Genomic DNA, 53,639 nt, shown 5'->3' on the forward strand with positions numbered 1-53,639 from the left:
GATCACGACACCGCCGCGGCGGTGGATCGCATGGGCTTCATTGGCGAAGCGGACATCCGGTACCAGGCCGCCCGCCGGGAGGCGCGCGAACAGCGAACGGACCCACAGCTCGGGGTGAATGCGATCGCGCCCCCATTCGCTGCCGGCGGTCTGCATCAGGTGACGCGGCGTGAGCTCGGCCAGCCAGTCGATGGCGTCCTCCTTGCGGCTGTCCAGTTCACGCAGCGACAGCCCGAGGAGGGAGGCGACGAACTGCCGCAGCGGGGCGGCGAAGCTGTCGCAGGGCAGCGCCAGTGCCGAGGCCAGTCCGTTGGCGAGGGTGTCCTTGCCCGCCCGCCTGCTGCCGGCGATGCCGATATAGAGCGGAGGACGCGCTTGCGGCGCCGCCCGTAGCGCGATGCTGCCCAGAGCGGGGCCGGCACGGAACGCGGCCAGCGTGTCGGCAATCATGCGATGGCCGCTGTCGAGGGAGGCGGGAATCATGCGGAATCTACTCCTGGAGGAATTCGGCAGTGCGGGCGGGTCAGGAATCGCGGCCGGCGGTGTTGCGCGCGCGCAGGATGCGCTGGGTGATGCGGCCACCGCGAGCAGCCGCCGCGACCGGGTCGAAGCACAGCATGGCGGAACGTGTACGGCGGCCGGCAGCGAGGTGGTCGCGGATGGTGCGTTCTGAAAGCACCGGTACCCGCTGGTGGATCTGCTGCACGGTCAGCTGCTCACCTTCGAAGGCATGCAGTTGAGGACGAGGCATGGCGGAAGCGCTCCTGGAAGGTGGCGAAGCCGATACGGATATCTTGCCTCTGCAGATCACTTCAGTCAACACCTTTCATCTACTATCATCCGGGTGGGTTGGGGTGACACTCAGAGCTGTCGCCGCTGATCTGATGGCCATCATGGAGTCATGGCATCAGAACGGACCGGCTGCGTGCCCGGCGAGGCTGAGCTTTCGCGGTGGCATCAACCAGACCTTGGCCCGCTCCTTGCCGACCACCTTCGTACGCACATCATGGCGCTTGACCACATAGGCCGCGGCCTCGTTGACCTCGCGGCGGTTCGGCTTGTCGATGCCTACTGCGATGACGATCTCGGTGGCACGGTACTGTGCGCTCCACTGCGCGGCGGGGACGGACCAGTCGAAGTGGCGGTCGATCAGCTCGGCGATCGGCGAGATCGGTTCGTGCTCACTGTTGGTGGCGTTCAGCGCATCCAGTTCCTCGCTGGACAGGTGCCAGGTCTCGCCGTCGCAGTAGAGCGCATGGGCTTCGGCCCACACCTGCTGCATGTCGATCCGTGCCGGTTCGCCCAGGCCCACGGCATGCACGGTCCACCAGCGGGTGTTGCCGGTGGCGTCGCGCAGGAAGCGCTCGTCATTCACGCTGGCGAACAGGATGGTACGCCGCGCATAGCGGGATTCCGTGCGCGCATACGGGCGGCGGATCTCGTCGTGGCTGCGCGAGATGAACGACTTCAGCGCAGCGATGTCGGTGCGACGGAACGTGGCGTCGACTTCGCCCAGCTCCACGATCCACTTGGAGATGACCTGTTTGACGCTGTCCTTGTTGGCCGGATCGAGCACCACGCCATCGGCGATCAGCTGCAGCTCGGCCGGTGCCAGTTGCCGTGCCCAGCGTGTCTTGCCCAGGTTCTGCTTCGAAACGAAGGTCAGCACACCGCGCGCCACTACGCCGTCCGGTTCAAACGCAGCAGCCACACCGGAGATCAGCCATCGCCGCATCAGCACTTCCTTCAGGATGCGTCCGTCGCCCATGCGCGTGGGTTGGGCCTCCTGCACGGTGTCGAAGAACGCCTGCAGGCGGGACTGGCCATCCCAGGGCCGTGAGGTGATCCAGCTTGCGACGGGGTTGTACGGATTGGCCTCGGCTACCTGGCACAGGTTGGTCTCGAAGCTGGTGATGGCCATGCCGGCGCGGTGCATGCAGTCCATCACTTCGCCGGCGGCCACCTCCTTGGCGTTGTCGACCGTGCTCTGCAGCCCCGGGACCAGGATCTCCAGATCCTTGCGGATGACGTTGTAGCGCACGGTGACGCCGGTGCGCCGGCACAGCTCGGCCAGATTGCGCGCGGTCGGCAGCGGCCGTCCGCGCGCGCTGGTGTCTGGAAACGGAGTAAAGGCATCGAATGCGGACAGGTTGCCGGGCACCTGGTAGCGTGCGTTGGACGACGATGGCGCATCCTCTTCCGCAGTGTCTTCTTCGGCTATGGCAGGCGGCCGAGGGAGCAGCTGGGTGCGCACTGCCTCCAGTCCTTCGCGCAGGTGCAGATCGTTGAAGTCGGTAGGGCGGTCATCGTCGTCATGCAGCGCGGCGAACTCGGGCCACACCACACGTGCGTCGATCTCTGCGGCGGCGCGAGTGGCGTGGGTGACACCAGGATTGTCCAACGGTTGCCGGGTCCATTGGTCGTTGTCGGCACAGATGACGAAGGAGGCATCGGGAACCGCGCTGCGCCAGGTACGGGCGACCGCAGCGAGATTGCCTGCGTCCCAGGCCACCACCACGCACCCGCCCGTGGCCTGGTGGATTGACGCCGCCGTGGCGTAACCCTCGGCAATGGCAATCGGCTGTCCAGGCAGCGGCTTGCCGATGACGTGGAAGCAACCCTGTTTGCGGCCTCCGCTGAGAAAGTCCTTGTCGCGGCCGAGGGCTGGATCGGTGCGCGGAAAGATCGCCTGCAGCGAGACGATCCGGCCCGTGGCGTTCATCACCGGCACCAGCAGGGCATTGTCGATGTAGCGGAAGACCAGGCCGTCGCTGTTGCGCACGGGCCATGCCGCCACACGCAGCGCATGCGCGTGGATGCCCTTGCGTATCAGGTAGGGATGGTGCGCATCTGCGGGAAGGGCGCGGTTCCACAATACATTGGCGGCCTTGGCTGCGGCCTCCTCACGTTCGCGCTGCTGCCGTTCCCGTTCGGTACGGGCGACTTCCTGGCGTTGCCGGATCGTGCGCTGTTCGGCAGCACTCAGTGTGGTTTCCGGCTTCGCACACCAGGCATGGCGGCTGCCGGTGCGCCAGCTGCCGAACTCACCGGCCGGCACGTGGTCTCCGAACAATACGGCCCAGCCATTGCGCGTGCCACGACGGTCGCCTTCCACATGGAAGCGCACCAGCGCGCCATCGGCGTTGATCGCGTCGCGGCCGCGTGCATCCGGCACGATGCCGTGCGCGTGCATGGCCTGCAGGAACGCCGGAAGGATGTCCTGCGCTGGGTGCGGTGCGTGCATTGGACAGGGCCCCTTTGAAACGTGGATCGGTCCACCGCAGCGGGTAGTGGCCAATGCGCGGTGCAATGCCTGCCGTATGCAGGCCACGCGACGGCGGACCGACGTGGCGTGGCCAGGGCAAGGTGAAGGGAGATGACGTGACCATGGTGTCGGAAATGGATGCTTTCTGCAACACCTTCCAGCACCTTGCATCCCTGATCCCGATGAAGGCGATCGGCAAGCGATGGATCTGCGATGACGTCCGCAGATCTCGCCTGCGCGACGTTGCGTCGCAGTTGGCGAGAATCGTTTTTCCGATCATGCGATCGCCGTCAGAGACGGCCCCTCGTTTCAGTTCATCGCCCCTCGGGGCACCCATGCACAAGGAGCCTGCATGCCTGAAGTCCATTGCAACTGCGAATGCCGATCCGATGCCGAGCCCGCGTTTTTCACTGACGTCGCGGCGTTCTCAATCGGTGCGATCAACCCCCGATAAAATACAGCTGGCATGACGGACACCATCGACGAGGCGCAGGAACTGGAAGCGCGCCATCTGCAACGCGCATTGGCCCGGCACGCAACGCGGGCCAGCAACGTTGCTCCTCTTTCACCCATTGGGGAATGCCACAACCCGGACTGCAGCGAAGACTTTGAAAACGATCCGGCCAGGCTGTTCTGTGGACCTGCCTGCGCCGAGCGTTTCGAAGCCATCCATCAACACCGCAACGCATAGGAACAGGGGACATGTCTCTGAACAGCAACGACGCTGGCTTCACCGAACGCATCGCCGGATTGTCGGCCGAGCTCGCCGTGCTGGTGAGCCTGGTGGAGAACCACATCCATCTGCAGTTGGCCGACCTGGCCGACTCGGGTGATGTGGATGCACAGGAGCGATTTGCGGTGGCCGATCCGGAGCGCTGGTTGGAGAACGCCCGCAACAGCCTGCAGGCGGGCGTCATGTTCCTGGAACGGGCGGTGCAGCAGCCCGCGCGGTTCTAGCAATGCGATGTGGGGACGGAAGGGGCTGTAAGGTCGCCTTCCGTCCCCTTTGGGGCCGTGGAGAGCGCCTGCGTCCGCGGCTGCGTCATAACGTCGCACCACCTTTCTGGAAACCCTGAACGCGGTCCAAGGTTGGCCATCGCCCCGTAGAATGGTGGCGTGCGTCGTTCTGTCCTCCACCGCCGGTTCCAGGTCCTGGCATGGCTTGCCATGCTGCTGGTGCTGCTCGCCCCGCTGGTGAGCCGCTGGCTGGCGCATGGTCACGTGGCTGCCGCTGCGCCGGTGGCGGCCATGGACCATGCGATGCACGCAGAGCATGCACAGCACGCGATGGAAGGGCACCACGACCATCACGCGATGGCGATGCCGCACGGCGAGGCCGCAAAGAAGCCGCCCGCCGGTCCACACGCCGATCATGAGATGGGCGTGGACTGCGATTACTGCCTGATCGCGGCACGGCTGATCACCCTGCTGGTGGCGGCCGTGCTGTTGTTGGCGCCGATGGCACCGGTGTGCCGCGCACTGCGCGGTGCGGTGCAGGCGTTGCCGCAACGGATCAGCGGCACATTGGGAGCGCGTGGGCCGCCGGCCTTGATGGCCGCCTGAGCCGCACGCGCGCTGCATTGATCTTCCTTCTATGAGGTTGCCGGCCACGGCCGCTGCCCGCACGCGCGTGTCTGTCCCTTTCTGATTGCTGCCTTGCCATTGCGGGGTGGCCTTGCATGCCGTGAAAAATGAAAACGAACCCCAACTCCGCGTGCCTGCGCCGGGCGACGCTGCCTGTCCTGTGCGCGTTGCTCCTGCACACCGCCCCCGTACTTGCCGCTGACGCGGCCCCACCGACCACGCTGGAGACCGTGCGGGTGGTCGATACCCGCAGCGGTGAACTGTCGTCCACCGCCAGCGCGGGCTCTGCGTTGGGCCTGAGCGTGTTGCAGACACCGGCCAGCCTGACGGCGATTTCGCGCGAGCAGCTGGAGCAACGCGGCGACAGCAACCTCAACGATGCGATCAGCCGGGCCGGTGCGATCAGTGCGATGCCGCACCCGGGCAACGGCCTGAGTGCGCTGTCCAGCCGTGGCTTCACCGATGCTGCTTCGGTGATGCGGCTGTACGACGGGCTGCGCCAGTACGGTGGCGTGGGCATCACGTTCCCGTTCGATACCTGGTCGATCGAGCGCATCGAAGTGCTGCGCGGCCCGGCCTCGGTCATCCATGGCGACGGGGCGATCGGCGGCGTGATCAACATCGTGCCGAAGAAGCCCACGCGCGGCGCCATCGAGAACGAGATCAGCTTAACCGTGGGCAGCGAGGACACCGCGCGGCTGGGCTTCGGCAGTGGTGGCGCGCTGACGCCCGAGCTGGCCTACCGGCTGGATGTGAGTGGCAACTACAGCGGTGGCTGGGTCGACCGTGGCCGCAACAACGATGCGACGTTCTCCGGTGCGTTGCTGTGGCAGCCGCGTGCGGATCTGCAGCTGACGCTCACCCATGCGCAGGGCTACCAGCAACCGATGCGCTACTTCGGCACGCCGCTGGTCGAGGGCCGCCAGCTGGAGGCGCTGCGCCACCGCAACTACAACGTGGACGACAGCGAGATCCGCTACCGCGACCGCTGGACCCAGCTTGATGCGCTGTGGACACCGAACGCGAACGTGGAATGGCGCACGCGCCTCTACCAGATCGACAGCCAGCGCGATTGGCGCAATGCCGAGGCCTATGTCTACAACCGCGCTACCGGCCTGATCGATCGATCTGGCAATACCGAGATCACCCACAACCAGGACCAGACCGGACTGACCTCGACGCTGCGTGTGCAGGGAACGGCGGGTGGCCTGCAGAACAACTTCGCGGTGGGCCTGGACGCCAACCGCGCGCACTTCAAGCATACCAACAACACCTATGCCGGCAGCTCGGGTCCGGTCGACCCGTTCGATCCGGTGCCAGGCCAGTTCGCAAGCGACGCGCCGAACCTGCCGCGCTATCGCAACCGTGCCGAGCAGTACGCGCTGTTCGTGGAGGACCGGCTGGTGTTGAGTGAACGCTGGTCGGTACTGGGTGGGCTGCGTCACGACCGCGCGCGCATCGATCGCACCGATCTGATCAGTGGCCAGAACGCGTTCTCGAAAACCTACAGCAGCACCGGCTGGCGTGCAGGCACGGTGTTCGCGCTGCAGCCGACGCTGAGCCTGTATGCGCAGTTCTCGCAGGCGGCGGATCCGGTCAGTGGCCTGTTGATGATCAGCCCGGCCAACGGTGCGTTCGATCTGGCCAAGGGGCGGCAGATCGAGGTGGGCCTGAAGCAGGCCTTCGACGGTGGCGAGTGGACGCTGGCGGCGTATCGCATCCGCAAGACCGGGCTGCTCAGCCGCGACCCGCTGGTGCCGGATCGCAGGGTGCAGGCGGGGGCCCAGACCTCGCGTGGTATTGAAGCGTCGTTGAACTGGAACTTCGCGCCGCACTGGTCGCTGGATGCCAATGCGACGGTGCTGAAGGCCGAGTTCGAGGACTTCCTGGAAACCACCGGTTCGCCGGCGGTGCTGGTGTCGCGCGATGGCAACGTGCCGCCGAACGTGGCCGAGCGCCTGGCCAATGTGTGGCTGAGCTGGCGGTTTGCACCGGACTGGAGTGCGGCGGGTGGTGTGCGTTACGTCGGCAAGCGCTACGCCGACAACGCCAACACCTTGGAGCTGCCCGGCTACAGCACCACCGACCTGGCACTGACCTGGCAGGCGGCACCGCGCACGCGGCTGTCGGCGCGGCTGTTCAACGTGTTCGACAAGGCGTACTACGCCACCGCGTACTACACCAGCACGCAGTGGCTGCTGGGTGCGGACCGGCGCGTCGAATTCTCCGTCGACCATCGCTTCTGAGGGCGCTGGCGATGACGCTGCGATCCACCGCCAAGCGCTGGACCTACCTGGTGCACCGCTGGCTGGGCATCGGCGGATGCCTGCTGATGCTGCTGTGGTTTGTCAGCGGCATGGTGATGCTGTTCATCGGCTACCCGAAGCTGACACCCGGTGAGCGGCTGGCGGCGTTGCCGGTGCTGGGTGAGGCCCGCGAGCTGCAGGGGCTGTCGGTACTGCCAGCCGCCGTGCAGGCCGAGCCGGAGGCCGTGGCGCTGACCACGCTGCGTGGCGAGCCAGCGTATGTGGTGCGAAGTGGCAGCAACGTGGGCGCCTGGTCTGCCGTGACCGGCCAGGCCCTGCTGCCGGTGTCGGCACAGCGCGCTGAAGCATCCGCTGCGCAGTTCGCCGGCGGCCAGGCCTTCGTGGGTGCGATGCGCGTGGACGAGGACCGCTGGACGCATTCGCGTGCACTGGATGTGCATCGACCGCTGTACCGGGTCGAGGTGGGCGGCGCGCAGCCGGGCGACCTGTATGTGTCCTCGCGTACCGGTGAAGTCGTGCTGGACGCCCCGCATGTGCAGCAGCGCTGGAACTATGTGGGCGCCTGGCTGCACTGGCTGTACTTCCTGCGCATGCACTCGGTGGACCCAGTGTGGACGTGGGTGGTGATCGTGTTGTCCGCGCTGTGCACTGTGGCGGCAGTCAGCGGCATCGTGGTCGGTATGTGGCGCTGGCGCTTCCGTGGGCACTATCGTTCCGGTGCGAAGACGCCGTACGTCGAGCCGTGGATGCGCTGGCACCACCTGATCGGGCTGGTGGCTGCGGCCTTCGTGTTCACCTGGATCTTCAGCGGGCTGATGTCGATGAATCCGCTGGGCATCTTCAGCAGCACGCGTGAAGCGATCGACAGCGGGCGCTATCGCGGTGGTCCGGTCGCGGTGGATGGCGCACTGGGCGAACCGGCGGCGCTGCTGACGGCCGTCGACGCCGAGCGGTTCAAGCCGGTGGAGATCCAGTGGCGACGCATCGGTGGTGAGCTGTTTGCGGTGCTGCTGGACGGGCAGGGCGATACCCGCATTGTGTCCAGCGGTGACGGCCATCTGCAGGTTGCGCGGTTGCTGCCGGCCGCGTGGCTGCAGCAGAAGGTGCGGGCGCTGTCGGATGCGCCGATGCAGGGTTTCGTGGTGCAGCAGGCAGCGGATGCCTACTTCTATCCGCGTGCGCCCGAGGCCATGAACGGCGCAGCGGTACGCCGCTTCCCGGTGGCAGTGGTGGATTTCGGCGATGCCGAGGCGACGCGCGTCTACCTCGATCTGGCCACCGGCGATCCGTTGCTGACGATGGGGCATCGCGAGCGGGTGGGGCGCTGGCTGTTCTACTTCCTGCACAGCTGGGACCTGCCGGCGATGCTGCGTCAGGACACCACCCGGCTGGCTGTGTTGCTGCTGCTGAGCCTGGCGGGCACCGCGCTGTGCGCGACGGCCACGGTGATCGGCTACCGCCGGTTGCGGATGAAGCTGCGGCGCAGGCGGCGCTGATGCCCTGGACTACACCCGCAGCCAGCGCGTGGACACGGCCACCAGCAACAAGGCCGTGGCCACGCCGATGAATGCGGCGATAAGGCCGAAGTGGTTGGCAGCAAAACCGATCAGCGCCGGTCCGGCAAGGATGCCAGCAAAGCCCAGCGTGGAAACGGCGGTGATTGCCAGGGCCCCGGGCACGCGGGTCTGGTGGCCGGCCAGCGAGAACAGCGCGGGTGCGATGTTGGCGCAACCGAGGCCGACCAGCACATAGCCGATCAGTGACGCCTGCCACGGCGTGACCAGGGTCAGCACCAGAACGCCAGCGGCGGCAAGCAGAGCACCGGACACGATCGCGCGTTGGCGACCCACGCGTGCCACCAGTGCATCGCCGAACAGCCGCGCGACGGTCATGGTCAGGGTGAAGGTCACATAGCCGATACCGGCGAGGCTGGCGTCGACGCGACGCACATCGCTGAGAAACACCGCGCTCCAGTCCAGCATCGCGCCTTCGCCGAGGAAGGCAACGAAGGCCAGCACGCCGATGAACAGCACGATGCCATGTGGCAGGGCCAGCATCGGCGTGTCGTGCGGAATGCGTTCGCTGTGCCAGTACGTCGCCGACAACAGCATCACCAGCAGCATGGCGCCGACACCGATCAGCACCGATGCCAAGGGCGGCAACTGTGCGGACAGCAGCACGGTCATGGTGGCCGCACCGAGGAAGCCGCCGATGCTGAAGAAGGCATGGAAGCCGGACATCATCACGCGCCGTGCTTCGCGCTCGACGATGACGGCCTGCACGTTCATCGTGCAGTCCATCGCACCCACGGCCGCACCGAACACGAACAGCACCACGCCCAGCGTCCAGGCTGATCCGGCCAGTGCCAGGCCGGGCACGGTCAGGCAGATCAGCAGGCTGCTGGCCACCATCACCCGGCGGCAACCGAGGCGCGCGGCCAGCACGCCGGACAACGGCATCGCCAACAGCGAACCGGCACCGAGGCAGAGCAGCACCAGCCCCAGCGTGGCGTCGTTGATGTCGGTGCGCGCCTTGGCGAATGGCACCAGGGTGGCCCACAGCGCGGTGGCGAAACCGGGAATGAAGAACGCAGCGCGGGTCGCGTGCTGTTCGGCACGCGCGCGGTTGGCAAGGGGCATGAGCGGTACGGTCAGGGGGGCGTGGGGTGCACCGCGATACCGGCGGCGCGGAAGCGTGCTGCCAGGGCCGGCGGTGCGGTGGTGGTCAGCACCAGGTCGTCAATCTCGTCCAGGCTGGCGATCTGCCAGTTGCCGCGGGCACCGAGCTTTTCAGTGGTAGCGGCAACGATGACGCGGCTGCTGCACGCCACCATCGCGCGCTTCAGCGTGGCTTCTTCCGCATCCATCGCCCACACACCCGTATCGCCGTCCACCGCGCAGGGGCCGGGCAGGTACACATCGGCACGCAGGCGCTGCACCTGGGCCATCGCTTCGGCACCGACCGCACCGCCACCGCTGGCCAGGCGGCCGCCGATCAGCTGCACAGAGGTGCCTTCAAGCAGGCTGGCGGCGGTGGCGATCTGCGGGGCATTGGTGATCACCGTCAGCCCGATAGCGGCCGGCAACTGCTGGGCGATCGCCAGATTGGTCGAGCCGGCATCGATCAGTACGACCTGGCCGGGTTGCAGCAGCGCGCAGACGCGGGCGGCGAGCTCGGCCTTGTCGCCGCGGTCGCGGGTCAGGCGCTCGCGCAGCGGGCGTTCCTTGGGTGGCGGCAGCACGGCGCCGCCGTAGACACGCTGGCACAGGCCTTGGGTGGCCAGTTCGCGCAGGTCGCGGCGGATCGAATCTTCAGAGACGGCATAGCGGCGGGCCAGTTCGGCGGCGACCACGCGGCCCTGCTCGCGCAGTTCCTCGAGGATCTGCCGGGTGCGCTGGGCGGGAAGTGGGCTGGGATCGGAGCTCATGACGCAAGTCTGCACATTCGTGCATAAACATGCAATAACGTGCATTGGGCCGAAGCGGGCACAGGACGGCTGGACTGCCGGTGAACCCGCCAGCGCCCGGGGTCTATGGATCGCCCTCGCAGCCCGGCATCATGGCGGGGCACCTGGCATGGAATCCCTGATGTCCCCCACCGTTCACCGCAAGCTGCGCATCGGCGCGGACCAGTACACCGGCCAGAAGGTGGTCGATCAGCAGTTCCAGGAGTGCGATTTCTCCGGCGCGGACCTGACCGCCACCGAGTTCATCAACTGCAGCTTCTACGATGCCGACAGCCGTGCCGGCTGTCGCTTCAACGGCGCCACGCTTAAGGAAGCCAGCTTCCGCAGCTGCGACATCAGCATGTGCCACTTCAATTTCATCAAGGCGCTGGGCCTGGAGATCAGCGAATGCCGTGCGCAGGGCGCGGACTTCAGCAACGCCAGCTTCATGAACCAGATCACCACGCGCAGCTGGTTCTGCAGTGCCTTCATCAAGAAGTCGAACCTGCGCTATGCCAATTTCTCGCGGGTGACGCTGGAAAAGTGCGAGCTATGGGAAAACCGCTGGGATGGCGCGAATGTGAGTGGCGCCAGCTTCGCTGGCTCGGACCTGTCCGGCGGCCAGTTCGAGGGCATCGACTGGAACAGCGCCAACTTCACCGACTGCGACCTGACCAACTCCGAGTTGGGCGAGCTGGACCTGCGCAGCACCAACCTGCGTGGCGCCACGCTGGATGTGCAGCAGGTGGCGCTGTTGATGCAGCGCATCGGCATCACCGTGGTGCCGTAGGCATCACCTGGCGTACGCCACCCAGCCCTTGAAGCTGAAGCCGGCATAGAACAGTTCCACATCGTCGAAGCCGGCCTCCTGCAGCAGTGCCACTTCCTGTTCGGGCGCCAGCAGCGGCAATCGTTCGGCAATGGCTTCGATCGCGCGCTGCGCATCGGCGCGGGCAACCCCCGAGGCTTCGGCGAACGCTGCGTAGCGCTGCAACCAGCGCCGCTTGCCGACCGGATCCTGCGGCACGCTGTGGTGGGCCACTACCAGCGGCGCGCCGGGATGCAGGCGCCGGTGCAGCTCGCGCAGTGTGTGCAGTCGCTGCCCGGCGTCGAGGAAGTGCAGGGTCAGCAGGCAGCTGGCACCATCGAAGCGCAGATCGGGCGCGTCGTCGATGTAGCCCTCCAGCAGCTGCACGCGCGACATCAGCGGGCCCAGTGTCTGTTCGGCCAGGGCCAGCATCGGTGCGGCCGGGTCCACGCCCAGCAACTGCCAGCCCGGTTGTGCTTCAGCGAAGGCCTTCAGTTCCAACCCGCCACCGGCTCCCAGCACCAGCACGCGACCCTGCGCGGGGACGCGTTCGGCCAGCAGCAGCCTGCTCATCTGCTGCAGGGCGAGGAAGCCCGGCACCTGGCGCAGCGGCGCCTCGGCATAGCGGGCCACCGCCTGCGGATCGGAAAACGAAGACATGGGTGCATTCCTGCAACAGGGACATACCACTGTACCGTGGCATGCAAGTGCCTTTGCCGCTGGACGCTCCTGCCTGCGCTGGCTGGCTTGCATCCCGCTCAACGCAGTACCCGCGCCAGTACCTGCCAGATCCTCGGGTCCTGGCACTGCGAAACGTTGAAACGTACATAGTCGGCTGCGCGCTGCGACTGGCTGAAGGCGTTGCCCGGCGCCAGCACGATGCCCTCGCGCAGGCATTGCCGCGCCAGTGCGGCGGCGTCGCGGCCATCGGGCAGCTGGCACCACAGGAACAGGCCGGCTTCCGGCTGCAGCCACGGGGTGATGCCCAGCGTCTGCAGTTTCCGCAGTGTGTGCCGGCGCGCATCGGCCAGGCGCGAACGTATCGACTGCATGTGGCGGCGGTAACCGCTGTCGGTCAGCGCGATGTGCATCAACTGCGCGGCCAGATGGCCACCGCCGAAGCTGGTCGCCAGCTTCAGGTCGGTCAATGCCTCTATCCAGTCGTGGCGTGCAGCGATATAGCCGCAGCGCGACGCTGCCGACAGCGTCTTGGAGAAACTGCCGACGTGGATCACCCGCGACAGTCCATCGAGCGCGGCCAGCCGCGGTGCCGGCTGCAGTTCGAAGTCGGCGAAGATGTCATCCTCGACGATGATCAGTTCGTTGCGTTCGGCCAGGCCCAGCAGGCGGTGTGCGGTGCTCGCGGAAAGCACCGCGCCGGTCGGGTTGTGCAACCCGGAATTGGTGATGTACAGCCGCGGCGAATGCGCCTGCAGGGCTTGCGCGAACGCCCCCAGGTCCGGACCGCTGTGCGTGTACGGCACGCCGATGGCCTGCACCTGGTGCGCCTTCAGCAGCGCGTGGTAGTTGAAGTAGCTCGGATCATCCACCAGCACGCAGTCGCCGGGTTTGAGCAGGAAGCGGCAGAGCAGATCGACTGCATGCGTACCGGATTCGGTCAGCAGGATCTGCTCCATCGCTGCATCAATGCCCAGCGCCGCGCTGCGCCTTTGCAGCAGTTGGCGCAATGCGGGAAGCCCGAGCGGGCCGGCGTAGTCGACCAGTTGCACAGCATCGGCACGTGCCAGCCGGCGCAGGCCGCGGCGCACGCCATCGTGATACAGCCAGTCACTGGGCATCCAGCCGCAACCTGGCTTGAGGTGGCCCGCGGGCGTTTCCAGCGATTGCCGTGATACCCAGAGCGGATCCACTGCGCGGTCCAGCCGCGGCTCCATCTCGGCCAGCGCCAGCGGTGCGGCCGGGCCACTGACGTAGAAGCCCGAGCCTGCGCGCGCACTGATCAGGCCTTCGGCCGCCAGGCGCTCGTAGGCCTCGACCACGGTGGAGACTGAAACTCCCATCATCGCCGCCTGCGCACGTACCGAAGGCAGGCGGGAGCCGGGGCCATCCAGCCGTGCACTGATGCGGGTGCGGACGGTCTGGATGACCGCTTCGATGCGTGTGAGCGGACGCGGCATGGCGGAACCGTAGTGGAAGTGTGGGCAGTACAGTTACTTGCGACTGTACTGGATTGTAGCTGGGGTCCTCCCGCGCCGGATGCTTCCATGCAGGTCCAGCCGGGCATCGTCCGGCACCTTCAGGAGTACAGGCGTGGAACGGTCGGCGAGCGGTTGGATCAATGGCTTCATCGGTGTGGTGATCTTCGCCGGCTCCCTGCCGGCCACCCGCCTGGCAGTGCTGCAGCTGGATGCCGGATTCGTCACTGCTGCGCGCGCCACCATTGCCGCCGTGCTCGGCCTCGGCCTGCTCCTTCTGCTGCGCCAGCCGTGGCCGCGGCGCAGTGACCTGCCAGGCCTGGCAGTGGTCAGCCTCGGGGTGGTAGTCGGCTTTCCGTTGTTGACCGCACTCGCGCTGCGCCACGCATCGTCGGCGCACACCATCGTGTTTCTCGGCCTGTTGCCGTTGAGCACTGCGGTGTTCGGCGTGCTGCGCGGTGGCGATCGGCCGCGCCCGGCGTTCTGGCTGTTTTCGTTGCTGGGCAGTGCCTGCGTGGTCGGCTATGCGGTGCGCAACGGCATCGAGGCATCGTTGCAGGCCGACCTGCTGATGCTGGCGGCGATCGTGGTGTGCGGGCTGGGCTATGCCGAAGGTGGCCGGCTGGCCCGCCATCTCGGCGGTTGGCAGGTGATCAGCTGGGCGTTGCTGCTGGCCTTGCCGGTGATGCTGCCGCTGGCGGTGCTGATGCGTCCGGCCTCGTTCACCGCGGTCGGTGCCTCGGCGTGGTGGGCGCTGGGCTACGTGGCAGTGTTCAGCATGCTGATCGGCTTCCTGTTCTGGTACCGCGGTCTGGCCCAGGGCGGTATCGCCGCCGTCGGACAGCTGCAGCTGCTGCAGCCCTTCTTCGGCCTGGCCCTGGCCGCGCTGCTGCTGCACGAATCGGTCAGCCTCAGCATGGTGCTGGTGACCGTGGTCGCGGTGATCTGCGTGGCAGGCGCCCGCCGCTTCAGCCGCTGAACGAAAAAGGGGACGGAGGGAATTAAGTCGTAATCGGCCCTACTGTGCCTGAAACGACTTAATCCCCTCCGTCCCCTTTTCCGGGGCGCCCTGGAACAGATGCGCAACGGCATAGTCGATGAACACCCGCAGGCGTGCACTGGGATGGCGCCCGCCGGGCCATAGCAGCGAGAACTGCCCCGGGTGCGTGGGCAGTGCAGGCAGCACCTGTTGCAGACGGCCATCGGCCATCGCGTCGGCTGCGAGGAAGTCAGGCATCCAGGCCAGGCCCATGCAACCGATCGCAGCGGCCAGCACGGCCTCCATGTTGTTGCAGGTCATCGCCGTGGGAAGGCGCGCTCCGGCATCGCCTTCGATGCCCGGCAGCTGCCACGGGTGCAGTTTTCCGGTGGTGGGGTAACGGAAGCGCAGCGCGGCATGCAGGCGCAGGTCGCCCACATCGCCGGGAGTACCGTGCGCCTGCAGGTAACCAGGCGCCGCACAGAGCACGAAACGAAACCCGCCCAGCCGCCGTGCGGTGAGGCTGGAATCGGCCAGTTCACCGCTGCGTATCACCGCATCCAGACCTTCGCTGACCACATCAACGATGCGGTCGTTGAAGTCCAGTTCCAGCTGCACCTGCGGGTAGCGCTGCTGGAACCCCGGCAGTACCGGCAACAGGAAGCGGTAGCCGATGGTGGGCAGGCCGATACGCAGCAGTCCACTGGGTGCGTGCTGGCGCTGCGCCAGGTCGGCCTGAGCTTCGGAAAGCTCATCCAGCGCACGCCGGCAGCGCTGCAGCAGCAGTTCGCCTTCGTCGGTGAGGTGCACGCGGCGGGTGGTGCGCTGGAACAGGCGCGTGCCGAGTTCCTGTTCAAGGCGGGCGATGCGCTTGCCGACCGCCGACGCGGACAGGCCGAGTACACGTGCAGCACCAACGATGCTGCCGGCCTCCGCGGTGCGGACGAAGGCGAGCAGGGCAGAGATGGAGTCCATGTAGGCATGATTGCGGCACATCTGGCTGTAATCAACGTCCATCCAGCCTGTTTTTCAGGAATAGCGGCCTGCCCATCATCAATACCCCTGATGGATGGAGGCCGGCATGGCCCCGGTTTCGATGCTCCCCTTACCTGTCAAGACGCAGCAGCGCTGGACCCTGCTTGCCGTCTGCCTGGCCGCACTTGCGTTGCCGTTGTCCTTCTCGGCCGGTGCGGTGGCGGTGCCCGCACTGGCCCGTTCCGCGGCGTCGTCGCCCATGGCGCTGGCCTGGGTGACCAACGCCTTCATGCTCACCTTCGGCAGCTTGTTGCTTGCTGCCGGTGGCCTGGCCGACCGCTATGGTCGACGACGATTGTTCCTGCTGGGCACGGCGGGTTTCACCATCGCCACGGTTGTCGTCTACCTTGCTCCCACGCTGCTCTGGCTGGATCTGGCGCGCGGGTTGCAGGGCGTTGCCGCCGCAGCGGCGTTGGCATCCGGCACGGCGCTGCTGGCACAAGCCTGGCAGGGGCCGGCGCGTGCCCGGGTCTTTGCGCTGCTGGGCACGACGTTCGGCACAGGGCTGGCGTTGGGGCCGCTGCTCGCGGGCCTGCTGCTGCAGGCGTTGGGATGGCGCAGTGTGTTCGCCGCGGGCGGCGTGCTGACGTTGGCCGCCTTCGCACTGGGCGCGCGCGCGTTGCCTGAAAGCCATGGCGAACGCGGGCGGCTGGATGTTGGCGGCATGCTGGGCTTCAGCCTGATGCTGGCGGCGTTGACCCTGGCTCTGCTGTGGCTGGGTGAATTTGGCCTGCATGCCATGCGCGTGCAACTGGCGCTGCTGGCGACGCTGTTGCTGGGCGGGGTGTTCGTCTGCATCGAACGACGGCACCGCTCACCGTTGCTGGACCTCTCGTTGTTCGCGCAACCGGCGTTCCTGGGTGTCCAGCTGCTGCCGGTCGCGACTTGTTTCGGCTACGTGGTGCTGCTGGTGGTACTGCCTCTGCAGTTGCTGGGCGTGCATGGACAGAGCACGACATTGGTCGGGCTGCAGATGCTGGCCTTGTCTGCGCCGATGCTGGCGCTGCCCTTGCTGGCCGCGCGCTGGGCGGAGCGCGTGGGAAGTGCGCGGCTTTGCACGTTGGGACTGCTGGTCTGTGCCTCTGGCCTGTACCTGCTGTCGCGGCAGGCATCGCACCCGTCGCCGTCTCAGTGGGTACCGTTGCTGATGCTGGTCGGCGCTGGGACGGCGTTGCCGTGGGGCTTGATGGATGGGCTGTCGGTCAGCGTGGTACCGGTGCAGCGTGCGGGCATGGCCGCCGGCATCTTCGGAACCGTGCGGGTGGCGGGCGAGGGCATTGCACTGGCCGCGGTGACGGCCTTGCTTGCGCTGTTGACCGGTCATCAGCTGCAGGGAGCATCGCCGGCATCGCTGGCGCGTGCCGGTGCCTATCTGGCCACGGGGGCATGGGAACAGGCGCAGGCACTGCTACCGGCGATGAGCCGCATGCAGCTGCAGCACGCCAGTAGTGAGGCGCTGGCAACACTGCTGCGTGTACTGGCGCTGCTGACCGCCGCATGTGCTGTGTTGTTGCACCTGTTGCTGCGGAAACGTAAAGACGCGTTGGTCGGGCGTACTGCGTAGCAGGCTCATCGCCCGCCTTCGCCGTCATCCCGTTGTCGTGTCCCGCTCACGCAGCCTATGCCCACCCGGGTCTAGGCTTGGTCGTCCCCGTCCCCCACGGAGACCTGCCATGTGGCTGCTCGATCATCTCTGGCCTGGCCGTAGACCTCTGCCTCCCCCGGTCACGGTCCAGGCGCAGGCCACACCGCGCCGGCCGTGGCTGAAGCGGCCCGCGCGGGCTGGCCGCAGTGGCATGGCACCGTGGCAGAAGGTTGCCGCACCACCACGGCGCACGCGTCACTAGGCTAGTCGGTCGGCGGGGTGGTTGACCCCGTCGTTCACCGGAATGATGCCCAGTGCAAACGGGTCGATGCCTTCCAGGCAGGCCACGTTGTAGCCGTACTGGTCGGGGTTGGAGCGGCGCCGGTGGTGGGTGTAGATGCCACACACACCGCAGAAGTAGTGCTCGGCCACATGGGTGTTGAACTGGTACTTCTGCAGGTGATGCTGCCCGCGTACCACCTGCAGGCCCTGGCGGGTGACGCTGGCGGCAATGGCGCCACGGCGCCGGCACATCGAGCAGTCGCAGCGGCGGGGATCGACGATGCCGTCCGGCAGGTCCAGCAGCAGCTCGACCGTGCCGCAGTGGCAGGTCGCACGGTGCTGGGGTTGGACCGGAACGCCGGCCACGGAAGTGATGCCCATCGTTGCTCCTGTGAGGTGAACCTGGCCGCAGAGGCCGCCGCCGACGGTGCGCCGGCCTGCCTGAACGGGCCGTAGATGCCACGGTGAACCCGCTTGTGGCTAACTATGCGGCTTCAAGACCGCGACAGGATGCCAGTGAAAGCCGCAGGACGATGGATGACAGGAAGTGTCATGGCGCTGCTGGCGCTGTGGGTGACCGGGCTGCTGGCCTATCAGTTGCCGGGGCCGGGCTGGCTGGCCGCGGGCGTCGCCGGGCTGTGGCTGCTGGTTGCGCTGTGGGCGTCGTGGCGGGTTGCGCGGGGCCGTGCCTCGCGCCGCCTGGGTCTGGCGTTCGGGGCATCGCTGGCACTGGCCGGCCTGTGGTGGCTGCTGCTGACCCCGCGCCAGGACCGGTTGTGGGCCGATGACGTGGCCCAGCGCCTGCACGTGGTGTCCTTCGATGGCCGCCACGTCGTGCTGGACAACGTGCGTGACTTCAGCTGGCGCACCGAAACCGACTACGACGCGCACTGGGTGCGCCGCGAGTACGACCTGGACCAGCTGCGCTCGGCCGATCTGGTGCTGTCGTACTGGATGGGCCCGGCCATCGCCCACACCCTGATCTCGTTCGGCTTCGAGGACGGTCGCCACGTGGTGTTCTCGCTGGAGATCCGCAAGGAGCGCGGTGAATCGTTCTCGGCGCTGGGCGGCTTCTTCCGCAAGTTCGAGATGACCCTGGTGGCTTCGGAGGAGACCGACATCATCCGCACACGCACCAACGCGCGTGGCGAGGACGTCTACCTGTACCGTCTGCATGGCATGGACCGCGCGCAGCTGAAGGAGCTGTTTGCTGCGTACATCGCGCAGGCCCGCGAACTCGATGCGAAGCCCGGCTTCTACAACACGTTGACCAGCAACTGCACCACGATCGTATTCGACCTGGCCCGCCACATCGCACCGCGCCTTCCGCTGGATTACCGCCTGCTGCTGTCCGGTTACCTGGCCGAGTACGCGCAGGAAGTCGGTGCGCTCACGCCGGGCGTGCCGTACACCGAACTGCATGCCAAGGGCCGCATCACACAGCGCGCGCTGGATCTCGGTGATGGCGCCAATTTCTCCACCGTGATCCGCCAGGGCGTGCCCGGCACCGAGCAGGACCCGCAGTAATGAACCAACTCTTTCTGACCCGCTGGCAGCGGCTGCTGCCGGTGTTGTTCGCCGCCTTCCTGCTGCTGGGCAGCAGCGGCTGTGCGATGGTTACCGTCAAGCAGGTCAAATCCAGCGATTCGCTGGTCAACAAGCGCGCGGACGTGCTCAACACCGGCAAGCTCAGCCCGGCCGCGCGCGAAACGCTCAGCGCAGCGGGCCTGGACGAATCACAGTGCGAGAAGGACTTCCTGGTCTGCCGCAGCACGCTGTTGATGACCGATGACCTCAATGTCGAACAGCGGTTGTCGGCGCTGTCCGAACTGTGGGTGAAGGCAGCGCTGGCGCTGACCCCGAAGAAGACCGCTGCCGGCGATCCGCCGATGAGTGATGCGGCATTGGATGCCTGGCTGGAAGCCGCGCGTTACGCCTATGCGTACCTGTTCTACAGCGGCCGCTCGCCGTCCGACCGTGCCTTCGAGGACCGGCAGACGCAGGTGCGCGACTACTACAACTACGCCGCCGAGAAGGCGGCGGTGGTGCTGTTCGTCCGCGCACGCGCGGCGGCGCTGGCCGGCGAGGACTACACGAAGCCGCTCACGGTCGGTAGCTGGTCGCTGGCCTCCAACTACCAGCAGCTGAACCTGAAGAGCATTCCCGCGCAGCTGGTGCCGGCGGGAACGGTCAGCTTCGTCGGCCTGCGCAGCACCTATCGCCGCGATGGCTTCGGTGCCGAACTGGTGATGGTGATGGACCCGCCGAAGCTGGTCGCACCGGTGATCGCAGCCGATGGTCCGAAGGCCGAAACGGCATCGGACGATGGGGACGACGAGCGGCGCGGCCGTCGTCATCGCCATGACGATTCGGTGCCCGAGTTCAGTGAGATGTCCTCGATCAACGTCACCGCACTGCTGCGTTTCGAGGGCAGCAGCCTGGAAGACGTGATGCGCACGCGCCGGGTCGAGCTGGATGCCTATTCGCCGGAAGCCACCGAGCGCATCACCCTGCACGGCGAACAGGTGCCGCTGGCCGGCAACTTCACTGCCGCCTACGGCCTGTGGCTGGCACAGAGTGGCTTCGCCAGGCAGTCGCTGCGCACCCTGTTCGGCATGAGCGAGGGCATCGGCGAACCGCACATCTACCTGATGCAGCCGTGGGACCCCAACCGCCGCATCATCTTCATGCTGCACGGCCTGGCCAGCAGCCCGGAAGCCTGGGTGAACCTGGCCAACGAGATCATGGGCGACCCCGAGCTGCGCCAGCAGTTCCAGGTGTGGCAGGTCTATTACCCGACCAATGCACCGATCGCGCTGAACCGCTACGAGATCGCCAATGCGTTCAACGACACGCTGAAGCACTTCGATCCCAACGGCAGTACGCCTGCATCGAAGGACATGGTCTACATCGGCCACAGCATGGGCGGCGTACTGGCCCGGCTGCTGGTGAGCGATTCGGGCGACGTGCTGTGGAACGACCTGCTGGCCAACTACGACCTGAAGGGTGAACGGCTGAAGCGCGTGCAGAACAAGCTGGGGCCACTGCTGCATTTCAAGGCGCAGCCGAACGTGGAACGCGCGATCTTCATCGCCGCGCCGCACCAGGGCACGGATATCGCCGGCAACAAGGTCGGGCGCCTGATCGGGCGCCTGGTACGCTTGCCGCTGACCATCCTCGGCAAGTTCGAGGATGTATTCATGGCGCTGGCACAGGCCGAGCAGCAGGTCGACGGCACCGCCAAGCCGAAGATCCCGAACAGCATCGACAACCTCAAGGCCAGCGATCCGTTCGTGAAGGCCGCCGCACAGTTGCCGATCGAAGCCGGCCTGAAGTACCACTCGATCATCGCCCAGCGCAAACCGGAGCTGCCGGTGGAGAAGTCCGATGACGGGCTGGTGCCGTACTGGAGCGCGCACCTGCCGGGTGCGTTGTCGGAGAAGGTGATCATTTCCGGCCACAGTGTGCAGGAGACCCCGCAGGCAGTGCTGGAAGTGCGGCGCATCCTGCACCGGGACATTGATGATGTGGGAGCCGACAGAACACCCTGACCGCTGCGTTCGCCGGGCGTGGCCCGGCGGAATCCCTCCGGCGGCGCTACACCCGTCGCGCGATCACCGTGGCCAACACCGCCAGGCCGAAGGTGATGGCCAGGCACAGCAGGTAGCCGGTGTGCGGGGCGCTTTCCACGAACAATGCGAACAATGCACCGGAGACCGCCAGCGCGGTGGTCACCGACAGGGCCTCGCTCAGCTGCAGTGCCGAGGTGTTGGCACCCTGCTCCTGCGGCGCCGACAGCGACAGCGTCAGCACCGACAGGCTTGCATAGATCATGCCCATGCCGAAGCCGGTCACGGCCCAGCCGAGCAGCGACACCGGCAGTGGCACCACGTTGAACAGCACTGCCAGCGTGGCGGCGATGCCGACCGTCATCATCGTCGTGCCGGCCTGCAGCAGTTGCTGGCGTGACCAGCCACGCTGCTGGTGGCCCTGCAGCCACGAGCCGGCGAACCAGCCCAGTGCGCCAAGACTGAGCACGGCACCGGCCCAACTGGGCGAAAGGCCACGTTCGCGCTGCAGCAGCAACGGCAGGTAGGCCTCGCAGGCAAAGAACGCGGCCGCAGCGATGCCACGCAGCGCGATCACGCTGGGCAGGCCACGACGCAGGACCAGTGTGCCGGCCGGCAGCAGTCGATGTACGCAGAGCAGCAGCGCCAGCATCGCCACACCGATGCAGAGCAGGGCGGGCAGGCCCTGTTGCTGACCGCCGAAGTACAGCAGCAACGCGGCCAGCGAGGCGCCACTGGCCCAGCGCACCACCTTGCCGCGTCCATCGTCGGCGGTGCTGGCAGGACTGCGCTGCATGCGCGCCAGCGCGGGGCGCAGCAGCAGGGCCGCCGGAACCGCCAGCAATGGCACCGCCAGGAACACCCAGCGCCAGCCCAGGTGCTGCACGATCAGGCCGCTCAACGCCGGGCCGACCATCGAAGGCACCACCCAGCCGGCCGAGAACGCGGCGAATACTTTCGGGCGCAGGTGTTCGGGATAGCTGCGCCCGACCATCACGTACAGTGAAACCGAGATCGCGCCCGCACCCAGGCCCTGCAGCAGGCGCCCGGCCACCAGCATGCCCATGCGCATCGCAAAGCCGGCCAGCAGCAGGCCCAGCACGAAGCAGGCCAGGCCGTACCATAGCGGCCTGGCGGGCCCATGGCGGTCGGCCCAGCGTCCGGCCAGGGTCATGCCGATCACGCTGGTGGCCAGGGTACCGCCGAACGCCAGCGCATACAGGCGCAGGCCGTCCAGCGCTTCGGCCACGGTGGGCATGGCGGCTGCCACCGCCAGGGCCTCGAAGGCATGCAGCGCGACCAGCGCCACCATGCCGATGGTGGTGGCGCGGTAGCGCGGGGACAGGATCGACGTATCGGACGATGCGATGGCGTCGGCGGGCGAGAGGCTCGGGGTCATACGGGTCAGATGCGGGCCGCGCTTGTCAACTGGCGGCGAAGATAGCAGCATGACACCTCAACAGCAGTTGAGGTCAAGCAATGGTGTCCCAGGAACTGAGCGTGGGCGAAGTCGCCCAGCGCAGTGGCGTGGCGGTTTCCGCGCTGCATTTCTACGAGCGCAAGGGGCTGATCAGCAGCCTGCGCACCTCGGGCAACCAGCGCCGCTACAGCCGTGACGTGCTGCGCCGGCTGGCCGTGATCCGCGTCGCGCAGCGCGTGGGCATGCCGCTGGAAGCGGTCGGCCGCGCCTTCGAAAGCCTGCCCGAGGGGCGCGCACCGACCAAGGCCGATTGGGCCAGGCTGTCCGCGCGCTGGCGCACCGAGCTGGAAGAACGCATCCACATGCTGCAACTGCTGCGCGACGAACTGACCGGCTGCATCGGCTGCGGCTGCCTGTCGCTGCAGCGCTGCCGCCTGGCCAACCCCGAAGACGTCCTCGGCGAACGCGGCGACGGCCCGATGCGCTGGGAGTGACCCGCGAAAAGGGGACGGAGGGGATTAAGTCGTTAATGCACAAACGACTTAATCCCCTCCGTCCCCTTTTTTCTTACCAGACCGTGATCGTTTCGCCGCTCTGGATGCCTTCCACTGCGCGCTGGAAGGCCAGTGCGGCGCGTTGCGCGCTTACCGCTTCAAAGCCAGGGAAGTAGGGGCCGTAGGCAGCCATCGATTCGATCAGCACGTTCGGGCTGACCACGTTGATGCGCAGGCCGCGCGGCAGCAGCTCCAGTGCGGCGGCGCGCACGAAGCCTTCCAGTGCGGCATTCACTGCAGTGGCGTTGACGCCATCGCGGATCGGCTGTGCGCTGACGATGCCGCTGGTCAGGGTGATCGAACCGCCGGCGTTGAGGTGGTGCTGCGCGGCCAGTGCCAGCCGCACCTGGCCCAGCAGCTTGTCCTGCAGGCCGATGTTGAACTGCTCGGGCGTCATCTCCTGCAGCGGGCCGAAGTGCAGCTTGCCAGCGGTTGAGATCACCGCATCGACCGGGCCGGTACGCGCGAACAGTTCGGCGACGCTGGCGTCGTCGGTCAGGTCGACGCGCAGCTCACCGCTGTTGCGGCCGGCGGCGAGGATCTGATGCTGTTGGCCGAGCTGGTGGGCGACTGCCTGGCCGAGGGTGCCGCTGGCACCGACGAGGAGGATCTTCATGGCCGTTCCTTGCGTGAGGGAGTGAGCGCAGTCTGCGCCGTCACAGTGGGGTTAGGTAAGCGGCGTATGCTTCGCAGATTCCTAACTCTGGATTAGCAATGGATACCCTTCGCTGCATGCAGGCTTTCGTCGCCGTGGCCGAGCGTGGCAGCTTTGCAGCGGCCGCCGAACAGCTGCAGGTGTCGGCGGTGATGGTCGGCAAGTACATCCAGCAGCTGGAGGCGCACCTGGGCACCGCGTTGCTGCAACGGAACACCCGCCGCCAGCGCCTGACCGAAGCCGGCAGTGCCTACCTGGCCGGGTGCCGGCAGGTGCTGGAGCAGGTGCAGCAGGCCGAAGCCGACGTGGCCGGCCTGCAGGTTCAACCGCGCGGGCTGCTGCGGGTCAGCGCACCCACCACCTGGGGCAGCTGCGTGCTGGCGCCACAACTGGCCGGCCTGCTGCGCGCGCAGCCGCAGCTGAACGTCGAACTGGATCTGAGCAACCGCCGTGTGGATCTGATCGAGGACGGCTTCGACGTGGCGATCCGGGTCGGGCCACTGCCGTCGCAGGAGGTGGTGGCGCGGCCGCTGCCACCGTATGCGATGAGCCTGTGTGCGGCGCCGTCCTACCTGCGCCGGCGCGGCACGCCGCGTACGCCCGCGGATCTGCAGGGGCATGATTGCCTCAGCCACCTGGCCTGGCGCGGCGGCCATGGTTGGCAGCTGGCCAACGGCGAACAGGTGGATTGGGAGGCGCGCCTGACCTGCAACGATGGGTTGGCGCTACGCGAAGCGGCGGTGGCCGGAGCAGGGCTGGTGCTGCAGCCGACCGCGCTGCTGGCGGGGGAGATTGCAGCAGGGCGGTTGAAGCCGCTGCTGCGCGACTACCTGCCCGAACCGCGGCCGATGCACCTGATCTACCTGCCCGACCGCAGGCCGCGCCCGCGGTTGCAGTGCTTCGTCGATTTCGTCATGACCACATTGGGGCGATGAACATCTGCGCCATGCGTGGATGACGGTGTGTGCCGACCGTTGGTCGGCATACCTCGGGATCAATCATTCGCCGCAGACAACTCCTGCCCGCGCACCTGCGCGGCGCGCAGTGCGGTGTCCACCAGGGCCTCGAAGCCACCGGCCTGGAAGCTCTCGATCGCGGCCTGGGTGGTTCCGTTCGGCGAGGTCACGCGGCGACGCAGTTCCGCCGGGCTCTCACCAGCCTCATCGAGCATGCGCGAGGCGCCCAGCAGGGTCTGCACCACCAGCGTGCGCGCGGCGTCGGCCGGCAGGCCCTGGGCGATCCCCGCCGCTTCCATCGCTTCGGCCAGCAGGAACACATAGGCCGGGCCGCTGCCGGATACGGCGGTGACCGAATCCATCAGCGACTCGCTGTCGATCCACACCGTGCGCCCGGCACTGGCCAGCACCTGTTCGGCCTGCGCGTGCTGCTGCGCATCCACCGAGGGCGTGGCGTACAGGCCGGTCACGCCGGCGCCAAGCAGGGCGGGGGTGTTGGGCATCGCGCGCACCACCGGCAGGTTGCCGCCCAGCCAGCGTTCCAGCTGCGCGCTGGTGATGCCGGCGGCGATCGATACCACCAGCGGGCGCTTCGCCTGCGCCAGTGCCTGCAGCGACTGGCAGACCTCACGCAGCACCTGCGGCTTCACCGCCAGCAGCCAGGTGCGGCCCTGCGCGGCGGCATCGGCGGCGTTGTCATGCACCTGCACGCCGAAGTCGGCGGCCAGTGACTGGCGCAGTGCGGCCACCGGTTCGGCCACGTGGATGTGCGCCGCCGGCACGCCCTGGCGGATCAGGCCGGCGATCAGGCTGCGCGCCATGTTGCCGCCGCCGATGAAGGTGATGGAATCAGCTGCCATGGAAGTCTCCTTGGTAAATCAGGCCGGGCGCGGTCGCGCGCCGAACAGGGCGGTGCCGATGCGCACCAGGGTGGCGCCCTCGGCGATGGCTTCGGCGTAGTCGCTGCTCATGCCCATCGACAGCGTGTCGATCTGCGCGTGCTGGGCAGCCAGCGACTGGAAAAGTGTGCGCATGCGCACGAATGCATCCCGACGGCGCTCGGCCTCGGGCCATGGCGCGGGAATCGCCATCAGTCCGCGCAGGCGCAGGGTGGGTTCGGCGGCAATTGCGGCGGCCAGTGCATCCACTTCTTGCGGTGCACAGCCATGCTTGCTGGATTCGTCGTCGATGTTGACCTGGATCAGTACGTTCAGTGGGCCGCGCGCGGCCGGGCGATGGCGTGCCAGCGCGGTCACCAGCTTGGGGCGGTCGACGCTCTGCACCCAGTCGAAATGGCTGGCCACGGCATCGGCCTTGTTCGACTGCAGGTGGCCGATCAGGTGCCATTCGAGCGCCAGGTGCTGCAGCGCCTGCATCTTGGCCAGCGCTTCCTGCACGTAGTTCTCGCCGAAGGCGTGCTGGCCCTGTGCGGCCAGCGCGGCCACGGCCTCGGCCGGCTGGGTCTTGGACACCGCCAGCAGGCGTGGATCGGGCCTGCCAGCGGCCTCGGCGGCGGCATGCAGGTTGCTCAGGATCTGGGGCAGGGAAGTGACCACGTAAAGCGTTCCGTTGAATCAGGAGGCTATACTGCCGCCCGGGGAAAGATCCTTCCAGTCGAAGCCGTTATTGGGGAGTAGCCGCTCATGGATATCGCCGAACTGTTGGCGTTTTCCGTTAAGAACAAAGCGTCCGACCTGCATCTGTCCGCAGGCCTGCCGCCGATGATCCGCGTGGACGGCGACGTTCGCAGGATCAACATCCCGGCCCTGGACCACAAGCAGGTCCATGCGCTGGTGTACGACATCATGTCCGACAAGCAGCGCCGCGATTACGAGGAATTCCTCGAAGTGGACTTCTCCTTCGAGATTCCGTCGCTGGCGCGCTTCCGTGTGAACGCGTTCAACCAGAACCGCGGTGCCGGTGCGGTGTTCCGTACCATTCCGTCCGAGGTGCTCACCCTCGAGGACCTGGCCTGCCCGCCGCTGTTCCGCGAAGTGATCCAGCAGCCGCAGGGCCTGATCCTGGTGACCGGCCCGACCGGCTCGGGCAAGTCGACCACGCTGGCGGCGATGATCGACTACATCAACAAGAACGAATACGGCCACATCCTCACCGTCGAGGATCCGATCGAATTCGTGCACACCTCGCAGAAGTGCCTGATCAACCAGCGCGAAGTACACCGCGATACGCATGGCTTCAATGAAGCACTGCGCTCGGCGCTGCGTGAGGACCCGGACATCATCCTGGTGGGCGAACTTCGCGATCTGGAAACCATCCGCCTGGCACTGACCGCCGCGGAAACCGGCCACCTGGTGTTCGGCACCCTGCACACCAGCTCGGCGGCCAAGACCATCGACCGCATCATCGACGTGTTCCCGGCCGGCGAAAAGCCGATGGTGCGCTCGATGCTGTCTGAATCGCTGCGTGCGGTGATCTCGCAGGCGCTGCTGAAGAAGGTCGGCGGCGGTCGTACCGCTGCGTGGGAAATCATGGTCGGCACCCCGGCCATCCGCAACCTGATCCGCGAAGACAAGGTGGCGCAGATGTATTCGGCCATCCAGACCGGCCAGCAGTACGGCATGATGACCCTGGACCAGCACCTGCAGGACCTGGTCAAGCGCAGCCTGATCACCCGCAACCAGGCCCGCGACTACGCCAAGGACAAGCGCCTGTTCGAGTAAGGCAGGGCCGCAGCGGGGCGGCGTGCGCCAGTGCGCCGCCGTTCCCGCGCTGTTTCCTCCACCGACCGTTTCCTGGTACATGCCCCATTGGGAGCCCGCCGTGAACACCACCGCGACCACCATCGATTTCACTTCGTTCCTCAAACTGATGGCGCACCAGCGCGCCTCGGACCTGTTCATCACCGCCGGCATGCCGCCGGCGATGAAGGTCAACGGCAAGATCTCGCCGATCACCCAGACCCCGCTCACGCCGCAGCAGAGCCGCGACCTGGTCCTCAATGTGATGACCCCGGCGCAGCGCGAGGAATTCGAGAAGACCCACGAATGCAACTTCGCCATCGGCCTGTCCGGTGTCGGCCGCTTCCGCGTGAGCTGCTTCTACCAGCGCAACCAGGTCGGCATGGTGCTGCGTCGCATCGAGACGCGCATCCCGACCGTGGAAGAACTGAGCCTGCCGCCGATCATCAAGACGCTGGCGATGACCAAGCGCGGCATCATCCTGTTCGTCGGCGCCACCGGCACCGGTAAATCGACGTCGCTGGCGGCGATGATCGGTTACCGCAACCAGAACTCGACCGGCCACATCATCACCATCGAAGACCCGATTGAATTCGTGCACAAGCACGAGGGCTGCATCATCACCCAGCGCGAAGTCGGCATTGATACCGACAGCTGGGAAGCCGCGCTGAAGAACACCCTGCGCCAGGCGCCGGACGTGATCATGATCGGCGAAGTGCGTACCCGCGAAGGCATGGACCACGCCATCGCGTTCGCCGAAACCGGCCACCTGGTGCTGTGCACCCTGCATGCCAACAACGCGAACCAGGCGATGGACCGCATCGTCAACTTCTTCCCGGAAGACCGCCGCAACCAGCTGCTGATGGACCTTTCGCTGAATCTGAAGGGCGTGGTTGCGCAGCAGCTGATTCCTTCGCCCGATGGCCGCTCGCGCAAGGTGGCGATGGAGATCCTGCTGGGCACGCCGCTGGTGCAGGACTACATCCGCGACGGCGAGATTCACAAGCTGAAGGAAGTGATGAAGGACTCGGTCCAGCTGGGCATGAAGACCTTCGACCAGAGCCTGTTCGAGCTGTACCAGGCCGGTGAGATCAGTTACGAGGACGCGCTGCGCTACGCCGATTCGCAGAACGAGGTGCGCCTGCGCATCAAGCTCAGCCAGGGCGGCGACGCGCGTACCCTGTCGCAGGGGCTGGACGGCGTGGAGATCTCCGAGATCCGGTGACCTGCAGATCGGTAGAGTCGACTGTCAGTCGACTGCTCTTTCGAGGGTCAGGGAAATGCCGCGCTGCGCGCGATAGTCGACTGACAGTCGACTCTACCTCGCGCGCGGGCGATTGATGAATTCCAGTCATGACCAACTGCAACGCTGCCCATTCAATCGGCAGCCCAAGCAGGCGTATCGTCAGTGCTCCCCTTCTGGAGCACGACGATGCAGACACGTGAACTCGGCCGCAGTGGCCTGAAGGTTTCCGCCCTGGGCCTGGGCTGCATGGGCTTGACCCATGCCTATGGCCAGCCGGTCGAGCGCAGCCAGGGCATCGCGCTGCTGCACGCCGCCGTTGAGCGCGGCGTGACCTTCTTCGACACCGCCGAGGTGTACGGCCCGTACACCAATGAAGAGCTGCTCGGCCAGGCGCTGGCGCCCTACCGCGACACGCTGGTGATCGCCACCAAGTTCGGCTTCAAGGAGGCGCGCACCGATACCGGCCTGGACAGCCGCCCGGAGAACATCCGCGCCGTGGCCGAAGCCAGTCTCAAGCGCCTGCGCACCGACCATATCGACCTGTTCTACCAGCACCGCGTCGACCCGAACGTGCCGATCGAGGACGTGGCCGGCACCGTGCGCGACCTGATCGCCGAGGGCAAGGTCGGCCACTTCGGCCTGTCCGAGGCCAGTGCCGCCACCGTGCGCCGCGCGCATGCGGTGCAGCCGGTCACCGCCGTGCAGAGCGAGTACTCACTGTGGTGGCGCGAACCGGAGCGCGAGCTGCTGCCGACCCTGCAGGAGCTGGGCATCGGCTTCGTGCCGTTCAGCCCGCTCGGTCGCGGCTTCCTGACCGGCACGATCAATGCCGACACTACCTTCGACGCCAACGATTTCCGCAACAGCGTGCCGCGCTTCGAAGTGGAGGCACGCCGCGCCAACCAGGCGCTGGTGGATCGCATCAGTACGATTGCTGCAGCACGGGGGGCGACGCCGGCGCAGGTGGCGCTGGCCTGGCTGCTGGCGCAGGCGCCGTGGATCGTGCCGATTCCGGGCACCACCAAGGTCCATCGCCTGGAAGAAAACCTGGCCGCGGCCGACCTGCAGCTGGCACCGGAAGAGCTGCAGCGCATCGCGCAGGCGTTGGATGAAGTATCGATTGTCGGTGAGCGCTACAACGCCCAGCGTGCGGCGCAAGCCAAGGGCTGATCACCAGGTGGGTGCGGACCGTTGGTGGTGGGTGCGGACCATTGGTCCGCACTCCTCAACCCTCACCCCTTCATCGGCCCGCGCAGCGCATCAAGCACCGTGCGCATCGCCACAGTGACGTGGCGGCGCGACGGGTAGTACGCGTAGTAGCCATCGAAATGCGGGCACCAGTCGTCCAGCACCGACTGCAGGCGGCCATCGTCCAGCATCGGCTGCACCTGGTCTTCCGGCAGCCAGGCCAATCCGCTGCCGGCCAGCGCAGCGGCGCGGGTCATGCCCATGGTGTTGAAGGTCCATTGGCCGGTGACGCGCACACTGAGTTCGTTGCCGTCCTGGCCGAAATCCCACGGCATCAGCCCGCCATGCGTGGGCAGGCGCAGGGTCACGCAGTTGTGGTCGGCCAGTTCGTCCGGATGCCGTGGCACCACGTGCTGGCGGAAGTAGCTGGGCGCGCCGACCACGCGCATGCGTAGCGGCGGGCTGATCGGCACCGCGACCATGTCGCGGGCCAAGCGCTCGCCGAGGCGAATGCCGATGTCGTAGCGCTCGGCCACGATGTCTGCCAGCCCGTAGTCGGCGGCCAGTTCCACCTTCAAATCCGGATACTGCTGCAGCAGCGGCGCCAGCCGTGGCCACGCGATGTACTCGGCGGCATGGCCGGTGGCATTGATGCGGATGGTCCCGGCCGGGCGTTCGCGGTATTCGGCCAATGCGGCCAGCCCGTCCTCGATCTCGGCCAGGCGCGGGCCCAGGGTATCCAGCAGGCGGGCACCGGCTTCGGTGGTGGACACGCTGCGGGTGGTGCGCGTCAGCAGGCGCACACCCAGGCGCTGTTCCAGGCCGCGCATGGCATGGCTGAGCGCGGACTGGGAGACCCCCAGCTGGGCGGCGGCCTTGGTGAAGCTGCCCTCGCGGGCAACGTGGACGAAGGCCTGCAGGTCGTTGAGGTTTTCGCGGGGCATGAGGGGATGATACGGCCGGGCTGCGCCCGGCACCTGCCGAATCAACGTCAACGGCAACGTCAAAAGCTGGCTTCCCGTGGGAGGCGGGGTGGCTCAGGTTGCGGGGGACGGCGCAAGTACGTCCATGTAGCCTCGGTCGCGCCATCCATGGCGCTCACGCCCCCGCAACCTGAGCCACCCCGCCTTCGACAATTTCCCGCGAGCTGTTGGAACGGCATTCTGCTTTGGTGGGTGCCGACCGTTGGTCGGCACTGGGTCGGACGTGTGGGTATGTCGATTTCTGCGTCTGTGGTTCGTCGAATGAATGACTTCAACGGGAGCTGCACATGAGCACTGACACCAAGCCCAAGGGCCCGGCCTCATACTTCCCCTCCATCGAGAAGACCTATGGGCAGCCGGTCGCCCACTGGCTCGGGCTGCTGGCAGGGAAGAAGGGCCTGAAACACATGGAACTGGTCAGCTTCCTGAAGAGTGAGCATGGGCTGGGCCATGGCCATGCCAACGCGCTGGTGGCGCACCATCTGACCGGCAAGGGCTGATCAGCGGCGGGCCCGGGCCCGGGGCAGGGCGGGGCGCATTCAGCTGAACGATTTCATCTGCAACTGTCATGCAGATCGTGTCTAATACCGCTCCCCACCTGCTGTCCCCCACCCGCATGTCCCTTCCTTCCCATGGCCCCGCGCCGTGCGACGACGCTGACGGCCACCTGGTCACCGCCGGTCCGCTGACCCCGCCGCCCGACAGCGCCGGCACCACCGCCGACGAGAAAGCGCTGCGTCACTCGATCGCCGAGGATGTGCAGGGCATGGTGCTGGCCACGATGGTGGCCTCGCTGGGCCTTGCCATCTTCGCCAAGGGCGGGCTGATGATCGGCGGCATGGCCGGCATGGCCTTCCTGCTGCACTACGCGATGGGCTGGAACTTCGGCCTGGTGTTCGTGCTGGTCAACCTGCCGTTCTACTGGGTGGCGCTGCGACGCATGGGGTGGGAATTCACCCTGAAGACCTTCGCTGCGGTCACCGCCTGTGGCGTGCTGACCGACCTGCTGCCGCGCTGGATCGACTTCTCGCACATCAACCCGCTGTATTCGGCGATCGTGGGTGGCGCGTTGTCCGGCCTGGGCATCCTGTTCTTCATCCGCCACCGTGCCAGCCTCGGCGGCATCGGGATCCTGGCGGTGTACCTGCAACGCACCCGTGGCTGGAGCGCGGGCAAGGTGCAGATGTCCTACGACGCCTGCCTGATGGTGGCCGCGTTCTTCGTGCTGTCGCCGTCGAAGGTGCTGTACTCGGCCATCGGTGCGGTGGTGCTCAGCCTGGTGCTGATGTTCAACCACCGCCCCGGTCGCTACATGGGCGTGTGACGACTCTACCTGGAGACCTGCAACCACGGCGGCGACAGCGTCAGCAGCCGCGCATGCACCGGGCAATCCTCGGCGTGCGCCCCCGGCAGGTAGCCCAGGCTCATCAGAAACTCGCCGGTGATCTCGCCGCCGGTGAAGCGGAAGGTCTTCTTGAACAGCTTCACCCAGTCGGCCTTGCTGCGCGGGTGATGCGCATCCAGCCACGCCGCGAAGCTGCCATGACTGGCCCGCAGCTGCTGGATCACCTGCGCGTTGTGGATGGCCGCCAGTACCTTCAGCCGGTTGCGGATGATGCCCGCGTCCGAAAGCAGCCGCTCGATGTCCTGCTCGGCATACGCCGCCACCCGGTCCACATCGAAGCCGTCATAGGCCGCGCGGAAGCCCTCGCGCTTCTTCAGTATCGTTTCCCAGCTCAGGCCGGCCTGGTTGATTTCCAGCACCAGCCGCTCGAACAGCTCGCGCTCCTCACGCTGCGGAAAGCCGTACTCGTTGGCGTGGTAGTGGTCGTGCACCGGATGGCCGGGGGCGATGAGGCAGTAGCCGCTCATGGGGAAGACTCGTTGGATTCGGGTTCGGGATCGATGGCCACTGCGGGGCGCCCACCGATGGACAGCATCGGCCAGCGCGGCGGTTCGAGAGTGAGTTTGCCATCACGCAGGGCCTGGTTGATCGCCTCGGCCTGGCCGTTGACGGTGCCGAACAGCGAACCGGCCCGGCGCCACTGGGAATCCGTGCCACGTGCGTACAGCACGCAGTCCGGCCCACGGATGGTGTACAGCTCGCAGAGCAGCACGTCGGTGTTGCCGTCGCCATCCAGGTCGCGATGCACGATCAGGCAGTCGCGCTCGCTCTGAGCGCAGGATTCGCCATCGATCGCGCGCGTGGCCAGTGCCTGCCACCAGTCGTCCGGTGGCGAGCTGGATCCCTTGGCCAGCTTCAGCGCGCGCTGCAGGGCGGCGACGTCCTGTGGGCCCTTGTCCAGGCGCTGTCCGTCGTCCCAGCGTGACGTGCGTGCCAGCGCTGCCGCGATCACCTGTGGCGCGTTGGCATCGGCGGTGATGGCCGGATCACGCTGCAGGTCGCGCAGCGCCTGCACGCCACGGCGCCCAAGATCGAAGCGCAGCACATTGACGTCACTGCTGGTGATCGCCGGTGGGTCCGCGCGCAGGCGCGCCAGCTGGCTGGGCAGGGTCAGCCGCACCGGGTCCAGCAGCGGCGAGTTGCCCAGCAATGCCAGTCCCAGCACCGCCCAGCACATCCAGCGGTTGACCGGTTCCAGTGTCTGCAACCAGCGGCTCTGCCGGCGCAGCACCGCCACTGCATAGCCCACGGCATAGCCGGCCACGGCCAGCGCGATCAGCACCGCCCAGAACCGGTCCACGGTCCAGCCGTACTGCGCCACGCGCAGGGCCAGTGCATACAGCGCCAACGCCGCGTAGACCGGCAGCGCCAGCAGGCTGGCTTCAACCAGCCGGCGCAGCAGCAGGGGGTAGGGCGTGGTGTCGTCCCCCTGCTGGTAGACCGCATTGGTGAACGTCACCAGCAACAGCGACAGCACCAGCAGCAGGCTGGCGGCCGAGCGGGTCTTCCACAGCGTTTCCAGCCCGGTAAGGGGCAGGCTCAGTACGAACAGCACCGCGATGAACGACAGCAGCGGCAGCAGCCCGCGGCAGATCGCGAACAGCACCTGGCGGGTGATCTGGATCGCGCGGTGCTGGGTGCGCCCGACCAGCACACCGAACCCGACCAGGCTGCCGGTGGCCAGGGCGATGAAGGCATCCTGGCGGAACAGGTCGCGGAAGACCGTGACCTCCAGCAGCTGGAACAGGGCCGCCCACAGCCACAGCAGCAGCCAGGTCAGCCCGGTGAACAGTGCGGCGAGGGCCAGGGTCAATCCGTTCTGCCAGGCACGCTCGAACAGTTCCGGGTAGCTGGCGCGCCAATGCCCGTGCTGCAGCTGGAACTGCCACCAGGGCAGGGCCACGAACACCGCCACGGCCATGCCCAGGGTCAGCGGGATCTGCAGCGCGCCCGAGTCCAGTGCGGTCTCGCCATTGAGGTTCCAGCCGGTCCAGGCGGCCAGCGCCAGCACCACCGCCGAACCGAGCGCGGCCTGCAGCCACAGGCGGCGCTGGCCCAGCTCGACCAGGCTCAGCGCCACCGCGCTGGGAATGGCCAGCACCCAGGCGTACCAGCAGTAGCGCCAGCCGATATCGCGGAACGGCCACGCATCGGACAGTTCCTGCGCGGAATACAACATCAGACCCTGCAGCAGGGCAATCAGGACGATGGCGCTGCGTGCCGGCAGGGTCAGGGGCGATGAAGACGGCATCGACGACCTTCCATGGCAAAGCGCCATCCTAGCCCATCGCTGTTCGCCGCCATCGCGCGACCATCCCGCCCCCAGCAGGTAGAATGGGAACATGCCTGCAACGCCAACCTCCCTTGCCGATCACCTGCTCGTCGCGCTGCCGTCGCTGCTCGACGCGACCTTTGCCCGCAGCGTCGCGCTGATCTGCCAGCACGACGAGAACGGGGCGATGGGCGTGCTGGTCAACCAGCCTTCCGAGTACACGCTGGGTGAAGTGCTTGCACAGATGGACATCACCACCGGTGATGGCGACCTGCAGGCGCGCATGGTGCTCAACGGTGGCCCGGTGCATCCCGAACGCGGCTTCGTCATCCATGACGACGCGCGGGCGTGGGATTCCAGCCTGATCGTGGGCGACGGCCTGTACCTGACCACCTCGCGCGACATCCTCGAAGCGATGGCGCGCGGCGAAGGTCCGGCCAACGCCGTGGTCACCCTCGGCTGTGCCGGTTGGGGCGCGGGGCAGCTGGAAAGCGAGCTGTCCGAGAACAGCTGGCTGACCGTGCCGGCCGATGCCGAACTGGTGTTCCAGCTGCCGCTTGAGCAGCGCTGGCAGGGTGCCGCCTCGCGCATCGGTGTGGACCTGTTCCGGCTCACCGACTACAGCGGCCATGTCTGAGCCCATCACGCCCGCGCCGGATTCTGCTGCCCCGGCGATCCGCCGTGATGGCACCGTTCTGGGTTTCGATGTCGGCTCGCGCCGTATCGGTGTAGCCATCGGCAGTGCCTTCGCCGCGCATGCGCGTGCGGTGGCCGTAGTCGATGTACACGGCAACGGCCCGGACTGGACCGCGATCGAACGCCTGCTCAAGGAATGGAAGCCCGACGGCCTGGTGGTCGGCGACCCGCTGACCCTGGACGGCCAGGACCAGCCCAACCGCAAGCGTGCGCAGGGCTTCGCCCGCCAGCTGCGGGAACGTTTCAAGCTGCCGGTGGTGATGATCGACGAGCGTTCCAGCTCGGTCGAGGCCGCCCGCCGCTTCGCCGTCGAGCGCGCCGAAGGGCGCAAGCGCCGCCGTGATGCGGCCGCCCTCGATGCCGTGGCCGCGGCGGTGATCATCGACCGCTGGCTGTCGTCCCCCGATGACGCCACCCCCATTCCCTGACTGCCCGACTCCCGCCATGACTGCCCAGCAAATCGATGCCTCCGGACGCCTGCGCCACCTGCTGACCCTGGAGGGCCTGCCGCGCGAGACCCTGCTGCAGCTGCTTGACCGGGCAGGTCAGATCCGCGATGCCGCAGTCGGCCGCGTCGGCAACAAACGCCACGTGCTGGCCGGTTCGGCGGTGTGCACGCTGTTCTTCGAACCGTCCACGCGCACCCGCAGCTCGTTCCAGCTGGCCGCGCAGCGCCTGGGCGCCGATGTGCTCAACTTCGATGCCTCGACCTCGTCCACGCGCAAGGGCGAAACCGCCTGCGACACGCTGCGCAACCTGGAAGCGATGGGCGTGCGCGGCTTCGTGGTGCGCCACCCCGATGATGGCGCCGTGGCCGCACTGGCCGAAGCGGCGGGCGAGGGCACTGCACTGATCAACGCCGGTGACGGTCGCAGCGCGCACCCGACCCAGGGCCTGCTGGACATGCTGACCCTGCGCCAGGCCAAGGGCCCGGATTTCTCGAAGATGAAAGTAGTGATCGTGGGCGACGTGAAGCACTCGCGCGTGGCCCGCACCGACCTGCATGCGCTGCGCACGCTGGGCGTGGGTGAGATCCGAGTGTGCGGCCCGCAGTCGCTGCTGCCGGACGACGAGACCCTGAAGGGCTGCGTGGTCGGCGATGATTTCGACGCGATGCTGGAAGGCGTCGACGCGCTGATGATGCTGCGCCTGCAGCGCGAGCGCATGGAAGAAGGCCTGGTGCCGTCGCTGGAGCAGTACCACGCGCAGTACGGCCTGAATGCTGCACGCCTGGCGCGGGCGGGCAAGGATGCAGCGGTGCTGCACCCGGGCCCGATCAACCGCGGCGTGGAAGTGACCGACGAGGTGGCCGACGGCCCGCAGTCGTGGGTGCTGCGCCAGGTTGCCAACGGCGTCGCCGTGCGCATGGCCGTGCTGGAAACCCTGCTGGGCTGATCGCCCGCTCTGGTAGGTGTCAACCTTGGTTGACACACTTACCGCGCGGCTTGACCGCGCACCGCTCTGGTAGATGCCAACCTTGGTTGGCACTATCCATCCGCGCCCAAGTTGTCGAGCGGATCACACGAAGCCCCAAGCTCCCATTTGCACCATGCATGGGGATATTGCCCAAACCGCGTCGTCAGCCCGGCCCTGATCGGATTTCCCATCAGATACATCACATGCCGGTGCAACGATTCGTCAGAGCGGATCGCATGATCGTGATAGCAGGCCTGCCAGAAGCGTCCGACTCGCCCCAACAACCGGTTTGCCTGCTGGGCTGTGCGCGACTTGAAACGCTTCATGATGGTTTCCAGCGTTCCTGCACGTAGTTCGATCAGCCAGTGGATGTGGTCGGGCATGACCACGTAGGCAATCGAGCGGGTGAAGCCTTCCTGATCCAGTCGCTGGAATTCGCGCACTGCCAAGTCGGCCGCTGCGGCGTTGGTGAAGAGCGGCGCGCGGTCATGGACGACGGTGGTGAGGATATAGCTGAGGCCGATGCTGGAGCGACGACCGAGCAGGAGACGTGTGTTCTGCATGGAGCAAGCATGGACGGGTCTGCTTCCACTGAACATCGGGGAATGGCTTGGTTTCAGGTAGGCCAGTGCCAACCGAGGTTGGCAACTACCAGAGCAGTCAATGCCAACCAAGGTTGGCAACTACCAGAAGCTGCAGCTCAGCGCTTCTGCGCGAACAGCCATTCCCACATTGCGGGGTCAGCGTAGGTGGCGTCCCAGGCGTTGTGGTTGCCTTCCGGATATTCGGTGTAGCGTACGTCGCGTGCAGCGGCGCTCTGGAATGCGGCGTGCAGTCTGCGGTCGTCGTCCGGTGGCACGACGTCATCCAGTGCACCGTGGAAGATCCAGATAGGTGTGTGCTGCAAGCGCTTCGCGATCACTGTATAGGGGTCGGCCTCTTGGGCGACCTGCTCGACGAACAGGGACGGGCGCTTCGCGCGTGGTGCAAGTACCGCGCCGCACACGGGGACAATCGCGGCAAAGCGGTGCGGGTCATCCAGCGCGATGTTCCAGCTGCCATAGCCGCCCATCGACATGCCGGTCAGATACTGCCGCGTCGGGTCGGCACCGAATTCGGCGATCGTCGCGTCCAGTGCGGCCACGGCCATGCGATTATTGTTGCCGCTCCATTCCGAGTGCTTCGCCGCCTGCGGGAAAACGACCAGCGCCGGAAAGTCGGGGTGCTCGCGCAGATAGGGACCCAGCCCCGAATACGTCTGCTTGATGCCGTCGCCGCCGCGTTCGCCGGAGCCGTGCAGGAACAGGATGACCGGGAGTTTGGTGGGAGCAGTGGCCTGAACGCCGGCCGGTATGAACACCTGGTAGTAGGCAGTTTCCCCCTCCACCTTCACCGCGCGGGCTTCGAAGCGCCCGCGCGCGCTGTCCGGCAGCGAGGTGCAACCGGTCATCATCAGAAAGGCCAGCAGCGGCAGCCAGCGCGACATCGAACGGACCATGGGATTTTCCGGGGCGGCAGGGTCACCTGCATCCTAGTCCGCCGCGGGTCAACACGGCATCATGCGCTGCGTCACTGCGGGCGCGGAAAACTGGCGATGATGTCCAACTGCTCCTGCGCCTCGGCGTTGCCTTCGGCCGCAGCTGCCTGCACCTGCGTCATGTCCGGATGCAGAACCACCAGCATCGGGTTCTCGCAGACCGGGCAGTCGTACTCGGTGGCATCCTCGTCCAGCTCCATCACCATGGCGCGCGAGCAGCCCTTCCATTCGCAGGCCGGGCAGGTGTGCTGCTGGTCGCGCCAGCCGGGCTGGAAGTAGTTTTCGATCGTTGTTGCCATGGGATGTTCCAGGAATGGAGGTGGGTCGGAGCCCTGCGTCGCAGGAATCTGACCCCGCAGGAATCAGTGCAGCAGGACCAGGGTGGCCAGGCCGAGGAAAGTGAAGAAGCCCATCGAGTCGGTCACGGCGGTGAGGAAGATGCCACTGGCCAAGGCCGGGTCGAAGCCGAAGCGTTTCAGGGTCAGTGGCACCAGCACGCCAGCCAGCGCAGCGAACAGCAGGTTGCAGGTCAGCGCGATGGCGATCACCGCCGACAGCCCGGGCGAGTGGAACCAGGCCAGCACGATCAGCCCCAGCACGGAACCGAGCATCACGCCGTTCAACAAGGCGACCCGAACTTCCTTCCACAGCAGCGTGCGCGCGTTGGACGCGCCCACCTGGCCCAGTGCCAGGCCGCGCACCATCAGCGCCAGCACCTGGGTGCCGGCATTGCCACCCAGGCCCGCCACGATCGGCATCAGCACGGCCAGCGCGACCAGCTTGTCGATGGTGCCTTCGAAGTGACCGACCACGCTGGAGGCCAGGAAGGCGGTGCACAGGTTCACCGACAGCCACATCAGGCGCCGGCGCATGGCGCGCCAGACCGGGCTGAACAGATCCTCGTCCTCGTCCAGGCCGGCGGCGCCCAGCGCCTGGTGCTCGGCCTGGCCGCGGATGATGTCCACCACGTCATCGATGGTGATGCGGCCGATCAGGATGTTGTTGTCGTCCACCACCGGCGCGGAGATCCAGTCATGGTCGGAGAACTGCCGCGCCACTTCCTGGTCGCTCTCGCCCACGTCGATGGCCGGCTGCTCGTCGTCGATCAGGCGGTTGATCGGCGTGGTGTCTTCATGGGTGACCAGCGCGGCCAGCGAGACGCGGCCCAGGTACTGGTGGCGGCGGCTGACCACGAACAGGTGGTCGGTGTGGTCCGGCAGTTCGCCGCGCAGGCGCAGGTAGCGCAGCACCACGTCGACGTTGACGTCGGCGCGCACGGTCACCACGTCCGGGTTCATCAGGCGGCCGGCACTGTCCTCGGGGTAGGACAGCACCTGTTCGAGGCGCTCGCGGTTCTCGCGGTCCATCGACTTGAGGACTTCGTCGATGACCGTATCCGGCAGGTCTTCGACCAGGTCGGCCAGATCGTCGATATCCAGGTCTTCGACCGCGGCGATGATCTCGTCCGGGTCCATGTCGGCCAGCAGGCTTTCGCGCACTTCCTCGCCGACGTGGACCAGCACTTCGCCGTCGTCTTCCGGGTCGACCAGGCCCCACACGATGGCACGCTTGCCCGGCGGCAGCGATTCGAGCAGGTTGCCGATTTCGGCCGGCGCCAGGGTGTTGACCAGGCGACGCACCGGGCCCAGCCGACCGCTGTCCAGTGCATCGGACAGCATCCGCAGTTGGCGCGCAGTCTTGTCGTGGCGTACAGCTTCAGCCATCGCAGCTCCCGCGGGATAAGAAAAGCCGCGATCCCGGCAAGGATGCGGCAACAGGGGTGTTCAGCGCGTCATTATCGCAAGGGGATGTTTCAACGCATAGCCGCCGGGTGGCGGTAGTGCCGGCCGCTGGCCGGCAACCTCTTGGTCTTCGATGGGGGGCTGCCAGCCAGCGGCCGGCACTACCCTTGGCGCTCAGGGCGTATCCGCCACCAGCGCCAGCCAGCGCTCGATGGCGCGGCGGTCGCGTGCGGCCAGCAGCTTCGGTGCACGGGCGCGCAGGGCACCCAGGTCGGCTTCGCGGACGGCCCGGCGCACTTCCAGCAGCGTGCCCGGGTGCAGGCTGAATTCGGTCAGGCCCAGCGCCAGCAGCAGCGGGGTCATCCGTGCGTCACCCGCGATTTCGCCACAGACCGCCACCGGGATGCGATGGCGCGCGCCGGTCTCGATCACCATCTGCAGCAGGCGCAGCACGGCCGGGTGCAGTGGCGAATACAGTTCGCCCAGTGCTTCGTTGTTGCGATCGGCGGCCAGCAGGTACTGCACCAGGTCGTTGGTGCCGATCGACAGGAAGTCGACCAGGTCGATGAAACTCTCCAGCGCCAGCGCGGCGGCCGGAACCTCGATCATCGCGCCCAGTGGCACGTGGTCGGACACCATGTGGCCTTCGCCGCGCAGCTGTTCGGTCAACTTGAGCATGCGCCGACGCACCGCCAGCAACTCTTCGCGGGTGCTGACCATCGGCACCAGCACGCGCAGCTTGCCGTAGGCCGAGGCACGCAGGATCGCGCGCAGCTGGGTGTCAGCCACTTTCGGCCGCGCCAGCGACAGGCGTACACCGCGCAGGCCCAGCGCCGGGTTCTCTTCGTTGCTCAGGGTCAGGCCGGTACGGTCGGCCTTGTCCGCGCCCAGATCGAGCGTGCGGATGGTGACCGGCCGCCCGCTCATGCCCAACGCGGCATCGCGGTAGGTCTGGAACTGTTCTTCTTCGTCCGGCAGCTCGTTGCGCTGCAGGAACAGGAATTCGGTGCGGTACAGGCCCAGTCCCTGCGCGCCCAGCGCATGCGCCTGGGTGACGTCCTCCAGCGATTCGGCATTGGCCAGCAGGGCGATGTCGACCTGGTCGCGGGTGCGGCTGGGTTTGCTGCGCAGGCGGCCGAGCTCGCGCTGCTCGCGCGCATGCTCTTTCAGGCGCGCGCGGTAGTCACGCAGGTTGTCAGCCTGCGGGTTGGCGGTGATGCTGCCGTCGGCGCCGTCGATGATCAGCACGTCGCCATCGGCGATGCGGCTGAGCAGCTGCGGCACGTTGACGATCAAGGGCAGGTGCAGGCTGCGCGCCAGGATCGCGCTGTGCGACAGCGCGCTGCCGGCAGCGGTGACGATGCCGACCACCCCCTGCGTCTGCAGTTGCGCCAGTTCGGAAGGCGCGATGTTGTCGCAGACCAGGATTTCGCCCGCCAGGCCTTTCACGGCTGGCGGGCGCTCGGGCTGCAGGAAGGCGTGGATGCGGCCGATCACATGATCGAGATCGTCCATGCGGCTCTTCAGATAGGCATCGTCCATGCCATCGAAGACCTTGGCCAGGCGGTCACGCTGCAGACGCAGTGCATAGCCGGCGCTGTAGGGGCCACTGCGGATCAGCTCGTCCAGCCCGAACAGCAGCTCGGGATCGTCCAGCAGCAGCGCATGCAGGTCGAGGAACTCGCCCACTTCCTGGTTCAGTGCACCCTGCAGGCGTTGTCGCAGCTCGTGCATTTCCATGCGTGCGGCATCCACCGCTCGATGCAGGCGGGCCAGTTCGGCTTCGACCTGGTGCGCGGCGACGCGTTGTTCGGCGACTTCAAGCGCATGTGGCAGGCGTACGCGGGCCCGGCCCATCGCGGTGCCACGGGCCGCACCATGGCCGGCCAGCAGCTGTACCGGCCGTTGGCCGGAACTGACCTGGCCGGCGCGTGCGCGTGGCACGCTCAGTTGTCCTCGTCGAAGCGGCGCTCGAACAGGCCGACCACCGCCTCCATCGCGGCAGCTTCGTCCTCGCCGTTGATACGCACCGTGACCGGAGTACCCTGGCCCGCGGCCAGCAGCATCACGCCCATGATGCTCTTGGCGTTGATCTCTCGGCCCTTGGCGGCCATGGTCACGTTGCAGCGGAACGGCGCCAGGGTCTGCACCAGCTTGGCGGTGGCCCGGGCATGCAGGCCCAGGCGGTTGCTGACGGTGAGTTCTCGTTCAAGCATCGTCGACTATCGCTCCATTACGGGTACCCGCCGCGGCTGTGGCGGGCAGTTGATCCAGTCCCTGTTCCGGATAATTCATCACCCGCAGCAACATCGGCAGGCTCAGCGCCGACACCCGGCGAACCGGGGTCCCCAGCCGGGCCAGCTGCCCGGCAAGGTTGGCGGGGCTGGCACCGTACAGGTCGGTCAGGATCAGCACGCCTTCCCCGCCATCGACCCGCCGCAGGGCGGCCGAGGCGAGCGGAAGCAGGGCGTCCAGGTCTGCGTCGAACGGTACTTCGAAAGCTTCTGTTTTCAGCGGCAACTGCCGCAGGAGCCGGGTCGCCACGTCAAGCAGGGCGGTCCCGACCCCGGGATGTGTTACGAGGAGAATGCCACAGGTCATTACTGCACGTTAACAGGTCAAGGTGAATTGGCGATAGCAGCAGATGAGGGGCACTGTGTCCCGTATTCAGTGTTGCTCACTGGCGTGCCCTTTTTCGTTGAAAAAGAGATCCGACGCCATCCGTTTTTCGATGCCTGACAGCGATTCATCCACGCATGGCGTGGATCTACCGTGTCGACCAAGGTCGACACCCACCAACAGCACACGGAATCTGTCAGAGGCGGGGCGGTGTGGGCAGGCAGGACCGTTGGCGCCATGGATGGCGCCATCGAGCCCCCAGGGGTGAGGGCGCTTTGCTTGCGAAGCACTGCTTCGCAAGCGCCCGAACGCACAGCCGCCAGCGGCTGGGCCGGACCGCGGAGCGGGGTTCACGGCGTGTCCTGCCTGCCCACATCGCCCCGCCATCCCACGGAATGCCGCTTTTGCTTTTGCTGTTGCTGTTGCCGGCCAGCGGCCGGCACTACCGGCGGGTGCCGGGCGCAGCCCCGGCCGACTCTCTCAATCCTGTTCGCGGTGATACGTCGCCACGTCTTCCCAGCCCATCTCGCGGGCATGCCGGGCCATGCGCTCGGCCAGGAACACCGAGCGATGCTTGCCGCCGGTGCAGCCAAAGGCCACGGTCACGTAGCTGCGGGTGCCATCACCCAGCTTCGGCAGCCAGGTATCGAGGAAATCCATCAGCTGGGCCAGGTAGCGCTGCACGTCTGGTTGCGCTTCCAGGTAATCGCGCACGCCGGGCTCACGGCCGCTCAGCGCGCGCAGGTCCGGGTCCCAGTGCGGATTGGGCAGCACGCGCGCGTCGAACACGAAGTCCGCCTCGGCCGGCACGCCCCGCTTGTACGCGAACGATTCGAACAGCAGCGAAAGGCGCGTGGCGTGGTCCAACGCGAACTCGGTGATGATCCGTCGCCGCAACTGGTGCACGTTGAGGTTGCTGGTATCGATCACCGCATCGGCCTCGCGGCGCAGCGGAGCGGTCAGCTCGCGCTCGCGGGCGATCGCTTCGGGCAGTGACAGCCCCAGCTGGCTCAGCGGATGGCGGCGACGGGTATCGGCATAGCGCTTGAGCACGGCCTCGTCGCTGGCTTCGAAGAACAGCACCTTCACTTCCACGCCGGCATCGGTGGCCAGCTGCCGCCAGTTGCCCAGCTGGCTCAGGTCGGACTGGCCGCGAACGTCGATGCCTACGGCCAGGCGGCGTGGTGCGCTGCCGTCATGGTTGGCCAGCAGGCTGCGCACGAAGTCGGGCAGCAGATTGATCGGCAGGTTGTCCGAGCAGTAGTAGTCCTGGTCCTCGAAGGTCTTCAGGGCGACGGATTTACCCGAGCCGGACAGGCCGCTGACGATGATCAGGGTCGGGGCGGAGGGGGTTGCGGTGCTCATGGACAGGCTCTTCGGGGGACAGGGGAATCAGGGCGTTCGCCGTTCCAGCAGGTTGCTGTGACGGGCGATGAACATCGCCGCCGGGTCGATCCCCTTGGTGCGCAGGATATGCAGGCGCGTGGCGGCTTCGGTCAGCACGGCCAGGTTGCGGCCAGGCATCACCGGCAGGGTGATCAGCGGAACATCCAGGTCCAGCACATGGCGGGTGCCCGAGTCGCCGGTCAGGCGCTCATAGCCATGCGGGGTGGGTTCGGTCATCGGCTTGGTCAGGTGGACGATCAGCCGAAGGTACTTGTTCTTCTTTACAGCCGTGTCGCCAAACATCTCGCGCACGTTCAGCACGCCCAGGCCGCGCACTTCCAGCAGGTCCTGCAGCAGCTCGGGGCAGGTGCCGTCGAGTACGTCGGGTGCGATCTGGGTGAATTCGGGGGCATCGTCTGCCACCAGGCGATGGCCGCGGCTGAGCAGCTCCAGCGCCAGTTCGCTCTTGCCCGATCCAGCCTCGCCGGTGATCAGCACGCCGATGGAATAGATCTCCATGAACACGCCATGCAGGATGACCCGCGGCGCCAGCGTACGGGCCAGGTGGTAGGACAGATGGTTGAGCAGTTCGTGGCCGCGCTTGGGTGACAGCCACAGCGGCGTGCCGGATTCATCCGCGGCGGCGCGCAGGTCTTCCGGGCAGGCCTGGTTGCGGGTCAGCACCAGCGCCAGCGGGTGCGACTGCATGATCTTTTCGATGGTCTCCCAACGCTGGCGTGGTTCCAGCGCATCCAGCCAGGACAGCTCTTCGGTGCCCAGGATCTGCACCTTGTTGGGATAGATCGCATTGAGATAGCCGGCCAGCGACGGACGCCGCGAGACTGTGTTGCCGGCCTCCAGTTCGCGCTTCTCGCCGGACTTGCCGGCAGCCCAGCGCAGCCCCAGCCGCTCGCGCTGCTGTTCGAACAGTTCACGGGCGGTGATGCTGGTATTCATGCGGCACTCGCAGGTGGGGTCATGTCCAGCGCCTCGCGCAGGGCACGGGCATCGCCGGCTGCGCGCAGTGCCTGGCGGATGTCCGGCGCGGAAAACAGCTCGGCCAACTCGGACAGCAGCATCAGGTGCTGGTGGGTGTAGTGGGCGGGGACGGCCATTGCGAACACCAGGTCCACCGGCTCGTCGCCACCGAAGTCGACCGGGGTGGCCAACCGCAGCAGGGCGCCACGGGGGCGGTCCAGGGCTGGCGCGCGGCCGTGGGGAATGGCGATGCCGTGACCGATCGCGGTGCTGCCCAGCGCTTCGCGCTGGCACAGGTTCAGATAGATCTGTTCGGCGTTGGCCTGGCGGCAGGCCAGCAACCCGGCGGCGGCCTGCAGGACGCTGTCGCGGTCGGTGGCCGTGCAGAGCTGGGTCTGCACGGCCGCCAGGAGGTCAGTCAGGGGCATGTCTGCGGGGAACGGTGGCGATCAGCCACCATTGTCGCCCACCGGCAGCGGTGCGTGCTGCTGTTTTTTCTCCTTGTGCTTGATCACCAGACGGTCAAGCTTGTCCGCAAGCAGGTCGATCGCGGCATACATGGTCTGGGCATTGGCCTCGGCGTGCAGGGTCTGGCCGGGGATGTTGAGGCTGGCGTCGACGTGGTGTTCGGTCTTCTGCAGCTTGAGGGTCACCCGCGCTTCGCAGTGCTGGTCGAAGTGCTTTCCGATCCGGGCCAGCTTCTCCTCTACATAGGACTGCAGGGCCGGGGTGACTTCGACATCTTTGCCAAACGTTTCGATGCGCATCGGGTTTCTCCTGTGTTCGGATGTGCCAATGAACCTCTCCGCCGGGCGCGGCGGCGCGTCAAGCGATTCTGACCCTTTCGTGCGAGGCGGAAATGTTCATGGCTTCACGATACTTCGCCACGGTGCGTCGCGCTACTGGAATTCCCGACGATTTGAGCAGGTCAGCCAGCTTGGCGTCAGAAAGCGGCTTGCGCGGGTTCTCGTCGTCGATCAGGCGCCGGATCATCGCCTGGATGGCGGTACTGGATGCCTCACCGCCGCCCTCGGTATCGATGCCCGAGGCAAAGAAGGCGCGCAGCGGCAGGGTGCCGCGTGGGGTACGCACGTGCTTGCGGGCGATCGCGCGCGAGACCGTGGATTCGTGCAGGCCGAGCTCGGCGGCGATCTCGCGCAGGGTCAGTGGACGCAGCGCCTGCTCGCCGAATTCGAGGAAGCCGGCCTGCTGCAGGATCAGGCTGCGCACGACGCGCAGAAGGGTTTCGCCACGCTGCTGCAGCCCTTTCAGCAGCCAGCGCGCTTCCTGCAGCTGTGCACGCAGGTAGCCGGCATCGGCATCACCACAGCGTCGGATCAGCTGCTCGTAACCGCGGTGGATCACCACCTTCGGTCCGGCATGCGCGGCCAGCGCAGCGCGCCACACGCCGTTCTGCCGCCACACCACCACATCCGGCACCACATAGGTGTCCTGCGACAATGGTGCGATCTGCGTGCCCGGGCGCGGGTCCAATGAGCGCAGCAACGCGACAGCAGTCTCGACCGCGTCCAGCGGCTGCTTCAACTCATGGGCAAGCCCGGCGACGCCGCTGCGCGGCAAACGTTCCAAGGGTCCTGCGGCAATCTGTCGCGCCAGGATCAGGCCGGGCGTGTCGCCGGCCAGCACATCCAGCTGCAGCAGCAGGCATTCGCCCAGCGTGCGTGCAGCCACACCCACCGGATCGAAGCGCTGGATGCGATGCAGCACGGCGAGGATCTCGTCCTCGCCGGCGTGGATCGCCGGCAGCAGGGTTTCAGCGATGGTGGCCAGCGGCTCGCGCAGGTAACCGTCGTCGTCCAGTGCATCGATCAGTGCGGCACCGATGCTGCGATCACGCGAGGACAGATGCGACAGATGCAGCTGCCACAGCAGATGGTCGGCCAGTGTTTCGGTTTCGGCTACGCGCTCGGCGGCGCTGCCATTGTCGTCGTCATCGTCGAAGCTGCCGCCGCTGCCGGCCGCGCTCCAGTCCAGTTCGGCCGGTGCCCAGTCGTCGCCGGCAGCGGTGCGTTCTGCGGGCGCGTCACTGTCGTTGCCATCGCCGGTTTCGTTGGCGGCACCGCTGCTGTCACTGCTGTCGGCCCAGTCCAGCAGTGGATTGCTTTCCACCGCCTGGGCGATTTCCAGCTCCAGCTCGGTGGTGGACATCTGCAGCAGCTTGATCGCCTGCTGCAACTGGGGCGTGAGCACCAGTTGCTGTCCCAACGATGTCTGCAGCCGAGTCTTCATGCCTGTGCCGAAAGGAAGGAAAGGGACCCGGCGACTGCTTCACAGCTTGAAGGAATCCCCGAGGTAGACGCGACGTACATCGGCGTTGTCCAGGATCGCTTCCGGCGAACCCTGGGCCAGCACGCTGCCCTCGGCGAGGATATACGCGCGGTCGCAGATACCCAAGGTCTCCCGCACGTTGTGGTCGGTGATCAGCACGCCGATGCCACGCTGCTTGAGATGGGTGACGATGCGCTGGATCTCGCCGACCGAAATCGGGTCGACACCGGCGAAGGGTTCGTCGAGCAGGATCAGGCGCGGCTGCGCGGCCAGGGCACGGGCGATCTCGCAGCGGCGACGTTCGCCACCGGACAGGCTGGCGCCGAGCTGGTCGGCGACGTGGCCCAGCTGCAGTTCGTCGAGCAGGCTGTTCAATTCGCGCTCGCGGCCCTTCGAATCAAGGTCCTCGCGCAGTTCCAGCACCAGGCGGATGTTGTCGGCCACGGTCAGCTTGCGGAATACCGACGGTTCCTGCGGCAGGTAGCCCACGCCCTGCTTGGCGCGGGTATACATCGGGTCGCCGGTGATGTCCTTGCCATCAAGCACGATGCTGCCAGCGTCAGCCGCAACCAGGCCGACGATCATGTAGAAGCAGGTGGTCTTGCCGGCGCCGTTGGGGCCGAGCAGGCCGACCACTTCACCGGCGTCGAGGGTCAGCCCGAAGTCCTTGACGACTTCGCGTTGCTTGTACTTCTTGCGCAGGCCCTTGGCGACGAGCATTACTTCTTGCTCCCGGCCGGCTGTGCCGGCGTGGTGGCCCTGGGCTGTGCCGCAGGCGCGGCCGGGGTCTTGCTCTTCGGCGGGATGACGGTGCGCACGCGGCTGCCGTCGCCACCGGAGTTCATTTCGCCGGTACGGGTGTTGTAGACCATGCGCTGGCCAGCGTTGGTGCCGCGCGCGCTGGTGACCTTGTAGTTGCCGGTCAGGGTGATGATCTCGGTCTTGATGTCATAGTCGATGCGGTCGGCCAGGGCATCCATCCAGGTGCCGTCATCAAGCTGCTGCTTCATCTTGGCCTGCTTGCCGGTGAACACCACACGCACCGCTTCGCCGTCCTTGAGGTAGATCTCGGCCTCGGACGAGCGCAGGTCCAGCGTACCCTGGGTGATGATCACGCCCTGCGACAGCACGGTCTTGCCGTCGCCGGTGAGCATGCCCGACTGGGCGCCGGAATCGATGTGCATGTCTTCGTTGCGGTCGGTGGACTTGGCGAAGGCGGCGCTGGGGACAAGAAGACCAAGCGCGAGTACGGCGGCAAAGGGAATCTTCATCGGGGTCCGTTCTACCGGTGGGGGCCTCCCGGCTGGACCGGGGGCGGGCGGGTGGAGCTGCCGGCCTTGCGCCTGTCCGGAGACGTCGCAGGCTGGCGGCGGAATCAGCGCTTGGGCGTGTAGCGGCCCTTGGACTGGCTGAGGAAATGATACGTGTTGTTCTTCGAATCCACTTCGAAGCCGACGCCGGACTGTTCCATGCCGGGGCGGGTCATGGTCACCAGGGCGTCGGTACGGGCGCGGTTTTCCTTTGGGAACACGTCCAGATGGTCGGTGCGGAAGGTGGTCGGCACGGTGCCCGGGCCGGCCGGGCTGTCGCCAGCGACATTGCCGCGCAGCTTCATCTCGTCGCCCTTGGCACTGAGCCAGCCGGTCTCGGCACGCAGGGTCCAGTGCTTGCCATCCTTGTCCGGCATCTCGAACAGCGGCGTGGCGATGTTGATGGTCTGGTCACCGCGCTGGCGCTCCAGCAGCGGCGCACGCAGCGTGGTCGATTCCTTGCCCTGCTCATCGAGGGCGACGATCTGGAAGTCGTGCAGGACGTAGTCCACGCCGACTTCCTGGCCACCCTTGGCTGGCCCCTTGTCGCGGTTGCGCAGCGCCGCCCAGCTGCTCAGCAGGGCGGCCAGCAGCAGGCCGATGCCGAGCGCGGTGCGCCAGTTGAGGGTGGGCAGGTTCATGCGCCGTACCTCGCCAGTACGGCGTCCACATGCCCCTGCGCGGCCAGCAGGATGTCGCACAGCTCGCGCGCGGCGCCACGCCCACCCTCGCTGCGGGTCTGCCAGTGCACGCGCTCGGCGATCCATGGATGGGCGTTGGCCGGGGCCACCGCCAGGCCGACCGCGCCGAGCGGCGCCAGGTCGGGCAGGTCATCGCCCATGAACGCCACCTGTTCCAGGCCGATGCCATGCTGCGCGCACAGCGCCTGCACGCTGGCCAGCTTGTCGCCCACGGCGATCTGGGTATCGATGCCGAGGTCGGCGCCGCGCTTGAGCGCGGACTGGCTGTTGCGCGCGGTGATCAGCACGGGGTGGATACCGCACTGCTGCAGCAGTTTCAGACCCAGACCATCCTGCACGAAGTACGCCTTGCTCTCGTTGCCGTCCTTGTCGTAGTACAGCCGACCGTCGGTGAGGGTGCCGTCCACGTCGAAGCAGGCCAGGCGGATTCGGGCCGCAGCGGCATGCAGGTGGGTGGGGAAGGCGGGCAGGGGGGACCAGGGCATCAGGGCGGCAGGCTCGTTGGGGGCAGGTGCGGCGTTACAGGATGAATGGGGTCGATGGACTGTCGGTTAAACCACCCGGGCCCGCAACAGGTCATGAATGTTCAGGGCACCGACCGCGCGTCCCTGGCCATCGACCACGATCAGGCCGGTGATCTTGTGGGTCTCCATCAGCCGGGCCGCCTCGACCGCCAGTTGGTCGGCGCCGATGGTGCGCGGGTTGCGCGTCATCACATCAGCGATCTTCGCGGTGCGCACGTCCAGCGCGCTGTCCAGTGCACGGCGCAGGTCACCGTCGGTGAACAGGCCGATCAGCACACCGTCGGCATCGACCACGGCGGTCATGCCCAGCCGTTTGCGGCTCATCTCCACCAGCGCTTCGCTGAGGCTGGCGTCGGCGCCCACGCTGGGCAGGTCGTCGCCGGTGTGCATCACGTCGGTGATGTGCAGCAGCAGGCGGCGGCCGAGGCTGCCGGCCGGGTGTGAACGGGCGAAATCGTCGGCGGTGAAGCCGCGTGCGTCGAGCAGGGCCACGGCCAGCGCATCGCCCATCGCCAGCGAGGCGGTGGTGCTGGAGGTCGGCGCCAGCGCCAGCGGGCACGCCTCGGCCGGCACGCTGACGTCCAGATGGATGTCGGCAGCGGTGGCCAGGCTGGACTGTGGGCGCCCGGTCATGGAAATCAGCACGTTGCCCTGGCGCTTGAGCACCGGCAGCAGCATCAGCACCTCGTCGGACTCGCCCGAATAGGACAGGGCCAGCACCACGTCGTCCTCGGTGATCATGCCCAGGTCGCCGTGGCCGGCTTCACCGGGATGCACGTAGAACGCCGGCGTACCGGTGGACGCCAGGGTGGCGGCGATCTTGCGGGCGATATGCCCGGACTTGCCCATGCCGGTGGCGACCACCCGCCCGCGGCTGGCCAGGATCGCCTGGCAGGCCTGCTGGAAGGCCTCGCCAAGGCGGTCGGCCACGGCATCCAGCGCCTGCCGCTCGATCTCGAAGACGCGGCGGCCGCTGGCGACCAGGCCGGCAGGGTCGACGGAACGGGGGGGCAACAGGGATTCGGCCATGCGGACGCCACGCAGCGGAAGTAGAATGGAGGCACATTTTATTAGGAAAGCCCGTTGGACGCCGACACCATCCGCAATCTGATCGAAACCGGCCTGCCCGGCGCTCGCGCCGACGTGCAGGGCGACGATGGCGTGCATTTCGAAGCGACCGTGGTCTGCGAGGCCTTTGCCGGCAAGATGCCGCTGGCCCGCCACCGCATGGTGTATGCCACGCTGGGCGACCTGATGGGCGGCGCGATCCACGCGCTGGCGCTGAAAACCGTGACCCCGGCCGAAGCCGGCTGAACCGCAGAAGATCCCGAATACATGGCCAAGATCGTTGTGACCGGCGGCGCTGCGCTGCACGGTGAAGTGAGCATCTCCGGCGCCAAGAACGCCGTCCTCCCCATTCTCTGCGCGACCCTGCTGGCCGATGCGCCGGTGGAGATCACCAACGTGCCGCACCTGCACGACGTGGTCACCACGGTGAAGCTGCTGGGCGAGCTCGGCGCCAAGGTCACCATCGACCAGGGCACGCTGTCGCGCGGCAGCGCGATCGTGGTCGACCCGCGTCCGGTCAACCAGCACGTGGCACCCTACGAGCTGGTCAAGACCATGCGCGCCTCGATCCTGGTGCTGGGCCCGCTGCTGGCCCGCTTCGGCGCGGCGGAAGTGTCGCTGCCGGGCGGCTGCGCGATCGGCTCGCGCCCGGTCGACCAGCACATCAAGGGCCTGCAGGCGCTGGGTGCCGAGATCGTGGTCGAGAACGGCTTCATCAAGGCCACCGCCAAGCGCCTGAAGGGCGGCCATTTCACCTTCGACATGGTCAGCGTCACCGGCACCGAGAACGTGCTGATGGGCGCGGTGCTGGCCGAAGGCACCACCATCCTCGACAACTGCGCGATGGAACCGGAAGTGACCGATCTGGCGCATTGCCTGATCGCACTGGGCGCAAAGATCGAAGGCCTGGGCACCGCCCGCCTGGTGATCGAAGGCGTCGAGCGCCTGTCCGGTGGCCGCCACGAAGTGCTGCCCGACCGCATCGAGACCGGTACCTTCCTGGTGGCTGCGGCGATGACCGGTGGCAAGGTTACGGTCAACCGTGCGCGCCCGAACACCATGGACGCGGTGCTGTCCAAGCTGGTCGAGGCTGGCGCGACGATCGAGACCACCGATGACACCATCACCCTGGACATGCAGGGCAAGCGGCCGAAGGCGGTGAACCTGACCACTGCGCCGTACCCGGCATTCCCGACCGACATGCAGGCGCAGTTCATGGCGCTCAACTGCGTGGCCGACGGCGTGGGCGTGATCAACGAAACGATCTTCGAGAACCGTTTCATGCACGTCAACGAACTGCTGCGTCTGGGTGCGGATATCCAGGTCGAAGGACATACGGCCATCGTGCGTGGCAGCGAGCACCTGAGCGGTGCACCGGTGATGGCCACCGACCTGCGCGCCTCGGCCTCGCTGATCCTGGCCGGCCTGATGGCCAGCGGCGATACCACCATCGACCGCATCTACCACCTTGATCGTGGCTACGAGAACATCGAAGAGAAGCTGTCTTCGCTCGGCGCCACCATCCGGCGCGTGCCATGATCCTGCGCGGCAAGTTCAGCCCCCGTCGCAAGGCGCTGCTGGCCCTGGTGCTGATCGTGCTGGCATGGCTGGGCTATGCCTGGTACGCCAACATCGCCATCACCCAGGGCATCGAGCAGAAGGACATGGACTGGAACGGTGATGGCACGGTCACGCGTGATGAAATCATCGAGTCGTTCTATGCGGTCGCGGTGAACGACAGCCAGGACGGCAACCGTCATTGCCGCACCTTCGTCTGGCGCAGCACCGGTGAGCAGATCCGCGTGGACTGCCGCACCGAGTTCAAGGCGGCCGAAGAGAAGCCGGCCGAAGCTAAGAAATAAGAAAACGCCCGCGAAAGCGGGCGTTTTTCTGGGTGCGCGGATCTCCGGTCAGTTCATCGCCCTGATGGTCAGGTCCAGCGCATCGCGGCCGCTCTCACGCTGCAGCATGCGCGCCGGCACCGGGAACTCCGGCACGATCCAGGCGATCAGCTCCTTGTTGCCGTCGGCACGCGAGACCTTGGTGGCCTCGTAGCTCTTGCCGCCCACGGTGATCGACTCCTTGCCGATCACGCGGTAGGTCATGTTCTTGATGCGGCCTTCGTCGACCATGCGATAGGTCAGCGGCTTGCCGGCGGCGAGGTCACGGGCGATCGCCAGGTTGATCAGCAACGCGTCCATGTCGCCCGCCTTCAGCGCGATGGGGCCCGCGCGGTCCGGCTTGATGTCGCCGGTCCAGGTGGCCTGGTTGCTGGTCCAGTTGTAGTTGGCCTGCACATTGCGCTTCTTCACCAGCAGCGCCGAACGGTCCTGGCTGCTGAGCGGGCGCAGCTGGCCACGTACTTCCTCGAACACCGTGCTCTGGCTGAGGTCGGCCAGCTGGTTCTTCACCTGCAGGCTGTAGCGCCACTTGTTACTGCCTTCGCTGGCCAGGGTCATGGTGCCGTTGGCCTGCATGCCCATGTAGCTGGCCAGGTAATCCGCCTTGAACGGTTCCAGGGCCATGGCTGGCAGGCTGGCCACGGTCAGGGCGGCGGCTGCGATCCAGGTGAGGGGGCGGGTCAGGGTGTTCATGCTCAGACTCCTTGGTATTCGATCAGGCGCAGATCGACGCGGTCTTCGCCGTCTTCGCGTTGCAGGATGCGCACCGGGGTGGGGACACCGTTGGCGATCCAGAGAATGGTTTCGTTTCTGCCACCGTTGGTCCGGTAGACCCGCAGCGCGTTGTAGGACAGGTCGCCGACCTCGACGTTCTCGGTCTGCGGCGCGGCCTGGTAATCGTGCTCGCGGACCTTGCCCATGTCCACGTAGCGGTAATGCAGGGTGGCGCCCGGACGGGCATCGCGCATGATCGCCAGATTGATCAGCAGCGCACTCTGGTCGCCCGCCTGCAGCGGGATCGGCTGCGCGCGTTCCTTCTTCACGTCACCGGTCCATTGCGCGGTGCCAGCCTGCCAGTTGTAGGTGCCGACCGCCTTCTTGCCCAGGAACAGGCCCTTG

The 53,639-nt window shown here is 66.9% G+C and carries 58 protein-coding genes and 1 pseudogene (2 of these 59 running past the window's edge); 24 read left to right on the forward strand and 35 right to left on the reverse strand.

Translation table 11 applies throughout. The features are described from left to right. The 3 genes from R1H25_RS08810 to R1H25_RS08820 all read right to left on the reverse strand — a co-directional run. Positions 1-483, reverse strand: the 5' portion of a protein-coding gene (locus R1H25_RS08810; protein ID WP_057501920.1) for a hypothetical protein. 156 nt of this gene lie to the left of the window's left edge; 483 of the gene's 639 nt are visible here — the first part of the coding sequence; it begins with the start codon at positions 481-483; its stop codon lies beyond the left edge, outside the window. Between the two features lie 40 nt (positions 484-523). Beyond that, a complete protein-coding gene (locus R1H25_RS08815; protein ID WP_057501919.1) occupies positions 524-751 on the reverse strand; it encodes a hypothetical protein in 228 nt (75 codons plus the stop codon). Positions 752-907: 156 nt separating this feature from the next. Beyond that, positions 908-3,244, reverse strand: coding sequence for a VapE domain-containing protein (locus R1H25_RS08820; protein ID WP_317223376.1), 2,337 nt, complete (start codon positions 3,242-3,244; stop codon positions 908-910). A 137-nt stretch (positions 3,245-3,381) separates the two neighbouring features. Here R1H25_RS08820 and R1H25_RS08825 point away from each other — a divergent pair, with 137 nt between their 5' ends. The 6 genes from R1H25_RS08825 to R1H25_RS08850 all read left to right on the forward strand — a co-directional run bounded on the left by R1H25_RS08825 (position 3,382) and on the right by R1H25_RS08850 (position 8,612). Next, entirely contained in the window at positions 3,382-3,735 is a 354-nt protein-coding gene (locus tag R1H25_RS08825; RefSeq protein WP_317223377.1) for a hypothetical protein, read from the forward strand. Then, positions 3,732-3,956, forward strand: coding sequence for a hypothetical protein (locus R1H25_RS08830; RefSeq protein ID WP_317223378.1), 225 nt, complete (start codon positions 3,732-3,734; stop codon positions 3,954-3,956). Before R1H25_RS08825 ends, R1H25_RS08830 begins: the two co-directional genes overlap by 4 nt. 11 nt (positions 3,957-3,967) lie before the next feature. After that, entirely contained in the window at positions 3,968-4,222 is a 255-nt protein-coding gene (locus R1H25_RS08835; protein ID WP_005408345.1) for a hypothetical protein, read from the forward strand. A gap of 210 nt (positions 4,223-4,432) precedes the next feature. Continuing rightward, on the forward strand, positions 4,433-4,828 hold the full coding sequence (locus R1H25_RS08840; protein WP_317223404.1) for a DUF2946 family protein: 396 nt from the start codon (positions 4,433-4,435) through the stop codon (positions 4,826-4,828). Between the two features lie 128 nt (positions 4,829-4,956). Next, positions 4,957-7,095 carry a TonB-dependent receptor gene (locus R1H25_RS08845; RefSeq protein ID WP_317223379.1) on the forward strand — a complete coding sequence of 713 codons (2,139 nt, stop codon included), beginning with the start codon at positions 4,957-4,959 and terminating at the stop codon, positions 7,093-7,095. Between the two features lie 11 nt (positions 7,096-7,106). After that, the gene (locus R1H25_RS08850) at positions 7,107-8,612 is read left to right on the forward strand and encodes a PepSY-associated TM helix domain-containing protein (RefSeq protein ID WP_317223380.1); all 1,506 of its coding nucleotides are present in this window, start codon (positions 7,107-7,109) and stop codon (positions 8,610-8,612) included. A gap of 9 nt (positions 8,613-8,621) precedes the next feature. Here the strand turns inward: R1H25_RS08850 and R1H25_RS08855 are convergent, their stop codons facing one another. Beyond that, positions 8,622-9,755, reverse strand: a complete 1,134-nt coding sequence (locus R1H25_RS08855) for an MFS transporter (protein WP_317223381.1) — start codon at positions 9,753-9,755, stop codon at positions 8,622-8,624. An 11-nt stretch (positions 9,756-9,766) separates the two neighbouring features. Then, entirely contained in the window at positions 9,767-10,543 is a 777-nt protein-coding gene (locus R1H25_RS08860; protein WP_088481034.1) for a DeoR/GlpR family DNA-binding transcription regulator, read from the reverse strand. A gap of 160 nt (positions 10,544-10,703) precedes the next feature. On the opposite strand from R1H25_RS08860, the gene smqnr reads away from it, so the two are divergent. Then, positions 10,704-11,351: a SmQnr family pentapeptide repeat protein gene (gene smqnr / locus R1H25_RS08865; RefSeq protein WP_317223382.1), complete on the forward strand. Its 648-nt coding sequence runs from the start codon at positions 10,704-10,706 to the stop codon at positions 11,349-11,351. A 3-nt stretch (positions 11,352-11,354) separates the two neighbouring features. Here smqnr and R1H25_RS08870 read toward each other — a convergent pair whose 3' ends face one another. Then, positions 11,355-12,029, reverse strand: coding sequence for a class I SAM-dependent methyltransferase (locus R1H25_RS08870; protein ID WP_317223383.1), 675 nt, complete (start codon positions 12,027-12,029; stop codon positions 11,355-11,357). A 98-nt stretch (positions 12,030-12,127) separates the two neighbouring features. Continuing rightward, the gene (locus R1H25_RS08875) at positions 12,128-13,507 is read right to left on the reverse strand and encodes a PLP-dependent aminotransferase family protein (protein WP_317223384.1); all 1,380 of its coding nucleotides are present in this window, start codon (positions 13,505-13,507) and stop codon (positions 12,128-12,130) included. Between the two features lie 133 nt (positions 13,508-13,640). Between R1H25_RS08875 and R1H25_RS08880 the strand changes: the two genes are divergently transcribed. Beyond that, positions 13,641-14,504, forward strand: coding sequence for a DMT family transporter (locus R1H25_RS08880; protein WP_088481038.1), 864 nt, complete (start codon positions 13,641-13,643; stop codon positions 14,502-14,504). A gap of 39 nt (positions 14,505-14,543) precedes the next feature. On the opposite strand, the gene R1H25_RS08885 is transcribed toward R1H25_RS08880, so the two are convergent. After that, positions 14,544-15,479, reverse strand: a complete 936-nt coding sequence (locus tag R1H25_RS08885) for a LysR substrate-binding domain-containing protein (RefSeq protein WP_317223385.1) — start codon at positions 15,477-15,479, stop codon at positions 14,544-14,546. Between the two features lie 106 nt (positions 15,480-15,585). Here R1H25_RS08885 and R1H25_RS08890 point away from each other — a divergent pair, with 106 nt between their 5' ends. Beyond that, positions 15,586-17,103 (forward strand): MFS transporter, encoded by a 1,518-nt coding sequence (locus R1H25_RS08890; protein ID WP_317223386.1) that lies wholly within the window; start codon positions 15,586-15,588, stop codon positions 17,101-17,103. 279 nt (positions 17,104-17,382) lie between these two features. On the opposite strand, the gene R1H25_RS08895 is transcribed toward R1H25_RS08890, so the two are convergent. Continuing rightward, a complete protein-coding gene (locus tag R1H25_RS08895) occupies positions 17,383-17,787 on the reverse strand; it encodes a GFA family protein (RefSeq protein WP_057501906.1) in 405 nt (134 codons plus the stop codon). Positions 17,788-17,958: 171 nt separating this feature from the next. On the opposite strand from R1H25_RS08895, the gene R1H25_RS08900 reads away from it, so the two are divergent. Next, entirely contained in the window at positions 17,959-18,933 is a 975-nt protein-coding gene (locus tag R1H25_RS08900) for a DUF4105 domain-containing protein (RefSeq protein ID WP_317223405.1), read from the forward strand. Then, positions 18,933-20,957, forward strand: a complete 2,025-nt coding sequence (locus R1H25_RS08905) for a triacylglycerol lipase (RefSeq protein WP_057501904.1) — start codon at positions 18,933-18,935, stop codon at positions 20,955-20,957. Before R1H25_RS08900 ends, R1H25_RS08905 begins: the two co-directional genes overlap by 1 nt. 46 nt (positions 20,958-21,003) lie before the next feature. Here R1H25_RS08905 and R1H25_RS08910 read toward each other — a convergent pair whose 3' ends face one another. Next, a complete protein-coding gene (locus R1H25_RS08910; protein ID WP_317223387.1) occupies positions 21,004-22,425 on the reverse strand; it encodes an MFS transporter in 1,422 nt (473 codons plus the stop codon). 29 nt (positions 22,426-22,454) lie between these two features. On the opposite strand from R1H25_RS08910, the gene soxR reads away from it, so the two are divergent. Further along, complete coding sequence (gene soxR / locus R1H25_RS08915; RefSeq protein ID WP_057501902.1) at positions 22,455-22,889, forward strand: redox-sensitive transcriptional activator SoxR; 435 nt, start codon at positions 22,455-22,457, stop codon at positions 22,887-22,889. 73 nt (positions 22,890-22,962) lie between these two features. On the opposite strand, the pseudogene R1H25_RS08920 reads toward soxR, so the two are convergent. Beyond that, positions 22,963-23,592 (reverse strand): annotated as a pseudogene (locus R1H25_RS08920) (short chain dehydrogenase); the annotation flags it as partial. Between the two features lie 71 nt (positions 23,593-23,663). On the opposite strand from R1H25_RS08920, the gene R1H25_RS08925 reads away from it, so the two are divergent. After that, positions 23,664-24,539: a LysR family transcriptional regulator gene (locus R1H25_RS08925; RefSeq protein ID WP_049444163.1), complete on the forward strand. Its 876-nt coding sequence runs from the start codon at positions 23,664-23,666 to the stop codon at positions 24,537-24,539. Between the two features lie 59 nt (positions 24,540-24,598). On the opposite strand, the gene proC is transcribed toward R1H25_RS08925, so the two are convergent. Together proC and R1H25_RS08935 are read right to left on the reverse strand one after the other, a co-directional pair. Next, complete coding sequence (proC, locus tag R1H25_RS08930; RefSeq protein WP_154348618.1) at positions 24,599-25,420, reverse strand: pyrroline-5-carboxylate reductase; 822 nt, start codon at positions 25,418-25,420, stop codon at positions 24,599-24,601. 18 nt (positions 25,421-25,438) lie between these two features. Continuing rightward, on the reverse strand, positions 25,439-26,116 hold the full coding sequence (locus R1H25_RS08935) for a YggS family pyridoxal phosphate-dependent enzyme (RefSeq protein WP_317223388.1): 678 nt from the start codon (positions 26,114-26,116) through the stop codon (positions 25,439-25,441). Positions 26,117-26,203: 87 nt separating this feature from the next. Between R1H25_RS08935 and R1H25_RS08940 the strand changes: the two genes are divergently transcribed. The 3 genes from R1H25_RS08940 to R1H25_RS08950 all read left to right on the forward strand — a co-directional run bounded on the left by R1H25_RS08940 (position 26,204) and on the right by R1H25_RS08950 (position 29,675). Beyond that, the gene (locus R1H25_RS08940; protein ID WP_006422551.1) at positions 26,204-27,241 is read left to right on the forward strand and encodes a type IV pilus twitching motility protein PilT; all 1,038 of its coding nucleotides are present in this window, start codon (positions 26,204-26,206) and stop codon (positions 27,239-27,241) included. Between the two features lie 79 nt (positions 27,242-27,320). Beyond that, positions 27,321-28,484 (forward strand): PilT/PilU family type 4a pilus ATPase, encoded by a 1,164-nt coding sequence (locus tag R1H25_RS08945; protein ID WP_049434422.1) that lies wholly within the window; start codon positions 27,321-27,323, stop codon positions 28,482-28,484. A 207-nt stretch (positions 28,485-28,691) separates the two neighbouring features. Continuing rightward, the gene (locus tag R1H25_RS08950) at positions 28,692-29,675 is read left to right on the forward strand and encodes an aldo/keto reductase (RefSeq protein WP_317223389.1); all 984 of its coding nucleotides are present in this window, start codon (positions 28,692-28,694) and stop codon (positions 29,673-29,675) included. A gap of 62 nt (positions 29,676-29,737) precedes the next feature. Here the strand turns inward: R1H25_RS08950 and R1H25_RS08955 are convergent, their stop codons facing one another. Beyond that, on the reverse strand, positions 29,738-30,637 hold the full coding sequence (locus R1H25_RS08955; RefSeq protein WP_317223390.1) for a LysR family transcriptional regulator: 900 nt from the start codon (positions 30,635-30,637) through the stop codon (positions 29,738-29,740). 326 nt (positions 30,638-30,963) lie between these two features. Between R1H25_RS08955 and R1H25_RS08960 the strand changes: the two genes are divergently transcribed. Then, positions 30,964-31,176: a DUF4287 domain-containing protein gene (locus tag R1H25_RS08960; protein ID WP_129550566.1), complete on the forward strand. Its 213-nt coding sequence runs from the start codon at positions 30,964-30,966 to the stop codon at positions 31,174-31,176. A gap of 116 nt (positions 31,177-31,292) precedes the next feature. After that, a complete protein-coding gene (locus tag R1H25_RS08965; RefSeq protein WP_014036228.1) occupies positions 31,293-32,000 on the forward strand; it encodes a YitT family protein in 708 nt (235 codons plus the stop codon). 5 nt (positions 32,001-32,005) lie between these two features. On the opposite strand, the gene R1H25_RS08970 is transcribed toward R1H25_RS08965, so the two are convergent. Both R1H25_RS08970 and R1H25_RS08975 read right to left on the reverse strand, forming a co-directional pair. Beyond that, the gene (locus R1H25_RS08970; protein WP_317223391.1) at positions 32,006-32,548 is read right to left on the reverse strand and encodes a DNA-3-methyladenine glycosylase I; all 543 of its coding nucleotides are present in this window, start codon (positions 32,546-32,548) and stop codon (positions 32,006-32,008) included. Next, entirely contained in the window at positions 32,545-34,332 is a 1,788-nt protein-coding gene (locus R1H25_RS08975; RefSeq protein WP_317223392.1) for a DUF4153 domain-containing protein, read from the reverse strand. Before R1H25_RS08975 ends, R1H25_RS08970 begins: the two co-directional genes overlap by 4 nt. Positions 34,333-34,423: 91 nt before the next feature. On the opposite strand from R1H25_RS08975, the gene R1H25_RS08980 reads away from it, so the two are divergent. From R1H25_RS08980 to R1H25_RS08990, 3 genes are read left to right on the forward strand one after another with little or no spacing between them, the layout of a single operon-like run. Then, positions 34,424-34,990 (forward strand): YqgE/AlgH family protein, encoded by a 567-nt coding sequence (locus tag R1H25_RS08980; protein ID WP_317223393.1) that lies wholly within the window; start codon positions 34,424-34,426, stop codon positions 34,988-34,990. Continuing rightward, positions 34,983-35,477, forward strand: coding sequence for a Holliday junction resolvase RuvX (gene ruvX / locus R1H25_RS08985; protein ID WP_005408378.1), 495 nt, complete (start codon positions 34,983-34,985; stop codon positions 35,475-35,477). Before R1H25_RS08980 ends, ruvX begins: the two co-directional genes overlap by 8 nt. Before the next feature lie 16 nt (positions 35,478-35,493). Further along, positions 35,494-36,444: an aspartate carbamoyltransferase catalytic subunit gene (locus R1H25_RS08990; protein WP_088481056.1), complete on the forward strand. Its 951-nt coding sequence runs from the start codon at positions 35,494-35,496 to the stop codon at positions 36,442-36,444. Between the two features lie 92 nt (positions 36,445-36,536). Here the strand turns inward: R1H25_RS08990 and R1H25_RS08995 are convergent, their stop codons facing one another. The 17 genes from R1H25_RS08995 to R1H25_RS09075 all read right to left on the reverse strand — a co-directional run bounded on the left by R1H25_RS08995 (position 36,537) and on the right by R1H25_RS09075 (position 50,580). After that, on the reverse strand, positions 36,537-37,028 hold the full coding sequence (locus R1H25_RS08995) for a transposase (protein WP_317223394.1): 492 nt from the start codon (positions 37,026-37,028) through the stop codon (positions 36,537-36,539). Positions 37,029-37,165: 137 nt separating this feature from the next. Further along, positions 37,166-37,963 carry a prolyl oligopeptidase family serine peptidase gene (locus R1H25_RS09000; RefSeq protein ID WP_317223395.1) on the reverse strand — a complete coding sequence of 266 codons (798 nt, stop codon included), beginning with the start codon at positions 37,961-37,963 and terminating at the stop codon, positions 37,166-37,168. 71 nt (positions 37,964-38,034) lie between these two features. Further along, positions 38,035-38,301, reverse strand: a complete 267-nt coding sequence (locus R1H25_RS09005) for a hypothetical protein (RefSeq protein ID WP_057499388.1) — start codon at positions 38,299-38,301, stop codon at positions 38,035-38,037. Between the two features lie 63 nt (positions 38,302-38,364). Next, positions 38,365-39,726 carry a magnesium transporter gene (gene mgtE, locus R1H25_RS09010; protein WP_049444183.1) on the reverse strand — a complete coding sequence of 454 codons (1,362 nt, stop codon included), beginning with the start codon at positions 39,724-39,726 and terminating at the stop codon, positions 38,365-38,367. A 192-nt stretch (positions 39,727-39,918) separates the two neighbouring features. Then, positions 39,919-41,688 (reverse strand): phosphoenolpyruvate--protein phosphotransferase, encoded by a 1,770-nt coding sequence (gene ptsP / locus R1H25_RS09015; RefSeq protein WP_317223396.1) that lies wholly within the window; start codon positions 41,686-41,688, stop codon positions 39,919-39,921. A 2-nt stretch (positions 41,689-41,690) separates the two neighbouring features. After that, entirely contained in the window at positions 41,691-41,960 is a 270-nt protein-coding gene (locus R1H25_RS09020; RefSeq protein ID WP_046983647.1) for an HPr family phosphocarrier protein, read from the reverse strand. Then, complete coding sequence (locus R1H25_RS09025; RefSeq protein WP_010483657.1) at positions 41,953-42,345, reverse strand: PTS sugar transporter subunit IIA; 393 nt, start codon at positions 42,343-42,345, stop codon at positions 41,953-41,955. Before R1H25_RS09025 ends, R1H25_RS09020 begins: the two co-directional genes overlap by 8 nt. A gap of 498 nt (positions 42,346-42,843) precedes the next feature. Beyond that, entirely contained in the window at positions 42,844-43,728 is an 885-nt protein-coding gene (rapZ, locus tag R1H25_RS09030; protein WP_049445847.1) for an RNase adapter RapZ, read from the reverse strand. Between the two features lie 27 nt (positions 43,729-43,755). After that, positions 43,756-44,706: an HPr(Ser) kinase/phosphatase gene (gene hprK, locus R1H25_RS09035; RefSeq protein ID WP_005408388.1), complete on the reverse strand. Its 951-nt coding sequence runs from the start codon at positions 44,704-44,706 to the stop codon at positions 43,756-43,758. After that, complete coding sequence (locus R1H25_RS09040; RefSeq protein ID WP_049445845.1) at positions 44,703-45,155, reverse strand: PTS sugar transporter subunit IIA; 453 nt, start codon at positions 45,153-45,155, stop codon at positions 44,703-44,705. The genes hprK and R1H25_RS09040 overlap by 4 nt, the downstream gene beginning before the upstream one ends. Before the next feature lie 21 nt (positions 45,156-45,176). Continuing rightward, a complete protein-coding gene (gene hpf / locus R1H25_RS09045; protein ID WP_004147311.1) occupies positions 45,177-45,494 on the reverse strand; it encodes a ribosome hibernation-promoting factor, HPF/YfiA family in 318 nt (105 codons plus the stop codon). Between the two features lie 58 nt (positions 45,495-45,552). Continuing rightward, positions 45,553-46,977, reverse strand: a complete 1,425-nt coding sequence (locus tag R1H25_RS09050) for an RNA polymerase factor sigma-54 (protein WP_049445843.1) — start codon at positions 46,975-46,977, stop codon at positions 45,553-45,555. Positions 46,978-47,016: 39 nt separating this feature from the next. After that, positions 47,017-47,736, reverse strand: a complete 720-nt coding sequence (lptB, locus tag R1H25_RS09055; RefSeq protein ID WP_010483646.1) for an LPS export ABC transporter ATP-binding protein — start codon at positions 47,734-47,736, stop codon at positions 47,017-47,019. Then, positions 47,736-48,287, reverse strand: coding sequence for a lipopolysaccharide transport periplasmic protein LptA (gene lptA, locus R1H25_RS09060; protein WP_043398368.1), 552 nt, complete (start codon positions 48,285-48,287; stop codon positions 47,736-47,738). The genes lptB and lptA overlap by 1 nt, the downstream gene beginning before the upstream one ends. Before the next feature lie 104 nt (positions 48,288-48,391). Further along, positions 48,392-48,967: an LPS export ABC transporter periplasmic protein LptC gene (lptC, locus tag R1H25_RS09065; protein WP_049445839.1), complete on the reverse strand. Its 576-nt coding sequence runs from the start codon at positions 48,965-48,967 to the stop codon at positions 48,392-48,394. After that, positions 48,964-49,512, reverse strand: a complete 549-nt coding sequence (locus tag R1H25_RS09070) for an HAD family hydrolase (RefSeq protein WP_049445837.1) — start codon at positions 49,510-49,512, stop codon at positions 48,964-48,966. Before R1H25_RS09070 ends, lptC begins: the two co-directional genes overlap by 4 nt. Positions 49,513-49,578: 66 nt before the next feature. Next, positions 49,579-50,580 (reverse strand): KpsF/GutQ family sugar-phosphate isomerase, encoded by a 1,002-nt coding sequence (locus R1H25_RS09075; RefSeq protein ID WP_049445836.1) that lies wholly within the window; start codon positions 50,578-50,580, stop codon positions 49,579-49,581. Positions 50,581-50,634: 54 nt separating this feature from the next. Between R1H25_RS09075 and R1H25_RS09080 the strand changes: the two genes are divergently transcribed. The 3 genes from R1H25_RS09080 to R1H25_RS09090 are packed head-to-tail and all read left to right on the forward strand — an operon-like array spanning position 50,635 to position 52,481. Continuing rightward, on the forward strand, positions 50,635-50,865 hold the full coding sequence (locus R1H25_RS09080; RefSeq protein ID WP_005408396.1) for a BolA family protein: 231 nt from the start codon (positions 50,635-50,637) through the stop codon (positions 50,863-50,865). 21 nt (positions 50,866-50,886) lie between these two features. Then, positions 50,887-52,158: a UDP-N-acetylglucosamine 1-carboxyvinyltransferase gene (murA, locus tag R1H25_RS09085; protein ID WP_049445833.1), complete on the forward strand. Its 1,272-nt coding sequence runs from the start codon at positions 50,887-50,889 to the stop codon at positions 52,156-52,158. Beyond that, a complete protein-coding gene (locus R1H25_RS09090) occupies positions 52,155-52,481 on the forward strand; it encodes a hypothetical protein (protein ID WP_049445831.1) in 327 nt (108 codons plus the stop codon). The genes murA and R1H25_RS09090 overlap by 4 nt, the downstream gene beginning before the upstream one ends. 48 nt (positions 52,482-52,529) lie before the next feature. On the opposite strand, the gene R1H25_RS09095 is transcribed toward R1H25_RS09090, so the two are convergent. Both R1H25_RS09095 and R1H25_RS09100 read right to left on the reverse strand, forming a co-directional pair. After that, the gene (locus tag R1H25_RS09095; protein ID WP_049445829.1) at positions 52,530-53,213 is read right to left on the reverse strand and encodes a DUF3108 domain-containing protein; all 684 of its coding nucleotides are present in this window, start codon (positions 53,211-53,213) and stop codon (positions 52,530-52,532) included. 2 nt (positions 53,214-53,215) lie between these two features. Continuing rightward, a protein-coding gene (locus R1H25_RS09100; RefSeq protein ID WP_317223397.1) for a DUF3108 domain-containing protein crosses the window boundary here: on the reverse strand, positions 53,216-53,639 show its 3' portion. Its footprint extends 401 nt past the window's final position; only the last 424 of its 825 coding nucleotides appear in the window; the start codon falls outside the window, past its right edge; the stop codon is at positions 53,216-53,218.

Source organism: Stenotrophomonas veracruzanensis (assembly GCF_032911525.1).
GTDB classification, from domain to species: Bacteria; Pseudomonadota; Gammaproteobacteria; order Xanthomonadales; family Xanthomonadaceae; genus Stenotrophomonas; species Stenotrophomonas africana.

What these genes read in the sequence shown, in the direction of transcription:
- smqnr (WP_317223382.1), top strand. Translation starts at nt 10,704, where the DNA reads ATGTCCCCCACCGTTCACCGCAAGCTGCGCATCGGCGCGGACCAGTAC.
- R1H25_RS09020 (WP_046983647.1), bottom strand. Translation starts at nt 41,960, where the DNA reads ATGCTTGAACGAGAACTCACCGTCAGCAACCGCCTGGGCCTGCATGCC.
- R1H25_RS08855 (WP_317223381.1), bottom strand. Translation starts at nt 9,755, where the DNA reads ATGCCCCTTGCCAACCGCGCGCGTGCCGAACAGCACGCGACCCGCGCT.
- R1H25_RS08850 (WP_317223380.1), top strand. Translation starts at nt 7,107, where the DNA reads ATGACGCTGCGATCCACCGCCAAGCGCTGGACCTACCTGGTGCACCGC.
- R1H25_RS09040 (WP_049445845.1), bottom strand. Translation starts at nt 45,155, where the DNA reads ATGCCCCTGACTGACCTCCTGGCGGCCGTGCAGACCCAGCTCTGCACG.
- hpf (WP_004147311.1), bottom strand. Translation starts at nt 45,494, where the DNA reads ATGCGCATCGAAACGTTTGGCAAAGATGTCGAAGTCACCCCGGCCCTG.
- R1H25_RS08940 (WP_006422551.1), top strand. Translation starts at nt 26,204, where the DNA reads ATGGATATCGCCGAACTGTTGGCGTTTTCCGTTAAGAACAAAGCGTCC.
- R1H25_RS09075 (WP_049445836.1), bottom strand. Translation starts at nt 50,580, where the DNA reads ATGGCCGAATCCCTGTTGCCCCCCCGTTCCGTCGACCCTGCCGGCCTG.
- R1H25_RS08890 (WP_317223386.1), top strand. Translation starts at nt 15,586, where the DNA reads ATGGCCCCGGTTTCGATGCTCCCCTTACCTGTCAAGACGCAGCAGCGC.
- R1H25_RS08870 (WP_317223383.1), bottom strand. Translation starts at nt 12,029, where the DNA reads ATGTCTTCGTTTTCCGATCCGCAGGCGGTGGCCCGCTATGCCGAGGCG.
- proC (WP_154348618.1), bottom strand. Translation starts at nt 25,420, where the DNA reads ATGGCAGCTGATTCCATCACCTTCATCGGCGGCGGCAACATGGCGCGC.
- R1H25_RS08945 (WP_049434422.1), top strand. Translation starts at nt 27,321, where the DNA reads ATGCCCCATTGGGAGCCCGCCGTGAACACCACCGCGACCACCATCGAT.
- R1H25_RS08955 (WP_317223390.1), bottom strand. Translation starts at nt 30,637, where the DNA reads ATGCCCCGCGAAAACCTCAACGACCTGCAGGCCTTCGTCCACGTTGCC.
- R1H25_RS08995 (WP_317223394.1), bottom strand. Translation starts at nt 37,028, where the DNA reads ATGCAGAACACACGTCTCCTGCTCGGTCGTCGCTCCAGCATCGGCCTC.
- R1H25_RS08960 (WP_129550566.1), top strand. Translation starts at nt 30,964, where the DNA reads ATGAGCACTGACACCAAGCCCAAGGGCCCGGCCTCATACTTCCCCTCC.
- R1H25_RS08965 (WP_014036228.1), top strand. Translation starts at nt 31,293, where the DNA reads ATGTCCCTTCCTTCCCATGGCCCCGCGCCGTGCGACGACGCTGACGGC.
- R1H25_RS09090 (WP_049445831.1), top strand. Translation starts at nt 52,155, where the DNA reads ATGATCCTGCGCGGCAAGTTCAGCCCCCGTCGCAAGGCGCTGCTGGCC.
- R1H25_RS08845 (WP_317223379.1), top strand. Translation starts at nt 4,957, where the DNA reads ATGAAAACGAACCCCAACTCCGCGTGCCTGCGCCGGGCGACGCTGCCT.
- R1H25_RS08950 (WP_317223389.1), top strand. Translation starts at nt 28,692, where the DNA reads ATGCAGACACGTGAACTCGGCCGCAGTGGCCTGAAGGTTTCCGCCCTG.
- lptC (WP_049445839.1), bottom strand. Translation starts at nt 48,967, where the DNA reads ATGAACCTGCCCACCCTCAACTGGCGCACCGCGCTCGGCATCGGCCTG.
- R1H25_RS08820 (WP_317223376.1), bottom strand. Translation starts at nt 3,244, where the DNA reads ATGCACGCACCGCACCCAGCGCAGGACATCCTTCCGGCGTTCCTGCAG.
- R1H25_RS08885 (WP_317223385.1), bottom strand. Translation starts at nt 15,479, where the DNA reads ATGGACTCCATCTCTGCCCTGCTCGCCTTCGTCCGCACCGCGGAGGCC.
- R1H25_RS08815 (WP_057501919.1), bottom strand. Translation starts at nt 751, where the DNA reads ATGCCTCGTCCTCAACTGCATGCCTTCGAAGGTGAGCAGCTGACCGTG.
- R1H25_RS08840 (WP_317223404.1), top strand. Translation starts at nt 4,433, where the DNA reads ATGCTGCTGGTGCTGCTCGCCCCGCTGGTGAGCCGCTGGCTGGCGCAT.
- R1H25_RS09005 (WP_057499388.1), bottom strand. Translation starts at nt 38,301, where the DNA reads ATGGCAACAACGATCGAAAACTACTTCCAGCCCGGCTGGCGCGACCAG.
- R1H25_RS08860 (WP_088481034.1), bottom strand. Translation starts at nt 10,543, where the DNA reads ATGAGCTCCGATCCCAGCCCACTTCCCGCCCAGCGCACCCGGCAGATC.
- R1H25_RS08975 (WP_317223392.1), bottom strand. Translation starts at nt 34,332, where the DNA reads ATGCCGTCTTCATCGCCCCTGACCCTGCCGGCACGCAGCGCCATCGTC.
- R1H25_RS09025 (WP_010483657.1), bottom strand. Translation starts at nt 42,345, where the DNA reads ATGACCTGTGGCATTCTCCTCGTAACACATCCCGGGGTCGGGACCGCC.
- murA (WP_049445833.1), top strand. Translation starts at nt 50,887, where the DNA reads ATGGCCAAGATCGTTGTGACCGGCGGCGCTGCGCTGCACGGTGAAGTG.
- R1H25_RS09000 (WP_317223395.1), bottom strand. Translation starts at nt 37,963, where the DNA reads ATGGTCCGTTCGATGTCGCGCTGGCTGCCGCTGCTGGCCTTTCTGATG.
- R1H25_RS08900 (WP_317223405.1), top strand. Translation starts at nt 17,959, where the DNA reads ATGGCGCTGCTGGCGCTGTGGGTGACCGGGCTGCTGGCCTATCAGTTG.
- R1H25_RS08990 (WP_088481056.1), top strand. Translation starts at nt 35,494, where the DNA reads ATGACTGCCCAGCAAATCGATGCCTCCGGACGCCTGCGCCACCTGCTG.
- lptA (WP_043398368.1), bottom strand. Translation starts at nt 48,287, where the DNA reads ATGAAGATTCCCTTTGCCGCCGTACTCGCGCTTGGTCTTCTTGTCCCC.
- R1H25_RS08910 (WP_317223387.1), bottom strand. Translation starts at nt 22,425, where the DNA reads ATGCTGCTATCTTCGCCGCCAGTTGACAAGCGCGGCCCGCATCTGACC.
- R1H25_RS08895 (WP_057501906.1), bottom strand. Translation starts at nt 17,787, where the DNA reads ATGGGCATCACTTCCGTGGCCGGCGTTCCGGTCCAACCCCAGCACCGT.
- hprK (WP_005408388.1), bottom strand. Translation starts at nt 44,706, where the DNA reads ATGAATACCAGCATCACCGCCCGTGAACTGTTCGAACAGCAGCGCGAG.
- R1H25_RS08875 (WP_317223384.1), bottom strand. Translation starts at nt 13,507, where the DNA reads ATGCCGCGTCCGCTCACACGCATCGAAGCGGTCATCCAGACCGTCCGC.
- R1H25_RS08830 (WP_317223378.1), top strand. Translation starts at nt 3,732, where the DNA reads ATGACGGACACCATCGACGAGGCGCAGGAACTGGAAGCGCGCCATCTG.
- ruvX (WP_005408378.1), top strand. Translation starts at nt 34,983, where the DNA reads ATGTCTGAGCCCATCACGCCCGCGCCGGATTCTGCTGCCCCGGCGATC.
- R1H25_RS08970 (WP_317223391.1), bottom strand. Translation starts at nt 32,548, where the DNA reads ATGAGCGGCTACTGCCTCATCGCCCCCGGCCATCCGGTGCACGACCAC.
- R1H25_RS09070 (WP_049445837.1), bottom strand. Translation starts at nt 49,512, where the DNA reads ATGCCCTGGTCCCCCCTGCCCGCCTTCCCCACCCACCTGCATGCCGCT.
- R1H25_RS09050 (WP_049445843.1), bottom strand. Translation starts at nt 46,977, where the DNA reads ATGAAGACTCGGCTGCAGACATCGTTGGGACAGCAACTGGTGCTCACG.
- lptB (WP_010483646.1), bottom strand. Translation starts at nt 47,736, where the DNA reads ATGCTCGTCGCCAAGGGCCTGCGCAAGAAGTACAAGCAACGCGAAGTC.
- R1H25_RS09095 (WP_049445829.1), bottom strand. Translation starts at nt 53,213, where the DNA reads ATGAACACCCTGACCCGCCCCCTCACCTGGATCGCAGCCGCCGCCCTG.
- R1H25_RS08925 (WP_049444163.1), top strand. Translation starts at nt 23,664, where the DNA reads ATGGATACCCTTCGCTGCATGCAGGCTTTCGTCGCCGTGGCCGAGCGT.
- R1H25_RS08980 (WP_317223393.1), top strand. Translation starts at nt 34,424, where the DNA reads ATGCCTGCAACGCCAACCTCCCTTGCCGATCACCTGCTCGTCGCGCTG.
- rapZ (WP_049445847.1), bottom strand. Translation starts at nt 43,728, where the DNA reads ATGAGCACCGCAACCCCCTCCGCCCCGACCCTGATCATCGTCAGCGGC.
- R1H25_RS08905 (WP_057501904.1), top strand. Translation starts at nt 18,933, where the DNA reads ATGAACCAACTCTTTCTGACCCGCTGGCAGCGGCTGCTGCCGGTGTTG.
- R1H25_RS08835 (WP_005408345.1), top strand. Translation starts at nt 3,968, where the DNA reads ATGTCTCTGAACAGCAACGACGCTGGCTTCACCGAACGCATCGCCGGA.
- soxR (WP_057501902.1), top strand. Translation starts at nt 22,455, where the DNA reads ATGGTGTCCCAGGAACTGAGCGTGGGCGAAGTCGCCCAGCGCAGTGGC.
- mgtE (WP_049444183.1), bottom strand. Translation starts at nt 39,726, where the DNA reads ATGGCTGAAGCTGTACGCCACGACAAGACTGCGCGCCAACTGCGGATG.